This window comes from Pseudoalteromonas sp. APC 3691 (assembly GCF_030408135.1).
Lineage (GTDB): Bacteria > Pseudomonadota > Gammaproteobacteria > Enterobacterales > Alteromonadaceae > Pseudoalteromonas.
Genome location: NZ_JASDCB010000003.1, coordinates 1 through 57,671 on the forward strand (window position 1 = coordinate 1; position 57,671 = coordinate 57,671).

Consider the following 57,671-nt stretch of genomic DNA (forward strand, 5'->3'; position numbering starts at 1 on the left):
TGCGCATCTTATACAGTATGCCTTCGAGCGTTTTTCTATGGTCGGGCTTATTATAAATTCGACCACTTAAGTACATTACTTTTGATAAGACATTCCATGTCCCGTCTGTTAACATTAATCTTGGCATGTAGGTTCGGTGTAAAGTTTTCTGGCGAATTCAATTATACCTTATCTTCATGCTGTTTGTTTTTCATACCACAAAGATCAACACGCCCTAGTAATTCAAAAGTATATTTTTGAGTTTCTGGGTTTGGGCGTTCGCTGTATCCTGAGCCTAAATAATCGGGTGCAATTACATGATAACGACCTGATAAAAGCGGGATCAATTCTCGGTAGCTGTGTGAAGACGACGGATAGCCATGTAAAAGCACAATGGTTTGCTTATGCTGGATGCCAGCTTCTCGGTAAAATATCTTTTTACCGTTTACATTTGCATATTTGTAAGCGGTTTTTGAAGGCCATACAGCATCAGCGGCATATACCTGAGCGGTAAGCGTAGACATTGAAACTAATAAAAACACAATAAATGAGACGATGTGAGCAGGTTTTACTTTAAGATTTTTTTGTATATCTGGGTACATAAGTAAACTCGTTATTTTTGGTAATGACGCTTTATTAATTTACCAGACCCGTTATTTACACAATTGCATTCAGTTAATAATTACAAGTTACTACTAATAAGGACACAGTAACAATACCTGTGTTTTTAAAGCACATTATCAAATATATAGTTGATTAGAGGGTAAGTGGTTTTTTAGCAGCTTTTTGTACTTTAAAAAGAGATTCGTTAATTTACTTTTGTTACAATTGAGTTGTTGGCTTACAACATTTATACAACGTTAAGTGAGTATTTTGGAGGAAGGACGTGCTCGAACAAATAGAACAATGGATTGATGCAACAAATATTAAATATAAAACCCAAAGAATTAGCTGTGAGAAATTTGCCAGTGAGTTTGCAGGGTTTTATCCTGTCGAATTTTTAAAAAATGCCTTTTACGTTATTGTCGATGAAATACCCAAACCTAACTTTCCTTTTTTGCGTGAAATGGGATTAGACGATTTTATTGACATGGATGCCGCAGGTACTACATACAAAAACACTTATTACATGCTTCCTTACGTAGCTGATAATTTAGCTGTGCATTTTCATGAACTTGTTCACGTAGCCCAATGGAGTGAACTTGGCGCCGAGGCTTTTATGTTGCGTTACATAACCGAAATTCAGCAGGTTGGTTATGATGCTGCGCCACTTGAAGTCATGGCGTATAGTCTTGATAAGCACTTTACAAATAATGGCAAGAAAATAAACGTGCCTGAACTCGTGGTTCAAGCGTTGTAGTTAATTAACATTTTCAAAGGATTGCATATGACACGCTTTACTGTTTTTTTACTGAGCTTACTTAGTGTAAATGCCTATGCGGCATCGTTTGATGACGATATTGTGGCTGCGTTACTTGAAAGAACAACACATAACGTTACCTATGATGGGTCTTATCGCTCTATTACTTATCCGGGTGGCGATGTGCCCGCTAATGTAGGGGTGTGTACCGATGTAGTTATTCGATCATATCGACTTTTAGGTATTGATTTGCAAAAGCTTGTGCATGAGGACATGTTAAAAAGCTTTGAGCTATATCCCTCTAAGCGTATTTGGGGTTTAACCAAACCGGATAAAAATATAGACCACCGCCGTGTGCCAAACTTACAGGCTTACTTTAAAAATCATGGCCAAGTGCTCGCTAAATCAAGTAACGTGAACGACTATAAAACGGGTGACATTGTAACGTGGATGCTGCCAGGTAATTTGCCGCACATTGGTATGGTTGTGAATGAGTTAGCAAAAGACACAGGGAATCCATTAATTGTTCATAATATTGGTCGAGGACCTGAAAAAAGCGACATGCTTTTCGATTTTAAAATTACGGGGCATTACCGTTTCGTCCCACAAGAATATAAATAACCAGATTATAAGTATGAGTTCTCTCATTTATTGATATTGCAGTATAAAGAAAAAGGATTTTGAACGTGAATACAAAAACCGATTCAAAAGAGGCTAGCCCAAAAGAGGTTAATCTTAAACAAAGTAAACTCGCTCCCAAAATAGCTAGCTTATTTATGAGTATTGCTTTTTCAGCCATAGGAACGGGTTTGTTTAGTTTGGTTGCAAGCTTACTTGGCAACGTAAATGTAACCGAAAAAACAGTTGGCAGTGTGTGGGTTTTACTGACCACATTTTTTGTTATTTTAAATGTATTTGGTGTCATTATTTGGCATAAACCGAAATGGTTAATTACTGCTATAAATAATGTGCTTAGGTTTGCTAAAGAGCGCAAAACAGCATTTTTTAGCGCCGTGCTAATGCTGATATTAATTATAGCAGGCTATTGTTTTTTTCTTTCCTTACCACAGCCAATTAGTTACAAAGCAACTCACTCTACACCTGCTGTTACCACTTTATCTGATGTTTTAAGCCCTGAACCGCTTTATATTGATTTTACTCCCGTTTTAGATGATGTAGAGAACACTGATGCAGTATCTTACTCTGTCGCAAAGCTTGCGCTTGTTGGCAAAGTGATTCCCACAGGTATAAAAGTCACGCCTGAGCTAATTGGACAGTGGTCTTGGAATAGTGAAAGCCAGCTTAAATTTATCCCAAAACAAGATTGGTCAGCAGGGCAAAAATATAAGGTACGTTTTGATTCATCTATTTTTAAAAGTGATATACATCTAAGCGATAATGAGCATGTATTTAAAACTCCCAACTTTGAACTAACACTAAGCTCGCTCGCTTTTTATCAAGACCCTAACGTTAAAAAAAGTCACAAGGTGATTGCAACATTAAAAGCGACTCACCCAACAGATATAAGCACCATAAAAAATAATTTAAAGCTGACTCAATCGCTTGAGCAAGATGGCAAAAACGAACTAGCACAATACAAATTTGATGTTACTTACGACAAGCATCAACGAGAGATTTACATTACTTCAGAGCAAATACGTATTCAAGATACCGAAAGCTATCTGTATTTTGTTCTTAATAGCGGTGTAAAGCCGGTTATGGGTCCTTCTCAAACAACAGTAGAGATTAAAGACGCCGTGTTGATCCCAAGTGTAAATAGCTTTTTTAGAGTAAATACTGCCAATGTGTTGATGGTAAAAAATACGCAAGGGGAGCCCGAACAAACACTTGTTTTAGACTTCACAGATGATATTTCATCGCAAGATGTGGTTAGTAAAACAGTTGCTTATGTATTACCGACTAAAGATTCAAAAGGTAATTATAAGTACTTCGGTAGTCCACGAGAGGTTACTGATGCAGTGCTTAAGCAATCTCAAAAAGTTAAGTTAAATGCGATTCCTACCGCGCAAGATACCGCTAAGTTACACAGTTTTACGTTTGACGCCCCTCAAAACCAGCAAGTTTATATCGCGATTGATAAGGGATTAAAGTCGACGGGTGAGTTTAGGATGGTGAATAAATACGACACTATTTTAGATACGCCGGCTTATCCGACACAAGTAAATATTATGTCTAAAGGGTCTATATTATCAAAAAATGGCGATCATAAATTGTCATTTTTGACCCGCGGTGTAAACGCACTTCAAGTTAAAGTAGGTAGGGTAGAAGCCAATCAAATTAACCACCTTATAAGTCAAACCAGTGGTGATATTTCTAATCCAGAATTTAATAATTATTACTTTACAGAAGAAAACATAAGTTCAATTTTTACCAGACAAGTTAATTTAAAATTGGAGCACCCTAAAAAAGCGGTCTATTCATCTATTGATTTGAGTAGTAAGTATAATGAGTCAGTTGGTTTAGGCTTATTTTTTATAAATGCTCAAGCGTTAAATACAGAAGATAATTACGTATATGGCCCCCAAGAAAAACGACTTATCCTTATTACTGATTTAGGTATTTTGGTAAAAAATAATGCAGATGGATCTCGCGATATATTTGTCCAATCTATTGAAACAGGAAAACCGGTAGCAAAAGCGAAGGTGTCGTTATTGGGTAAAAACGGATTAGTTATTTTAAATGCTAAAACAGATTCTGAGGGGCACGCATTTTTCGACAATACAACGTGGTTTACTGATGATCAAACTCCCGTTGCTTTTGTAGTCGAAACTAAAAGTGACATGTCTTTTATTCCTTATAATCGCTATTCTCGAATGGTTAACTACTCTCGGTTTGATACCGGCGGTGTAAGTTCTGGGCTCAGTGGTAGTAATAAAATAGATGCGTTTGTTTTTTCTGACCGTGGAATTTATCGACCAGGCGATAGTGTTAAACTTGCCACGATTGTGAAGCAACAAAACTTTGCAAAACTGGGCGATATACCGCTTGAACTTATAATTACCGATCCTAAAGGGACAACTGTTTATAATAAACGAGTGAGCTTAGATAAGTATGGATTGCTTGATTTTGACTTTAAAACACAAAATAGCGCCAATACCGGAACGTATTATGTATCGGTCCAACTTATTAAAAATAATAATAGCCGCGACCAATTAGGCAGCACTGAGTTTAAAGTTGAAGAGTTTGTACCCGATAGATTGAAAATTAGTAGTCAATTTTCTCAATCATCTGCAAAGGGGTGGGTAAACAGCTCAAAATTTAAAGCATTGGTGAGCCTTCAAAACTTATTTGGTACACCTGCTCAAAATAGACGTGTTACTGCTGATTTACATTTATCTCCAGCTGGTTTTTACTTTAATGAATACAAAGATTATGTGTTTTCTGATCCCCACAGTGAAGGAAAAAATATTAGACACAGTTATGAATCATTAACCGAAACCAAAACTGATGAACAAGGCAAGGCAGAATTTGATATTGACTTAACTCGCTATGAGGCAGGTACTTATCAGTTAAATTTTGCAGTACAAGGGTATGAAGAAGGCGGTGGTAAAAGTGTTCGTGCAAGCAGCTCGGTGCTTGTTTCACCCGTTGAGCAGTTAGTTGGTTATAAAGCCGATGGCGATTTAAGCTACATATCAAAAGAGTCAAAACGTGTTGTAAAATTTATTAATATTAATTCAGAAACTGAGCAAGTTGCTCGTGATGATTTATCGCTAAATTTAATAGAACAACAATATGTATCTACGTTGGTGCAACAAAATAACGGCACTTATAAGTACCAATCGGTTAGAAAAAACAAACAGGTATCAAGCAATCCGTTTTACATTAAACAAGATGGCGCAAACTACGAATTACCCACTGCTGAACCAGGTGATTACTTAATAGAACTCGTTGATGGCAAAGGGAATACCGTTAGTAGGGTATCATTTACGATAACCGGCACGGGTAACTTAGCGGGTAAGCTTGAAAAGAATGCTGAACTGCAAGTTCAATTAAATAAACCGGATTACAAACCGGGCGAAACAATTGAAATAAGTATTGTAGCGCCTTATGTTGGCTCGGGTTTAATTACAATTGAAACTAATAAAGTACACGCTTTTAAATGGTTTGAGAGTAAAACAACAAGTAGCATACAAACCATAACGATACCTAAAGGGATAGAAGGCAATGCGTATGTTAATGTTTCATTTGTTCGAAGCCTTGAATCGAAAGAAATATTTACAAGCCCATTAAGCTACGCAGTTAAACCATTTGCGATTGATCGTAGTAAACGCGCAATAGATTTTGACGTAAACATACCTGATAAAGTAAAACCAGGTGACGATTTAGTCATTTCATATAGTGCCAAATCACCTTCACGTGTTCTGTTATTTGCTGTAGATGAAGGTATTTTACAAGTGGCAAATTATCGGACGCCAAAGCCGTTAAATCACTTCTTACAAAAACGTGCTTTAGAAGTTAGTACTATGCAAATTGTTGATCTTATTTTACCTGAATTTAAACTAGTGCAAGAGCTTGCAGCTGCGGGTGGTGGTTATGCTGACTCAATGGCAATGAACCGCAAGAGCAAGCAACTTAACCCGTTTTCTCGTAAGGTACAAAAACCAGTCGCATTTTGGTCTGGTATTTTATCGGCTGATGCTAAAACGAAAAAACATACGTTTACTATCCCAGATACTTTTGCAGGTCAGGTACGTGTAATTGCTATTGCCGTAAATGACGAGGGTGTTGGTGTTAAAGAAAGTACAACACTTGTGAAAGGGCCCTTCGTATTAACTCCTAATGTATTAACGACAGCAGCACCAGGCGATGAGTTTAATATTGTACTTGGTATTGCTAATGGTGTTGAGGATTCAGGTAAACAACTGCCAATTACGGTAGAAGCGCTTACTTCAAGCAACATTGAAATAATAAGCGATAAAAAATTAACGCTAAATATTGATGAAAAATCAGAAGACACATTAACGTTTAGAGTGAAAGTGCTTGATAAGCTTGGCGCTGCATCAATTACATTTACTGCGTTATCGAGTGACAATGTTAGCCAACGCACGGCAACGTTAAGTGTGCGCCCTGCGGTTGCATTTGTTAGTAGCTTTGAAAGTGGCTTTAGTGAATCAGGTAAAAAAGAAATAGCGGTTTCGAGACAGCTATATCCTAACTTATCACAAAATAATATTACCGCTTCACAAAGCCCGTTAGCGCTTGTTGATGGTCTTATTAGTTATTTAGATAACTTTCCTCATATGTGTACCGAGCAAGTAGTGAGTAGTGTGTTTCCGGTGCTAAGTTATTTAGAACACCCAAGTTATATGGGCGATGTATCTTATAAACATGAGCGTATAAACAACTTAATAGATACCCTTCGTCAACGTCAGTTACCTGATGGCAGATTTATGTTATGGCCGGGTAATTCTAGTGCATCTATTTATTCTTCTCTTTATGTTATGCATTTTTTATTAGATGCAAAAGAAGCGGGCGTAGCAATACCTTATGATATGTGGAGCAGTGGTTTTGAAGGTGTGCGCAGTATAGCGAGCGGATCTTTAGAGGCGAATGACAGAAACCGCGCTTATGCCATTTATTTGCTAACACGACAAGGTGAGGTAACAACTAATTACTTATCTGATTTAGAAAAAAGTGTAAATGCGAGTAATAGCAAAGTATGGCAACAAGATATAACGTCCGCGTTTATGGGCGCAACTTATCAGCTATTACGTGCAAGCGACAAAGCGCAAGCACTGATCAATAGCTATAAAATTGGGCAAGATACCCAGCACGATAATTGGGGCGCTTACGACTCACGTTTAGCTCACGACGGACAGTATATTTATTTGTTATCAAAACATTTTCCTGCTCGCTTAAAGCAGTTAACTAAAGATGATTTGTTTAATGTCGTTGACCCTATTTTTAAAGGAGACTACAACACGTTGTCGTCTGCTTGGTCTGTACTTGCTATGACGGCATACTCAAAAGTTGCGTTATCACAAGCCCAGCCTGAAGATGTAAAAATAATGGCAACAACGACAATGGCAGAAAAAAAGGCATTAGACGTAACCTATACACCTTATCCTAAAGCCTCGTTTTTAAATGACGTTAAAACGCTTGATGTATTAGCGCCACCTCGCTCATTTTACATGATGAGCCAAGCTGGTTTTGATACAAACGTGCCACAAAAGTCATTAAGTAATGGTTTAGAAGTTGTCAGAGAATACCAAGACGATAAAGGTAATGTGATAACCACCGCTGTTCAAGGTCAAGAACTAAACGTTGTATTACGAGTGCGTAGTACAACGGGTAAAAATATTTCGGATGTTGCTGTTATTGATTTACTACCTGGTGGGTTTGAAGTACTCAGAGACAGCGTTCGCAATAGTTATAATCGCTGGACCTCTGATTATAAAGATATACGAGAGGATCGCGTTATATTATATGGCAGCTTTGGCGATAGCATGACTGAGCTTACTTACAAGATTAAGGCTACTACATCTGGCAGCTTTGTAGTGCCATCGGCTTATGCTGAATCTATGTATGATTTAAGTATTAAAGCGCACTCAAAATCGGGTCGTTTTGATGTTACCGCCGCTAAATAAAAAGTTTAGTTTTATAATAAAAACGGCTTTTTTTACAACAGCACTGCTTGCAGTGCTGTTGAATTTGTTTACTCCAAAGCCTGATATTACCCAGCCCAATGCTTACTCAACGGCTTTTTACGATAGCAGTGATAAATTACTTCGTTTAAATTTAGCCGCAGACGATAGATATAGATTATGGACGCCAATAGATAAAATCCCTTTGAGCGTTCAACAAGCTACTTTATTGTATGAAGACCAAGACTTTTATGAGCATATTGGTATCGATTTTATTGCTTTAATAAATGCGTTTTATACTAGCTATATTAAAAGAAGTCACCGAGTCGGTGCGTCAACAATAACAATGCAAGTAGCCCGGTTGCACTTTGGGATGAACACGCATGTTATTTTTGGAAAAGTAGAACAAATACTTCGAGCGCTACAAATTGAGAGACACTACAGTAAAAACCAAATACTCGAGGCGTATTTTAACTTAGCGCCTTATGGATCAAATATTGAAGGTGTTGGTGCAGCCAGTTTAATTTATTTTAAGAAACCAGCTATTGATCTTAATTTACCTGAGTCATTATTACTTAGCTTAATCCCGCAAAACCCAACCAAACGAAATCCCATTAAAAAATCGGCTAAACTGGTATTGCTAGAAACAAGAAAAAAACTGTTTACTCGTTGGCTTGAAACCCACCCAGACGATAAACATTGGCTAGCAGCTATGCAATTACCGATAAAGGTATATGCCTCTTCAGACTTGCCTTTTGAAGCTCCACATTTTATTGATAATTTACAAAGCGAGTACCCGCACCTAAAGCCTGGAGAATATAAAACGTCGATAGACCTTAATTTACAAAACTTACTTCAGCGCCATGCAAGAAATTACATTAATCGCAGGCATAGAGACGGGCTTAGTAATACGTCTGCTATTTTACTAAATTATAAAACTATGGAAGTAGTTGCTGAATTAGGCTCTGTGGATTTTTTTAATAATGACATTAGCGGTCAAGTAAATGGTGTAAGAGCTAAACGTTCACCAGGTTCAACCCTTAAACCATTTATTTATGCGCTTGCTATAGACGAAGGGTTAATTCATCCATTAACGCTTGTAAAAGATGCCCCCAAACGCTTTGGAGGATATACACCAGAGAATTACGATCAGCAGTTTTTAGGGCCTATATCGGCTACTGAATCGCTAGTGCTGAGCCGTAATGTGCCTGCTGTTAATTTGATGTATCGCTTACAAAAAGTTGGGCTATACGATTTACTCGTTGCAGCCGATATTAAAAAGCTTCAGCCCAAAGAGTTTTATGGTTTAGCGCTTGCGCTGGGCGGCAGTGAAGTAACGATGCTAGAGCTCGTTAAGTTATACGCCATGTTAGCTAATTTAGGGGTGTATAAGGATGAAGTTATATTAAAAAAAGACGCCACTGTTATTAACCAAAACAACCCAAATAATCAAAACAATCATATCAAGCAACTCATCAGCCCAGAGGCAGCCTACCTGACTTTACAAATGCTAAGTGAAAATAGTGCAGTTGATGAAATCTCATTTCAAAAAGAAAGAAGACAATCATACCCTGTATATTGGAAAACAGGTACTTCATTTGCTTTTCGCGATGCATGGTCAGTAGGTATTGTTGGTCCGTATGTTTTAGCTACATGGGTGGGTAATTTCTCAGGAGAAGGGCACCCATCTTTTATTGGGCGACAAGCAGCCGCGCCTTTATTTTTTAAAATAATACGTTCATTAGATAGTTACGGCTTAATCAAAGGCAATATAAAACCAGGTGGTTTAAATATTACAGAAGTAGATATTTGTTCAACAACAGGTGATTTACCTAATGTGCATTGCCCTAAAACAGAAAAAGGACTTTTTATTCCAGGTAAGTCGCCAATTAAAGTGTCCGATGTACATCGTGAAATTTATATTGATAAAGTATCGGGATTACGTGCTTGTCAGTATGTTGAATCTACAACTACAAAGGCAGTTTATGAATTTTGGCCATCTGACTTAGTCAGATTATTTAAACAAGCAGGCATTGTTAAACGCCAGCCTCCACCTTATTTAGATTCATGCTTAATTAATGACACGAGTACACGAGGCTCAGCACCGAGTATTACATCCCCGAGTAATTTAATTAGCTACACGATAAGAGCCAGTAAATTGAAAAAAGAAGGCCTGCCTTTTAGCGCAATCACAGATACAGATTCACGTATTTTATATTGGTTTGTAGATAACAGCTTTGTTGGTAAAGTAGAGCGAGATACGCCTTTTTTCTGGCACCCGCAAGTAGGCGAATTTGACGTAAGAGTGGTTGATAATTTAGGGCGTAGCGCATCAGTTTCAATGCGTGTAAAGCTCGTTCAGTGATACGTAAATAAGCTAAAGAGCTAGTTATCGGGTATTAAACAATTAGATTGGCGTTTATAAACTGTATTTAGCGTTTAGACTACTTTAAATTAATACTTACATTGCCATTGGGTTTACAGCAGCACAGGAGTATTTCGCCTTCGCGCACAAATGCAAGGGGCTCTTCGTTATATTCAACACTACCTGACACTAACGTTGCTCTACAGGCGCCGCAGTAACCTTCGCGGCATTGGAATGCAACGTCTATTTTCATGGATTCTAAGCACTGTAGAAGAGAAGGGCAGCCAGCGGTAAATTCTATACACTGGCTGTTTTCTGCAAGCGTTATGCTTGCAGTAGACTTGTCACTCATTATAAATCAAAATCACCAAATTCTGATGCATCAACTTGAGAGTCTATTTGACCAACAAGGTATGAGCTAATTTCTGCTTCTTGAGGCGCTACTTGCACGTTATCAGACACTAACCACGAGTTTATCCATGGGATAGGGTTACTGTTATTTTCAAACTGTGCTGGCAAGCCAATGGCAGTCATACGTGCATTAGTAATGTATTCAACGTACTGACATAAAATATGCTTATTTAAGCCAATCATTGAACCATCTTTAAATAAATACTCAGCCCACTCTTTTTCTTGCTCTGCAGCATCAACAAACATTTTAATCGCTTCGTCGCGGCACTGGGCTGCAACAATCGCCATTTCTGGGTCATCTTTACCGTCTTGCATAATGTTTAAAATATGCTGAGTACCCGAAAGGTGAAGTGCTTCATCGCGCGCAATAAGTTTGATGATTTTAGCGTTACCTTCCATCAATTCGCGCTCAGCAAACGCAAACGAACATGCAAAGCTTACGTAAAAGCGAATCGCTTCAAGAATATTTACCGACATCATAGCCAGGTAAAGTTTCTTTTTAAGCTCAAACAAATTCACGATAACAGTTTTACCGTTAATCTCGTGTTTGCCTTCACCATATAAATTGTAAAGCGATACAGAGTTGATTAAGTCGTCGTAGTATTTAGTTACGGCATCAGCACGTTCGCTAATTTTATCGTTGCTAACAATGTCATCAAAAATAAGCTCAGGTGCTTGTGTTACATTACGGATAATATGCGTGTATGAGCGGCTGTGAATTGTTTCACTGAACGCCCATGTTTCTATCCATGTTTCAAGCTCTGGTAGCGATACAATTGGAAGTAGAGCCACGTTTGGCGAACGACCTTGTACACTATCAAGTAGTGTTTGGTATTTTAAGTTGCTTAAAAATATATGCTTTTCGTGATCTGGTAATGCTTGAAAGTCTAAACGGTCTTTACTTACATCTACTTCCTCAGGACGCCAAAAGAAAGACAGTTGCTTTTCAATTAACTTTTCAAAAATTGGGTATTTTTGTTGGTCGTAACGAGATACGTTTACAGTTTGGCCAAAAAACATTGGCTCTTGCATTTGGTTATTATGGTTTCGGCTAAAAGTAGTATAAGACATGTTTATCACTCAAAAAACTATCAGAAAAAGCGGGCTAAATGCCCGCTTAAAATAAAAATCAGCAGTTATATTTTACACGCGCCGCCTTCACAATCATCATCTTCCACTTCTGGAGTATCTTCTTGTGAATCTGAGGCGCCATCGCGAGTATTGTGGTAATACAAGGTTTTAACACCTAGTTTGTACGCGCTTAGTAAGTCTTTTAATAAGACTTGCATAGGTACTTTACCGCCTTCGAACTTGTTTGGATCATAATTTGTATTTGCAGAAATTGTTTGGTCAACAAATTTTTGCATTATGCCAACAAGCTGCAAGTAACCATCGTTTGATGGAATGTCCCATAGTAACTCGTACTGATCTTTTAAACGCTCATACTCAGGAACAACTTGTTTTAAAATACCGTCTTTACTTGCTTTAACGCTAATATGTCCACGTGGTGGCTCAATACCGTTAGTTGCATTAGAGATTTGCGACGATGTTTCTGATGGCATTAATGCACTTAGTGTTGAGTTACGCATACCGTGCTCTTTAATATTTGCACGTAGTGTATCCCAGTCAAGATGAAGTGGCTCATCACAAATTTTATCTAAATCACGTTTGTACGTATCTGTTGGCATAATGCCTTGAGAGTACGTTGTTTCGTTAAACTTAGGACATGCGCCACGCTCTTTAGCAAGCTCGTTTGATGCTTTCATTAAGTAGTATTGAATAGCTTCAAAGGTTTTATGTGTTAATGCATTTGCGCTACCATCTGAATAACGCTTACCGTTTTTAGCTAGGTAGTAAGCGTAGTTAATCACGCCTATTCCTAGTGTACGACGACCCATAGTTGCATTTTTAGCCGCCGGTACAGGGTAGTCTTGGAAATCAAGTAAGTTATCAAGTGCGCGTACTGCAAGTTCAGCTAGCTCTTCAAGCTCATCAAGTGACTCTATTGCACCTAAGTTAAACGCAGAAAGTGTACAAAGCGCAATTTCGCCTTCTTCGTCATTTACGTTGTTAAGTGGCTTAGTTGGCAATGCAATTTCTAAACATAAGTTAGATTGGCGAATTGGCGCAACTTTAGAAATAAATGGGCTGTGTGTATTACAGTGATCCACATTTTGTAAATAAATACGACCTGTACTTGCACGTTCTTGCGCAAACATAGAGAAAAGCTCAATGGCTTTAATACGTTTTTTACGAATAGACTCGTCTTGTTCGTATTTTACGTAAAGTGCGTCAAACTCAGCTTGGTCTTCAAAAAATGCATCGTAAAGGCCAGGCACATCTGATGGGCTAAATAATGTAATGTAGTCATCTTTAATTAAACGAGAGTACATTAGTTTATTAAACTGTACGCCGTAATCAAGGTGACGAACGCGGTTGTCGTCTACACCACGGTTATTTTTAAGTACAAGTAGGTTTTCTACTTCTAGATGCCAAAGCGGGTAGAACAAAGTTGCAGCACCGCCGCGTACACCACCTTGCGAACAACTTTTAACAGCTGTTTGAAAGTGCTTATAAAAAGGAATACAACCTGTATGGTACGCTTCGCCGTTACGAATATGGCTACCTAAAGCACGAATTCGACCAGCGTTAATACCAATACCTGCGCGTTGTGATACGTATTTAACGATTGCAGACGATGTAGCGTTAATTGAATCAAGGCTATCGCCACATTCAATTAATACACACGAGCTAAACTGGCGAGTAGGCGTACGGACACCTGACATAATTGGCGTTGGTAGAGATATTTTAAATAATGATACCGCGTCGTAAAAACGTTTAATGTAATCAGTACGTGTTTCACGTGGGTAGTCAGAGAATAAGCTTGCTGCTACTAAAATATATAAAAACTGTGCACTTTCGTATATTTCACCCGATACACGGTTTTGAACGAGGTACTTGCCTTCAAGCTGTTTTACAGCTGCGTAGCTAAAGTTAAGATCGCGAGAATGATCAAGGTATGCATCAAGCTCGTCTAATTCTTGCTCTGTGTAATCTACTAATAAGTGAGCATCGTAGCGTTTATCGCCAACCATTTTTGTTACGTGGTCAAATAAACGTGGTGGTTCAAATTGACCATACGCTTTTTTACGTAAATGGAATACAGCTAAACGTGCAGCTAAGTATTGATAATCAGGCGATTCTTTTGAAATCTGATCCGCTGCTGCTTTAATGATGGTTTCGTGGATGTCTTTGGTACGAATACCGTCGTAAAACTGAATATGCGATTTTAATTCAACTTGCGAAACCGAAACGTTGTTTAAACCTTCGGCGGCCCATTCAATAACGCGATGGATCTTATCCAGATCAAGTGGCTCTTTGCGCCCGTCACGTTTGCTTACAGATAACTGTTGGTTCATTTGCCTGTATTCCTTGGGAATTATGTATTTTGACCAATGCTTTATACCTCGCCGAAGCAAGGTACATACTCATTTATTATAGGTTTCACCATATTGGCGAATTTAATTGAATAACATTTGGCCACAATATCTGGTGTTGTTCAATTTAGAGATCACAAGATAGTGTGGTCTGAGTTGTTTTGCAAGGGACATAATTGCCCCTATTTGTGGATAACTTTGGGATAACGCATTTGTGTTAGTAGACACTCACCTTCGAACAATCATTTAAGTTGAAATATGCAAAAATCAACTAATGATCTGCTAAATTTACGCATTTTAAAAATAAATTTTGACTGCTTTTTTTATCAGCAAGCTTTGTGTGAAAACTAACACAATCACAATATATAGTGTTTAATAATTAACATGACACTATATATGGTTAAAACCGTCAATTGGACTTAGCCAGTTAAAATTGGCTTCCCAAGCTATCGCTTCATCTTTACTTGGGATGTAACCCCAAAGAGCCGTTGCGGTATGCATACCTGCGGCTTTGCCTGCTTGTATGTCGCGCTGTGCATCACCAATGTATAAACAGCGCTTTGGTTCTACTTGCATGAGCTTTGCACAATGCAGCAGTGGTAAAGGTGATGGCTTAGCTTCAGTTAAGGTGTCGCCACTTATTACTACACTGGCATTTTTCAATGCGGGAATAGCTGCCACTAAAGGATCGGTTAAAAAGCCAGGCTTGTTAGTCATGATCCCCCACTTGATCTTTTTCTGATCAAGGGCGATAAGTAACGATTCAACTCCGCTGAAGCAATGCGTGTGTTTTGCTATGTTTGCAGCGTACTCGTTAACTAATTGCTTTATAAGCTCGCTTTGGTGTTGTTTGTCCCATAACTCTTTAAAACCAGCCTCTAATAATGCGCCTGCGCCGTTAGATGCCGCAGGACGGTATACATCACTACTAACTGGTTCTATTTCATTGCTAATAAGGACTGCGTTTAAAGCGGCACCTAAATCATCAGCGGTGTCGAGTAGGGTGCCGTCTAAATCAAATAAAAATGCATCGTACTCAATAATGGATAAGGGGGCTTGAGAATTAGCCATTAAGCTAACTTCTCAAAATAAAGTATGTAATTTACGCTAACGTCACTATTGAGCGTATATTGCTTTGATAGTGGGTTATAAGAAAGCCCTGTACTTGCACGGACTTTTAAACCGGCTTGCTCTGCCCATGAAATAAGCTGTGCAGGTTTTATAAACTTTTTATGGTCGTGTGTACCTTCAGGTACCATTTTTAAAAGTTTTTCAGCGCCAACAATCGCGTATAAATATGCTTTAGGTGTTTTGTTAAGGGTTGAAAAAAACACATCTGCGCCTGGTTTGGCAAGTGCGGCTACAGCATGAATGATAGATGCTGGGTCGGGAACGTGTTCAAGCATTTCCATACACGTTATTACATCAAAGCGCTCAGGGTACTGTGTTGCAAACTCTTCTGCAGGCACTTTTATATAATCTACATTTACGCCAGTTTCTAAACTGTGCAACTTAGCAACAGTTAAAGGCTCTTGCCCCATGTCGATGCCAGTTACTTTTGCGCCCATGCGCGCCATGCTTTGGCTTAAAATACCGCCACCACAGCCAACGTCGAGTGTTTCTTTATCGAATAGGCCTTGCGTTTTATTTGCTATAAAGTCTAAACGTAACGGGTTAATTTCGTGAAGAGGTTTGAATTCTCCGTCTAGGTCCCACCAACGCTCAGCGATGGCTTCAAATTTTGCTATTTCTGCGTGATCTACATTTTGATGTTCGGTCATAAAATACTTCCTCGTCAATCTGAGGCCATTATATAGGGCTAAATTGATAAATCGCAAAGTTTTGCGCCTGTAAATTAAAATTAATTGTGATAGCATGGCTGTTAGAAATAATAACAATACTCTTAATACCCAATACCGGGTTGTTGAGAGCTGATACTGAAGGAATGTGATATCAAATGACTGATCTCGCCAATGAAATTCTGCCAGTCAATATTGAAGACGAGTTAAAAAACTCCTATTTAGATTACGCAATGAGCGTAATAGTAGGACGTGCATTACCAGACGTACGTGACGGCTTAAAACCTGTTCATCGCCGCGTTTTGTTTGCAATGAACGAGCTTAGTAATGACTGGAACAAGCCTTACAAAAAATCGGCCCGTGTGGTCGGTGACGTAATCGGTAAATACCATCCACACGGCGACAGTGCAGTTTATGACACGATAGTTCGTATGGCTCAGCCATTCTCACTACGTTACATGCTTGTAGATGGCCAAGGTAACTTCGGTTCGGTTGATGGTGATTCAGCAGCGGCAATGCGTTATACAGAAGTACGTATGGCAAAAATGTCGCATGAGTTATTAGCCGATCTTGAAAAAGAAACGGTTGATTTCGTTCCTAACTACGATGGCACTGAGTTCATCCCTGATGTTTTACCAACGAAAGTTCCTAATTTATTAGTGAATGGTTCGTCAGGTATTGCAGTAGGTATGGCTACAAATATACCACCACATAACTTAACTGAAGTTGTGAACGGTTGTTTGGCACTTATTCAAAATCCTGATTTAACTATTTTAGAGTTAATGGATTATATCCCTGGTCCTGATTTCCCAACGGCTGCAATTATCAACGGTAAAAAAGGCATTGAACAAGCCTATTTAACTGGCCGTGGTAAAGTGTACATGCGTGCACGCGCCGACGTCGAAACCGATGAAAAAACAGGCCGTGAAACAATCATCGTTCACGAAATTCCTTATCAAGTTAATAAAGCCCGTTTAATTGAAAAAATTGCTGAGCTTGTTAAAGATAAGAAAATTGAAGGTATTAGTGCACTACGTGATGAATCAGATAAAGACGGTATGCGTATCGTTATTGAAATTAAACGTGGTGACGTAGGCGAAGTTATTTTAAATAACTTGTATTCACAAACTCAGTTACAAACTGTGTTTGGTATGAATATGGTTGCATTAATTAACAACCAACCTAAGTGTTTTAATCTAAAAGAAATGCTTGAAGAGTTTATTATTCACCGCCGTGAAGTAGTAACTCGTCGTACCGTGTTTGATTTACGCAAAGCGCGTGACCGTGCTCACACGCTTGAAGGTTTAGCAATTGCGCTTGCAAACATTGACCCAATTATCGAGCTTATTCGTAAATCACCTACACCTGCTGAAGCTAAAATTGCTTTAACTGCACGTCCGTGGGAATTAGGTCATGTACAAGGTATGCTTGAAAAAGCAGGCGAAGATAATGTAGCCCGTCCAGATTGGCTTGCTGATGATTTAGGTATTCGCGACGGTCAATACTATATTTCTGAGCAACAAGCTCAAGCAATTCTAGATTTGCGTTTACACAAGCTTACTGGTCTTGAACACGAAAAAATCTTAACTGAATATCAAGCGTTATTAGAGTTAATTGCTGAACTACTTTATATTTTGGCAACACCTGAGCGTTTAATGGAAGTTATTCGTGACGAACTAGTTGAAATTAAAGCGCAGTATGGCGACGAACGTCGTACTGAGATTAATGCAGCGGCTCACGATATCAGTCTTGAAGACTTAATTACCGAAGAAAACGTTGTTGTAACGCTTTCTCACGAAGGGTATGTGAAGTATCAGGCATTGTCTGATTACGAAGCACAGCGTCGTGGTGGTAAAGGTAAGTCAGCAACGAAGATGAAAGATGAAGATTTCATTGAACGTCTGTTAGTTGCAAATACACACGATACTATTTTATGTTTCTCTACGGCCGGTCGTTTATATTGGCTTAAAGTGTATCAGTTACCACTAGCAAGTCGTGCAGCGCGCGGTAAGCCAATTGTTAACTTGTTACCACTTGAAGCTGATGAACGTATTACTGCTATATTGCCAGTACGCGAGTACGCAGAAGATAAATATATCTTTATGGCAACTGCATTCGGTACAGTTAAGAAAACACCATTAACGGCTTACAGTCGTCAACGTGCAAGCGGTATCATTGCTGTTAACTTAAATGATGGCGATAGCTTGATTGGTGTTGATATTACCGATGGTAGCAACGAAATTATGTTGTTCACTGATGCAGGTAAAGTTGTACGGTTCAAAGAAGCTGAAGAAACAACAGTTGTTGATGAAAACGGTAACCCAGTATTAGACGAAGAAGGTAACCCTGAGATTCGCTTCAAAGGTGTTCGCCCAATGGGTCGTACTGCTACAGGTGTTCGTGGTATTAAAATGCCAGACGAGCAACGCGTAGTATCGTTAATTGTACCAAAAACTGACGGTGCCATTCTAACGGTAACTGAAAATGGTTACGGTAAGCGTACACAACTTGAAGATTACCCATCTAAGAGTCGTGCAACACAAGGTGTTGTATCAATTAAGGTGAGTGAACGTAACGGCGCTGTTGTTGGTGCTGTGCAAGTTGATGACAACGATGAAATAATGATTATTTCGAATCGTGGTACCTTAGTACGAACTCGCGTTAATGAAGTTTCAACGGTTGGACGTAACACACAAGGTGTTATTTTGATCAGAACTATTGACGGAGAGCAAGTAGTTGGTTTACAACGTATAGAAGAGATTGAAGTTACAGAAAGTGACTTGATTGATATTGAAGACGTTGAAACTGTAGATACGGTTATTGATGAAGTAGCGGATGATAATCCTCCTTCAGAATAATTGATATTGAAAAAGCGGCCTTGGCCGCTTTTTTTTAATGTTGTTGAAAAAAATTAATAGGGTGTGAAATTATACTCATACCAATTCGCTTAATTAAGAGATCTATTTTGAGGGTGGAAAAACGTGTTGATAGCTAGGCAAAAAATTCGCTATTTAGTTGTTCTAAATGAGAATTTTTTAACGCAAGTAGCGACACGTTTAGCCCCGCAAAATGATTAAGTATTATTGCGGATTGGTATTATTCATTAAATTTTAAAGGTTTAGCGGATTGGTATTAAATGTTCATGCTTAGTAGTTAAATTACTGGAATGAGGCAAAGGTAATGAGTAAATATAATTTTTGTGCGGGGCCAGCTATGCTTCCGCAAGCGGTTATGAAAAAAGCACAAAAAGAGTTTCTAGATTGGCAAGATTTAGGTGTGTCTGTGATGGAAATAAGCCATCGTAGCAAAGAGTTTTTAGCCCTTACAGCTAAATGTGAAGCCAGCCTTCGTCGCCTAATGAATATCAGTGATGAATTTGAAGTGCTGTTTATGCATGGTGGTGGCCGTGGTCAGTTTAGTGCTGTGCCATTAAATTTACACCAAGAAGGCAAAGTTGCGGTTTATTGCGAAAACGGCGTGTGGTCAAAAAGTGCAACAGACGAGGCCAACAAGTTTACTCAAGCAACCTCTATTGATGTGCGTAATGATGCCAATGGCGAGTTTTCTATTAAACAGGTTGCTGATTGGGTGTTACCAGAAGATGCATCTTACATTCACTATTGCCCTAACGAAACGGTTGACGGCTTAGAAATTTTTGATGTACCAAGCCACCCAACAGCACCGATCGTTGCTGATATGTCGTCAACTATTTTATCACGCGAAATAGACGTTAATAAATTTGATTTAATTTACGCTGGTGCGCAAAAAAATATCGGCCCGTCGGGCATATCAATCGTTATTGTTCGTAAAACATTACTTGAGCGTGAAGGCTTACCTAAGCCCGGCATTTTAGATTACGCATTAGAAGCAAAACAAGGCAGTATGTTTAACACGCCCCCTACATTTGCTTGGTATTTAGCTGCTGAAGTATTTCAATGGCTTGAAAGTAATGGTGGCGTAAAAGCGATGGAAGTTCAAAATATTGCTAAAGCGCAGCTACTTTATGACTTTATTGATGAATCGAGCTTTTATACCAATAAAGTAGCTAAACATTGCCGTTCACGTATGAATGTTCCGTTTTGGCTTAATGATGAAAGCTTAAATGATAAGTTTGTTGCTCAATCTAAAGATGCAGGGTTACTTGCTCTTGAAGGTCACAGAATAGTGGGCGGTATGCGCGCTAGTATTTATAACGCAATGCCTCTTGAGGGTGTTCAAGCACTTGTAGACTTTATGGCTGCTTTTGCAAAGGAGCATAGCTAATGGAGCAACTTCGTTTAGAACCTATTTCTAGAGTAAATGGCACAGTAACCCTACCAGGTTCAAAGAGTCTATCGAACAGAATTTTATTATTAGCAGCACTTGCAAGCGGTACTACCGTTGTAGAAAACTTACTTGATAGTGACGATATACGCCATATGCTGGGCGCCTTAAAGTTATTAGGTGTAAATGTAACTTTAAATGATGAACGCACTGTAGCCACCGTAGAGGGTGTTAGTGGTGTGTTTAATACACCGACTGAGCCCTTGTTTTTAGGTAATGCGGGTACTGCTTATAGACCTTTAACGGCTGTACTTGCTGCCGTTGCTGGTGAGTACGAGCTAATAGGCGAGCCACGTATGGAAGAGCGCCCGATAGGGCACTTGGTTGACGCGCTGCAAGCATTGGGTGGTGATGTTACTTATACAAAGCACAAAGACTACCCACCACTTAAAATTGTGGGTGGCCAAATAAAAGGCGGTGAGGTTGAAATTGACGGCAGTATTTCAAGTCAATTTTTAACCGCTCTATTAATGGCAGCGCCATTATTTAACGGTGATACAACAATAACTATTAAAGGTACTTTAGTCTCTAAACCTTATATTGATATTACACTTGATGTAATGGCACGTTTTGGGGTTAATGTTGAGCACAGTGATTATGCAACCTTTAAAGTTAAAGGTGGTCAACAGTATCAATCATTAGATCGCATAATGGTTGAAGGCGATGCATCTTCTGCCTCTTACTTTGTTGCTGCGGCTGCAATTGCAGGCGGTGAGATTGAAATTAAGGGCGTGGGTGCCAAGTCGGTGCAAGGTGATATAGGCTTTGCCAAAGTAATGGAGCAAGTAGGCGCAAAAATTGATTGGTATGATGAGCGTTTAGTTGTTCGCAAAGGCGAACTAAAAGGTGTGGATATTGACGCCAATGCAATTCCTGATGCAGCTATGACTCTTGCAACTGTTGCTCTTTTTGCCAAAGGCCCAACAGCCATTCGTAACATTTATAACTGGCGAGTAAAAGAGACAGACCGTTTATATGCAATGGCAACTGAGCTTCGTAAAGTAGGCGCACAGGTTGTAGAAGGTGAAGATTTTATAGAGATCACCCCACCTGAAACATTTAATGATGTTGCTGTTGATACTTACGACGATCACCGTATAGCCATGTGTTTTGCAATGGTTGCCGTTGGTGGAAAGCCAATAACAATTAATGATCCAAAGTGTACCTATAAAACATTTCCCACATTTTTCAATGTTTTAGCGTCAGTCAGTGAATAAGCTAATTAGAAGTAATTACAAAAGTTACACACTAATAGCAGATATATTTTAATAACTGACGTATAATGTCGCGGTTTATTTAGGTGTGCATTGCAGGAGGTTTTAAATGCAGGCGTTATTAATGCCCGTGATCACCGTTGATGGCCCAAGTGGTTCAGGTAAAGGAACTGTTTGTCGCTTGTTAGCCGACAAGTTAGGGTGGGATGTATTAGATAGCGGTGCGATTTATCGCGTTTTATCTTTAGCTGCACTTCATCACCAAATTGCATTAGACAATGAAGAAGGGCTTGTCCCTCTTGCTGCAAATTTAGATGTGCAGTTTTTGGTAGATAGCCAAACTAATGCAGGAAAAGTTATTTTAGAAGGCGAAGATGTAACTACTACTATTCGTAATGAAGAAGTAGGCGCTGCAGCATCAAAAGTTGCAGCATTACCTCGCGTTCGTGAAGCGTTATTACGTCGCCAGCGTGCATTTCGCACTGAAAACGGCTTAATTGCCGATGGCCGTGATATGGGCACTGTGGTTTTTCAAGATGCGCCGTTAAAAATATATTTAACAGCAAGTGCAGAAGAGCGTGCTCGTAGACGCTTTGTTGAGTTGAATACGCGCGGTCTTGATGTTACACTAAGTGGTCTATTACAGGACATTCAAGCTCGTGACGAGCGCGATATGAATCGTGCCGTTGCTCCGCTTGTACCTGCAGATGATGCTATTGAGCTTGATACTAGCGAGCTCAATGCACAGCAAGTGTTTGATAAGGTAATAACTTTATTGGATATTGCAATCTCTGAAGGTAAGCTTCCTAAACGAAGCTAAACACATTTTATGCGCCAGCAGGATGCCAGTGCTATTTTAACAACCCCATGCAGCATGGTTGCTTATTGGTATTAATATATGAGACGTATATTCGTATGTCAGAAAATTTTGCGCAGTTATTTGAAGAAAGCTTAAAGGGTTTTGAAGCAGAGCAAGGCTCTATCGTTAAAGGTACAGTAATCTCTATCGAGAATAACATTGTACTTGTAGATGCTGGTCTTAAATCAGAAAGTGCTATCCCTGCAGAGCAGTTCAAAAATGCTGCTGGTGAACTTGAAGTTGCTGTAGGCGACGAAGTAGATGTTGCACTAGATGCAATTGAAGACGGTTTCGGTGAAACTATTCTTTCTCGTGAGAAAGCTAAGCGTCACGAAGCATGGATCCGTCTTGAGAAAGCATGTGAAGAGCAAGAGACTGTTACTGGTGTTATCAACGGTAAAGTTAAAGGCGGTTTCACAGTTGAAGTTGATTCAATCCGTGCTTTCCTACCTGGTTCACTTGTTGATGTTCGTCCAGTACGTGACACAACTCACCTTGAAGGCAAAGAGCTTGAATTTAAAGTAATCAAGCTTGACCAAAAACGTAACAACGTTGTTGTTTCACGTCGTGCAGTTATCGAATCTGAAAACTCACAAGAACGTGAAGAGCTTCTTGCTAACCTTGTTGAAGGCCAAGAAGTTAAAGGTATCGTTAAGAACCTTACTGACTACGGTGCATTCGTTGACCTTGGTGGTGTTGATGGTCTACTACACATTACTGATATGGCTTGGAAGCGTGTTAAGCACCCTTCAGAAATCGTTAATGTTGGCGACGAAATCGCAGTTAAAGTTCTAAAATTCGACAAAGATAAAACTCGTGTATCTCTAGGCCTTAAACAGCTTGGTGAAGATCCATGGGCAGCTATCGCTGGTCGTTACCCAGAAGGTTCTAAACTTTCTGGTCGTGTTACTAACCTTACAGATTACGGCTGTTTCGTGGAAATCGAAGAAGGCGTTGAAGGTTTAGTACACGTTTCTGAAATGGATTGGACTAACAAAAACATCCATCCTTCAAAAGTTGTTAGCTTAGGCGACACTGTTGAAGTTATGGTTTTAGAAATTGACGAAGAACGTCGTCGTATTTCTCTTGGTCTTAAGCAATGTATTGCTAATCCTTGGCAGGAATTTGCTCGTCTACAAAACAAAGGCGATCAAGTTACTGGTAAGATCAAATCAATCACTGACTTCGGTATCTTTATCGGTCTTGACGGTGGTATTGACGGTCTTGTACACCTTTCAGACATTTCTTGGAATACACCTGGCGAAGAAGCTGTACGTGAATTCAAGAAAGGCGACGAAATCACTGCTATCGTATTGCAAGTTGACCCAGAGCGTGAACGTATCTCTCTAGGTGTTAAGCAAATCGAAGCTGACCCATTCAATAACTACCTTGATGCAAACAAAAAAGGTGCTATTGTTAAAGGTAAAGTGACTGAAGTTGATGCGAAAGGCGCAACTGTTGAACTTATCGAAGGCGTTGAAGGTTACATCCGTGTAGCTGATATCGCTCAAGAACGCGTTGAAGATGCAACTACTGTTGTTTCTGTAGGCGACGAGATTGAAGTTAAATACGTTGGTGTTGATCGTAAGAACCGCACTTTAAGCTTATCTGTAAAAGCTCTTTTCGAAGCAGAAGAGAAAGAAGTACTAGAGAAGCTTAAGAAAGAAGAGCCAGTGTTTGAAAACGCAATGGCAGCTGCTTTCGCAAATGCACAAAAAGACTAATATATAATTAGTTTTTAGTTGGAAGGGCATTTTTTGCCCTTCCTATATCTCTTTTTAAGGAAACGCTATGACTAAGTCAGAACTGATAGAAACACTTGCGGAACAACACGCACACGTTCCAGTGAAAGATGTTGAGAATGCTGTAAAAGAAATTCTTGAACAAATGGCCGGCTCATTATCTACTTCAGATCGTATTGAGATCAGAGGTTTTGGTAGTTTCTCTTTGCATTTCCGCGCTCCTCGCACAGGTCGTAATCCTAAGACTGGCGATACAGTTGAGCTTGAAGGAAAGCATGTACCTCATTTTAAACCAGGCAAAGAATTACGCGACCGCGTAAATGAAAGCATTGCCTAGTTAACTTAGTGGAGTAGTTACTTGTTCAAGGTATTAAAAATTATTCTGGTTGCGCTATGCCTTATCAGTGCATTTGTATTAGGGTCACAAAACCCACAGTTAGTACAAATAAATTATATTATAGCCAGTAATACACTACCTTTAGCTGTAATAATAAGTATCTGCTTTTTATTAGGTGTTTTAGTGGGTTGTTTTATTAGCTTTAAATTGTTTTCACAATTAAAGTGGCAAAACTACCGCTTAAAAAAGCAATTAGCGCCTGAAAAAGATAAAAAAAAGCTTGCCGCGAATAAAGACACCTAACTATGATTGAGCTTTTGTTTTTACTATTACCTGTTGCCGCCGGTTACGGCTGGATTATGGGTAAAAACAGTGCTAAAAACCAAGCTCATCAACTAAATCGTCAGATCACTTCTGAATACAGCAAAGGCTTAAAGTTTCTACTCGACAGAGAAGAAGACCAAGGCTTAGAGCACTTGATTAATTTGCTTGAAGTTTCAGCTGACTCTGTTGAACACTATTCTATACTTGCCACCATGTTTCGCCGTAGAGGTGAATTAGACCGCGCAATTAAAATTCATGAACTTCTATTAAAACACCCAGGCTTAAATGAACAACAAGCTGCAACTAGCCGTTTAGAACTTGCCGAAGATTATATAATGGCTGGTCTACTAGATAGTGCAGAAGAGCACTTAGTTTGGTTAGTTAAGGCTGGCCATGTAGAAGCACTAGACCCTATTATTACTTTATATTCGCAAACCCGTGAATGGGAAAAAGGCATCAACATGTTTGAAGCCCACAGCGAACTATTTTCAAAAGAACAACAATTTAAAGCGATTGCTAATTTTTATTGTGAATCAGCTTTAAGTGATAACACACCCCAACTAATGAGAAAAGCGATTAGCTTAAATTATAAAGCCGTACGTCCGCTTTACGAGTTAGGATTAGTTGCTTACGCGAAAGAAGATTACGTTAAAGCTATTTATTACTGGCGTGAGCTTGTATCACAATTCACTTTGTTTGCGCCGTTGTTTATTGATGAGCTAGCTCACAGCTATAAACAATTAAATTTAACGCATCAATTTCATGAATTAGTCAGTGACTTGTTAGAAAAGGGCGGTGTATTAATTAAAATAAAACATTGCCAAGCATTGCTTGAGCAAGGACACACTAAACAAGCCTTTGAATTTCTAACTGATAGCTTAAAACGTCAACCTACTATTCGTGGTTTCAGTTTTTTACTGCAATTAATGGGTGACCAAAATAAAAATACTAAAGAAGTACTTAATGAAATTGATAAGCTTGTAACCTCTTATATTGCTACAAAACCTGATTTCCAATGTCAGCATTGCGGTTTTACAAGCTACACCATATATTGGAATTGCCCTTCTTGTAAGCATTGGGAAACCATTGTTCCAAGTCGAGGCTTAGACGGATTTTAATAACCCCTTAAATAATATCGGATTTAACTATGATAATTTTAGCAAATTAAACTGAGAGTTTACTGGGTTGGAATTTTTTGATGTTGTGTCTATATAAATTTCTCTACACCTTCTCTCAAATTACCAGCTAGCACTATTGCATTAAATCTACTTATACAATTACTTTATATCAATTCGCTTAATTAAGTGGTCTGTTTTGAGGTAAGAAAATTGTGTCGATAACAAGGCAAAAAATTTTTAATATTATTGTTCTATATAAGAAATTTTTAACGCAGTTAGCGTCAGATTTGGTCCTCAAATTGATTAAGTATTATTGCGGATTGGTATTATAGCCATACATTAGGATAGTCATGTCTTTCGAACACTCAAAAAAAATTCTTATAGCATTAGATTACGATGATCAAGAGGTTGCTTTAAACTTTGTTAAACAACTTTCTCCTGATACATGCCGTCTTAAAGTAGGCAAAGAGATGTTTACTTATTTTGGACCTGCATTTGTTAAAGAGTTAATTGATTTAGGTTTTGATGTTTTTCTAGATTTAAAATTTCATGACATCCCTAATACAGTAGCTAAAGCTGTTACTGCAGCTGCGAAAATAGGTGTGTGGATGGTAAACGTTCATGCTTCTGGTGGTTTTGAAATGATGAGCAAAGCTAAATCGGCTCTAGAACAATTTGGCGATAAAGCGCCATTACTTATCGCGGTTACTGTATTAACAAGCATGGATGAAACAGAACTAAAGCGTTTAGGCGTTGATAAATCTGCTCAAGAGCAAGTTATATATTTAGCTAAGCTTGCAAAGGAAGCAGGGCTTGATGGCGTTGTGTGTTCTGCACAAGAAGCAAAAGCTTTAAAAGCAGAGTTAGGTGAGAACTTTAAACTTGTAACACCAGGTATACGTCCTGAAGGCAGTGATGCTGGCGATCAAAAGCGTATTATGACTCCTAAGCAAGCAATAGATGCAGGAAGTGATTATTTAGTTATAGGCCGACCTATTACTCAGGCGGATGATCCCGTAAAAGTGCTTAGTGATGTTAATAGGTCTATAGAATAATTTAACAAAAAGCAGCAATATAGTGCTAAAAGCCCTTACCTCATGTGTATTTTATGTTACATTATTAGGATTGAAATGTAGTAGGGGTTTGTTTTGAAGTTATTATTAGGTTTTATAATTATTATTGTTGCGGGTTTTTCAGTAAATAAAAATCTTTTTTCTAATAAAGCATATGATGATGTTACATCAGTAACAGATATAATCACGAATTACCCTGTCAATATGTTCGATTTTAAACAAACAATGCAAGATTATGCACACCACCTATGTTACAAAAATGAGGATACACTTACATCTCAGCATATAACAGTAACTGATTGCATATCTAAGCTTGATGATAAAAAATAGAATGCGAAAAGAAGGTTTTTCGTTTGGCACCGCTTAACCTAGAGTCAAAAGGTGAAGAGCTTGATTATTCAAGGCAATATACGCAATGTACATTGCCTTATAAGTATATTTTAGGTTAATTACAAACAGATAATATTAGTAATTACAGCCTATTATTTATAATTAAGATCTTAAGCGAATGGATTTCGCTTCAATATCTATCAATTCTTGTTTGAATAATCCACCAATTGCTTTTTTATAGTTAGCTTTACTAGTAGAAAACATCTTTTTTATTGCTTCAGGTTCAGACTTATCACCTAATGGGATAACACCACCTTCATTTTTTAGTTTTTGCATAATAGTTTCACCAAGGTCACTTACTTTTCCCATACCTGGCTTTTCTAATACAACATCAATTTTTCCATCTTCACGTACTTTTTGAATGAAGCCTTTAAGCTTTTGACCCACAAATAAGCTTTTAAATACCATATTGTAAAAAACAACACCGAAATGCGATTCTTCAATTAATACCTTGTAGCCAATATCTGTTTTGCCAGCAACAATTAAATCCACTTCTTGTAAGTGAGTATATTGTGGCTCATCTTTAGATAGGAAGCGATTAAAGTTGTTTGATGCACAAATACGTTGGCTTGCATTATCAAGATACAGACGTACTAAATAAGAATGGCCTTCTTGCATGCGTGGCTTTTGTTCATTAAAAGGTGCAAGCACATCTTTCTCAAGCCCCCAATCTAAAAATGCCCCAATACTATTTATTTCTTTAACGCGTAGTAGGGCATACTCGCCTACTTGAGCATGTGGTTTCTTTATTGTTGCTGTGGCTAAATTAGCATTGTCTAAAAAGATAAATACACTAATACTATCGCCCGCTTCAAGCTCATGTTTTATTTCTTGTTTTGGTAAAAATACTTCACCTAAATCATGGCCGTCTAAGTAAGCACCTTCGTTACTCACTTCTTTTACAAATAATGTTTGTGTGGTTCCTAGGTAACTCATAATTATTCCTGCTCAGGCTTTTTTTTACGGCGCATTGGTGTATCGCCATCAATGTTCATCGGTGCTTTAATTGGTGCTGTAGGCTTTTTAGGCTTAGCTTTGCGTTTAAATGCAGGCTTTTTAACAGCGGCGGCTTTTTCTTTAGATTTGTCCCACGCTGCCTCAGGTTTTTTCTCTTTTAAACCTTTAAACTTAGCTTTTAAGCTCTCTACGCTCGCAAATTTTAATTCGTCATTTAAAAATGCTTTAATAGCTAAATAACTTGCCCAATCTTTTGGGCCAACTAATGAAATTGCATTTCCTTTAAAGCCAGCACGTCCTGTACGACCTATACGGTGTACATACTCTTCAGCATGTTTTGGTAAATCAAAGTTAATAACGTGCGTTACGCTTAACAAATCTAAACCACGAGATGCAACGTCGGTGGTGATCAATATTTTAAAGTTTTCGCGACTAAACGAATCCATGATATCTAAACGTTTGTTTTGCGTTAAATCACCAGCAAGTGCTACAGATTTGAAGCCTTTAGCATTAAGCGCTTCACTCAAGCGACTCGTGTCAGAACGTGTTGCTGTGAAGATAATACATTGACCAACATCATCTTGGTTTAAAAAATGCTCTAATAGCGCTTCTTTATGATCAAGGTGATCGGCAAGGTATAACGTTTGTTTAATATCACTATGTTGCTCGTTTGCTGCACTTAGCGTAATTTGTTTTGGTTTTTTTAATAGGTTACGTGATAGTGCATCTACTTGTGCATGGTCAAGTGTTGCAGAAAACAATAACGTTTGGCGTAAACGGTGATTAGCTTGCTCGTTAATCATTTTTAACTGCTCGGTAAAGCCTAAATCTAAAATACGATCGGCTTCATCAAAAATAAGCAGTTCTAGTCCACTCAATTGCAATGAGCGTTTTGTAATGTGATCAGCTAAACGCCCAGGTGTAGCAACTACGAATTGTGGGTCGTTTCTAAGTGCTTTTATTTGGTCATTAAAGTTTTCGCCGCCAAGTATTTTAACTGCCTTAATAGCTGTGCCAGCAATTAATAAACGCAGTTGAGTAAATACTTGCGTAGCAAGCTCACGCGTAGGAGCAACAATAAGTACACGAGGATCGCGTTTGCTGAGTGCTTTTTGTTTCATAACCCTTTGTACAGCAGGTAATAAAAACGCCAAGGTTTTGCCCGACCCAGTTTTAGACTGAGCGAAAATGTCATGCCCTGCAAGTGCGGTAGGCACTGCATGTGCTTGAATATCGGTGGGCTGGGTGATCCCTTGATGTGCTAACTGCTTTTCAAGGCGTGTATCAATCCCAAGATCAGTAAACTGCAATGTGTGTTTCTCCAAAATGAGCAAATTAACTCTATAAATTTATTAGCGCATTATAGCTTACACAGCTAGGTCGCTAACAGTAAAAACCAATCTATAGCGCTATTTTTTGCAATTAAACTAAAAAAGCGTAAAATACGCGCCCCATATGCGCCGGATTTACGATTCGGTAAACGCCAATATTGGCTAACAAGGCAAAATAGGAAATATAATGACTGTTGTTCATAAAGATAATGTAACGGGCGATCACTTTGTAGTATGTGCGCTGTATAAGTTTGTAGGTTTACCTGAATTTGAAGCTATCCGTAAGCCATTACTAGAAGTGATGGAAGCAAATGAAGTACGCGGTACTTTATTGCTCGCTGCCGAAGGTATAAACGGCACTGTTTCTGCAAAACGTGAAGGGATAGACAACTTATTAGCATGGCTAGATGAGCAACCAAATTTAAAAAACATCGTTACAAAAGAATCTTACGACGATGAATGTCCGTTTTACCGCACTAAAGTAAAACTAAAAAAAGAAATTGTAACGATGGGCGTTGAAGGCGTAGATCCGCTTAAAGTTGTGGGTAGCTATGTTAAGCCAAATGAGTGGAACGCACTTATATCTGACCCTGAAGTAATTTTAATTGATACACGTAATGATTACGAAATTGAAATTGGTACATTTCAAAATGCGGTCGATCCAAATACTAAAACGTTCCGCGAATTTCCACAGTGGGCAAAAGAAAACTTAGACCCTGAAAAACACAAAAAAGTGGCGATGTTTTGTACTGGTGGTATCCGCTGCGAAAAATCGACAGCCTACATGAAAGAGCAAGGTTTTGATGAAGTTTATCACCTTGAAGGCGGTATTTTAAAATACCTAGAAGAAGTGCCAAAAGAAGAAACCATGTGGGAAGGCGAGTGTTTTGTATTTGATAATCGCGTTGCGGTCGATCACGACTTACAAAAAGGCTCTTATGATCAATGCCACGCGTGTCGTATGCCAATTACAGAAGACGAAAAGCTAAAGCCTGAATACATGGAAGGCGTCTCTTGTCATCATTGTATTGAAGAAGTAACTGATGAGCAACGCGCACGTTTTGCAGAGCGCCAAAAGCAAATAGAATTAGCGCAAGCGCGTGGTGAAGGCCATATTGGTAATGAAGCACAAGCTGTTTTACAACAACGTAAAGAAGCTAAAAAAGCCCAAAAAGACGCTCAGCGCGGTAAATAAATTTTTACAATAAGTATTACATTTAAAGAGTCTATTTAGGCTCTTTTTTTGTGCCTAAATTTGTGCAGTAATTGTTTTCACACTCCGATGATAGTGTTAATCTGCAAAATAGATTTAGTCATTTTAATGCGCATACAGGAAGGGATTTATGCAAGCCGAACAAGTTGAAATCGCACAATTTTTAGCACAACATCCTCCTTTTGATGACTTACCTCAAAAAGCGCTTAATGAGCTAGCTCAACAAGTAGAAGTGGCTTATTTTAGAGCAAAAACAGATATCTTGAGTTTTGGACAAGACATTTCTGATTTGTATGTAATTAGAAGTGGTTCTGTAGAAATGTATCGCCGAAATGGCGAGCTGTACAATCGTTTGGCTACCGCAGGTATATTTGGTCAAATGGGTTTATTGATGAACCGTAAGGTACGTTTTCCTGCAACTGCTCTGGAAGATACGTTAGTATATTGCATAAATGTCGAGCTATTTAATCGTTACTGTGATGAGTTTGATGCGTTTGCTGATTACTTCGAAACAGACGGTAACGTGCGTTTGCATCAAGCTATTGTCGAGCAAGCCGATGGCAATGACCTGACAACCGCGAAGGTAAAATCATTAATTCACAGAGATGTAGTCACCGTAGATGCAACCTCTACGATACAAGATATCGCTAAATTAATGACCGAAGAGGCGGTATCGTCAGTGTTGGTAACCGATGTAAATAAACCCATAAATGATGATCCAGAAGAAGATGACGGACAAGTAGTTGGTATAATAACCGATAGGGATTTACGCACTAAAGTAGTGGCTAAAGGGCTTGCCTTTAACACGCAAGCAAAAGACATTATGTCCACTAATTTAGTGCTTTTAGATGCTAATGACTATATTTTCGAAGCCGTATTGGCCATGCTTAGAGATAACTTACATCATTTGCCAGTAGTACAAAAAAGACGCCCAATAGGCGTTATCTCCCTCTCTGATATTTTGCGTTATGAATCGCAAAGCAGCTTATTACTTGTACGTGGCATACTGGCTCAACAAACAATAGAGGATTTGGCGCATTATGCACGCCAATTGCCCAATGTGTTTGTTCGTATGGTGAATGAAGATGCAAACTCACATATGGTTGGTACAGCCATGGCTGTTATAGGGCGTACATTTAAACAAAGACTACTTGCATTAGCTGAAGAAAAGTTTGGTCCACCTCCCGTTCCTTATTGTTTTATTGCACTGGGCTCAATGGCTCGCGACGAGCAACTTATTGTAACTGATCAAGATAACGCACTAATTTTAGATGACAGTTACGACGATGAAAAACATAACGCGTACTTTCAAAATATTGCCGATTTTGTGTGTGATGGCTTAGCGCAGTGTGGTTACACTTATTGTGATGGCGAAATAATGGCGTCGTTTAAAAAATGGCGTAAAACCCGCTCACAGTGGTTCGATCAATTTGCAGATTGGATAGCGCAGCCAAAACCACAAGCACTGCTTAATAGTTCTATATTTTTTGACTTAGACGGTGTGTGGGGTAAAACCAAGTGGGCCGACGAGCTTAAAATATTTATAGCAAAACAAAGTAAAGTAAATCGCGTATTTTTAGCTAATATGGCAGCAAATGCTAGAAATAGAACACCTCCACTAGGTTTCTTTAAAGGCTTTGTTATGGAGCATAATGGCCAACATAAGCGTTCAATGAACTTAAAGCGAAGAGGGACTGCACCTCTTTCTGATGTTATTCGCGTGCACGCATTAGCTATTGGTTCGCGTAAACAAAATTCGTTTGAGCGACTAGAAGACATTATTGAAGCTAAGCTGTTACCACAGGGTAAAGCGCAAGATTTACGTGATGCACTTGAGTATATTGCTATGATGCGAATTCGCCATCAAGCGTGGCAAATAGAGAAGGGCGAAGAGCCTGATAACGACTTAGACCCACATTTACTTTCTCCTTTTGAACAGCGAAACTTGAAAGAGGCATTCGCTATTTTAGAAAAAGCACAAAGCTATTTAAAATTTAGCTACACTGCAAACTCTGGTGTAAAGTAGCCTATGAATCAGCGTAATTACAAAGCAGTTGATTGGCAAGCTAGATACAACGAGCTTGCCAACAACACCGAAAATAAACTTCTAAAACACTTTTATGCAGGTGCTTATAACCAAGATAAAGCCGCAGTAGAAGATGTGCCTTTTGTAGCAATGGACTTTGAAACAACAGGTTTAAATAGCCAAAACGACGATATTGTGAGTGTTGGCTTAGTGCCATTTAATTTAAAGCGTATTTATTGCAAACACAGTCGGCATTGGGTTGTTCAACCAAGACGTAACCTGCATGAAGAATCTATTTTAATTCATGGAATAACGCACTCTGAGGTGGATGACGCACCTGACTTTAATCGAATTATTGAACCTTTACTTGAAGCGCTAAGTGGCAAAGTTGTCGTGGTGCATTACGCTGCAATAGAGCGCCATTTTTTAAATAATGCGTTATTACTGAGGCTTAAAGAAGGTATTGAGTTTGCACTTGTTGATACAATGGAGCTAGAAAAAAGAGCACTAAAAGCAAGGCAGGGAGTATTAGGCCGATTGTTTAACACAAAACTTGGATCGCTCAGATTAACAGATTGCCGCAAGCGATACTCATTACCTCCATATAATAACCATAATGCTCTAACGGATGCGCTTGCTACAGCCGAGCTTCTACAAGCGCAACTGAGTCATCATTACCGTGTAGATACTCCAATTTCAGAGTTGTGGGTATAATACCAATACGCAATGATACTTTAATCGTTTTGGGGGTTAAACCTGACGCTAGCTGCGTTAAAAATCTCTCATTTAGAATAACTAAATAACGAAATTTTTGCCTTACTATCGATACGATTTTCCTGCCACAAAATAGATCACTTTATTAAGCGAATTGGTATGATTTTAAATAGTTAAACAAAAAAACGCCGCAAAAATTGCGGCGCTTTTGTTACTAAGTAAAAGTATTACGTTACTTACTCAAAGTATTATTTAATTGAGCGAGGCTCAGTTCGTAAACCTAAAACTAAGCTTAAACACATAAATAACAATACAATAGTGAAAGGTAATCCTGCTGATACAGAGCCAGCTTGAAGTGCTTGAATCGCTTCAGTCCCGCCTATCCAAAGTAATGCAGCGGCTACCGCACCTTGAGTCACAGCCCAAAAAATACGCTGTGGTACTGGAGCATCAATTTTGCCACCGGCAGTGATTGAATCAATTACCAAAGAACCAGAGTCCGATGAAGTAATAAAGAAAACCAATACTAAAATAATTGCTACAAATGATAAAATGTTCGCCATAGGTAATGCATCAAACATTTGGAACATAGCTAAAGGTACTTCAGTTAGGCCATTAGCACCTAGTTCACCTACACCGTTGATTACTTGATCAATTGCAATTCCGCCGTATATAGACATCCATAAAATAGTAACAGCAGTAGGAACAAGCAATACCGCAATTAAGAACTCACGAATTGTACGACCACGTGATACACGCGCGATAAACATACCTACGAACGGTGACCAAGAAATCCACCATGCCCAATAAGATACAGTCCACCCGTGCATCCAAGTTTCATCTTCACGACCATGAGGATTACTTAGTGGGATGATATTTTCTATATACCCCATAACAGTAGTCGGGATATTACCTACAGAAACAGCAAAGCCTACTAAAAAAACAAAGATAAGCAAAACTAAGGCGATTAGCATATTGGCATTACTAAGTACTTTAACGCCGCCATCAATCCCACGAATTACTGAAACAATAGCTAAAAGTGAAACACCTATAATGACTAAAATTTGTGAACCAACTCCGCCTGAGGTACCAAATACATGGTCTATTCCTGCAGAAGCTTGCTGTGCCCCAAGTCCTAAAGAAGTAGCAAGACCAAACAGGGTTGCAAGCACGGCTAAAATATCGATGAGGTGACCTGGCCAGCCCCATGCTCTATCACCTAAAATAGGATAAAAGATAGAACGAATAGACAGTGGTAAGCCTTTATTATAAGTAAAAAATGCAAGCGAAAGCCCTACAACGGCATAAATAGCCCACGGGTGAAGACCCCAGTGAAACATAGTCGCACCCATTGCTACTTTTGCCGCCTCGGGTGTATTAGGTGTTACATTCAGTGGTGTTTCAAACCAGCCTGTATAATAAGCAAGTGGTTCAGCAACGCCCCAAAACATTAAGCCAATACCCATTCCCGCAGCAAATAACATAGCTAACCATGAGATACGTGAGTGAGTCGGTTTAGCATCATCACCACCTAAACGAATGTTACCGTAAGGTGAAACAATAAGCGCTAAACAAAAAACAACGAAAAAATTAGCAGCCCACATAAATAAGGCGTCAAAGTTATTGATAATATCTGTTTTTATACCATCAAGAGCAGATTTAGCCGTTTGTGGATCGGTAACAAGAATGGCGATTAAAAAAATGACAATCAGTCCGGCACTTATGCCGAAAACAGAGTTATGTATATCAAGCCCCCATTTTTGTACGTTGTCTTGACCTACAGTGTAGTCTGTACTGTCAATACTATATTTGTCATGATTTTCCTTCATGCAATACCTCTTTAGTTGTCCTAACAAGCCAAAATAAATTCGGCGTCATATCGAATTACATTAGCCTTTAAATATTAAGTAAATGTAATACCATAATTATTTGAAGACTAACTAATTTGAAGAGTGATCATACAGCTAGTAGTGTATGAGTTAAATATTAAATGTAAATGAATTTGCATTTAAAACGCTGTTTATATAGCCAAATTCATGATTCTTTTATTTAAAAAGCCCTAAAATTATAAATTCAGTGAACGTTAAAATTTAGTTTGCTATTAAAAGTATTAATTTACTTGGTTAAGTAAAAAAAGATCACTTTTAAGCAACTTAATTAATGCTTAAATACTAGGGCTTGTTGACCTTTTAGGATTAAAATTTGTTCTATTTAGGAGCGATTTAATCGATCCTAAGTTTGTAACCTAACGGTGCTGTTTCAAATCTGCGTTATTCTACATGCATACATACACGTGAGAATAATTAAAAACTGAGCAGCAAAGAGCAAATTTCCCTCCAGGGCTAGTATAAATTTATAAGCTGATAAGCATCTTTAATCAAGTTGTAATATGAATATGATTTAACACAACATTAGGGTATGTTGAATTTTGGCGATTGAATTTACAGTAGTATGTTTGGTTTTTAGGCAAGGCAGAGCCTATGTAGTGTGGTCATTCCCCATAAATAGGCAATAACGCAGCATAAATACCAAACATACACTGCCCTTTGGGTTCTTTCTAGGGACGATTAACTCTTTGTTACTCGGTTTTTACTTAGCCCACTAGGTTACAAACCTCGTGCCGCGATTTAATCGCCCCTAGATTGAACAAATTTCAATCCAAAAAGCTCAGCATGCCCTAAGCTATATTTTATAAATAGATAGGCAAAGGATTAATACTATTATGCGTGAATGCGCTTTAAACAATACCAATCAAAACGAACTTGTTAAACGCTTTTACAGCGTTAGAGGCGAAAGCCTGGCTATTATTGAACCACTCACTGTAGAAGATTGCCAATTACAAGCTATGGCAGATGCCAGCCCAAGTAAATGGCATTTAGCGCACACGACGTGGTTTTTTGAAACGTTTTTACTTAGTGTTTATTGCAAGCAGTACACTGTGTTTAACTCTCACTACCGAATGCTTTTCAATTCTTACTACAATGGTATTGGAGAGCAATTTAAGCGCGCACACCGAGGTAGTTTATCCAGGCCTAGTTTAGATGAAGTTTTAGCTTATAGAGAGCATGTAGATAGCTGTGTGGTTGAATTACTTAAAACTGAAGTTAGCCCACAAATTAAAGATATTATTGAACTTGGGTTACACCACGAGCAACAGCATCAAGAACTAATGCTGATGGACATCAAATATAACTTTTCAGTAAATCCATTATTTCCGCAATATAAAATATCGTTTTTAAATAGCCAAAACAAATCAACTGATATTAAGCCCCTTAATTTTATAAACTTTGAGCAAGGTATTATTAATATAGGCACAAATGCCGACGATGAATTTGCATACGATAACGAGCGCCCTAAACACCAAGTATTAATTCATCCATTTAGCTTCGCCAATAAGTTGGTCACTAATGGGGAATATTTAGAGTTTATAAATGCCGGTGGATACAGCAATCCACAGTATTGGTTAAGTGACGGTTGGGCAAATATACAAAACAACGCTCTAACGCAACCATTGTATTGGCATTGTATAGATAACGAGTGGTTTGAGTTTACACACTATGGATTAGAACCTCTTAATTTAAATGCCCCGATCTGTCATGTTAGTTATTTTGAGGCCAGTGCATATGCTAATTTTGTAAAGGCTCGCTTGCCTACAGAGTTCGAATGGGAATATGCAGCTAAAAATACACCTTCAACAGAGATTAATAATCACTACCTAACACCTCAGCAAGCAAATAGTGATACTGAAATAAATCAGTTAACTGATTCGTGTTGGCAATGGACGAACAGTGCATATTTACCATACCCCGGTTTTAAGCCTATTGAAGGAATAGCAGGGGAATACAATGGTAAGTTTATGAATAACCAAATGGTGTTACGTGGTGGGTGTGTGTTTACCCCTCAAAACCATTTACGACAAACATACCGTAATTTTTATTACCCGCATCAAGCGTGGATGTGCAGCGGGATAAGACTAGCTAAGGATATAGTATGAGCCAAGTAACAGCGATTAAGCAAAGCAACATAACCGACACTGAATTTCTAAACGACGTGATAAGCGGATTAACTCAACAACAAAAAACGCTTCCGTGTAAATATTTTTATGATGATAAAGGTGCTGCATTATTTGAGCAAATAACAACCTTACAAGAGTATTATGTTACACGTACTGAGCTTTCTATATTAGAGCAACACTCAAAGTCGATTGCTCAAATGCTACCTGAAAACCTCTCTATTATAGAGCCTGGCTGTGGCTCGGGTAAAAAGGTAGCCTATTTATTAGCGCATATGGCAAACGTTAAAACCTTTGTACCGTTTGAAATATCTGAGGAGATGCTCAGTTATTCACTTGCACATTTGTCACCGTTATTTCCAGATTTGGCAATTTCGCCATTATTAGGAGACTTTACACATAGCCAAATGGTCAAACAGCTAACCAAAGACACCGCTTTAGACAGTCAAACTAATTTGGTGTACTTTCCGGGCTCTACTCTTGGTAATTTTGCCCCAGTTAAAGCCATAGAAATTATGAATAATTTCCATCGCTTATGCGGTGTAAATGGTTATGTATTAATTGGGGTTGATTTAGTAAAAGAGCGCCAAGTGTTACTTGATGCATATAACGATAAAGCGGGAGTTACCGCCGCGTTTAATAAAAACTTACTACAACGTATTAATAACGAGTTAAATGGCACATTTAACTTAGACAATTTTAGCCACGAGTCACGCTTTAACGAGCAACATAGCCGTATCGAAATGCATTTAGTAAGTAATCGTACTCAAAGCGTGATTATAAATGATCAGCAAATAGACTTTATAGAAGGCGAAAGTATCCATACAGAAAACTCCCACAAGTACACGCTCGAGTCGTTTAAGCAGCTTGCAGCGCAAGCTAATTTAAAGTTAGAGCAAACATGGCAAGACGATAGTAACTATTTTGCCCTGTGTTTATTAAGACCGCTTTAAACGTTACTTAAGTTTAGGGCGTGTTGATCTTTGATAGTTGAATTTGCAGCAATATGTTTGGTTTTTAGGCAAGGCAGAGCCTATGAAGTGTGGTTATTCCACATAAATAGGCAATAACGCAGCATAAATGCCAAACATGTGCTGCCCTTCGGGTTCTGCCTAGGGGCGATAAACTCTTTGTTGCTCGATTTTTACTTAGCCCACTAGGTTACAAACCTCGCGCCGCGATTGAACAAATTTCAATTCGCGAAGATCAACACGCCCTAGTAAATGACAACTTGGGCATTGTTAAACTCATAGTTTAAAAATGCGCCATTATTTGATTGCTGTATAAGCTTAGCTTTATTTAAACCATGCAGTCTAAATAGAAGTGGGGCAATAACAGATACCGCAGAGCCCGTTGCACTGTCCTCATTTACGCCAAACTGGGGGGCAAAATATCTAAAACGCGCTATGGCATTTTTCTTGTCTTTATTTTTTATACTAAGGGTAATTACTGCATTTTTGTGGAGTGCACACAAAGCTTTAAAATCAACGTGTACGCTTTTTAAATCGTCTTTTTTAACTGATTTATCGAATTCTTTACTAAATTCTTTATTAAATAATACAACCGTATAACCGTTTTTATCAGCGGTAGTGTAGGCTGCTTTTATTGCTACTGAAAACACACTTTTTAACTCACCTTCAGCTAACTCGCTTTTTTTAGGCTCTATGCTTTTTAGTAACAGCTGAGCGCCTTGTTTTTTTACTCTTATAGTAAAGCGCTCATTACTCATTGAAGTAAATACTTCAGGGCAATAACCCAAATGGTCTATTAAAAAATTAGCGGCTGCTAAAGTACCATGTCCACAGCGTTTAATTTCACTCGTTTGATTAAACCAGCGAATTTTACAATGGCGTTTAGTTATCTCATTTTGATTTAAAAATACGGTAGCAGGGTAAGTTGATTGTGATGCAATATATTGCATTGTTTTTGATGTTAACCCATTTTTATAAATAACAATTAAAGCACTTGAGCCTTTTAAGTTATGTGCAGGGCTATAAAAAACAGATTCGGTGGAAGTGAGCTTTATAAAGCGAAGCGTAAGCCATTTAGGCTTACGCTTCGCTAAACAAAGAGTATTAACCTTTGCTTGCATATGCGTCGTTATGAACGCCTGCAGCACGACCTGATGGATCAGCATTGTTTTGGAACGATGCGTCCCATGCAAGTGCTTCAGGAGTCGAACACGCTACCGATTTACCATGCGGTACACATTTAGCTGATGCATCACCAGGGAAATGCGATTCAAAAATAGTACGGTAGTAGTAAGCTTCTTTTGAATCTGGTGTATTAATAGGGTATTTAAATTTTGCATTTGCAAGCTCTTGATCGCTCACTTGCTCATTTACAAACTCTTTTAAGGTATCAATCCAGCTGTAGCCTACACCGTCTGAAAATTGCTCTTTTTGACGCCATAGCACTTCATCAGGTAAGTAACCTTCAAAGCCTTCACGTAAAATGTGTTTTTCAATTTTTCCATCTTTACACATTTTAGCTTCAGGGTTGATACGCATAGCAACATCAACAAATTCTTTATCAAGAAACGGTACACGTGCTTCTACGCCCCATGCCGCCATTGATTTATTAGCACGTAAACAGTCAAACATATGCAGTTTTGATACTTTACGGTTTAGCTCTTCATGAAACTCTTGTGCGTTAGGGGCTTTATGGAAGTATAAGTAACCACCAAATAGCTCATCAGCACCTTCGCCAGATAACACCATTTTAATGCCCATTGCTTTAATTTGGCGAGCCATTAGGTACATAGGTGTAGAGGCACGAATTGTTGTTACGTCGTAGGTTTCTATGTGGTAAATCACTTCACGTAATGCATCAATACCTTCTTGAATGGTAAAAATGATAGGGTGATGAATAGTACCAATCATGTCAGCTACTTTTTGTGCAGCCGCTAAATCAGGTGAGCCATCAAGACCTACTGAAAAAGAATGCAGCTTAGGCCACCATGCATCGCTTTCGTCGTTATCTTCAATACGTTTTGCAGCAAAGCGCTGGGTAATAGCAGAGATAACCGATGAGTCTAAACCACCAGAAAGTAATACACCGTAAGGCACGTCACACATTAATTGACGTTTAACGGCCGCTTCTAATGCATCTTTAACGTCTTGCGCTTCTGCGCTGTTATCTTTAACTGCATCAAATGTTTCCCAATCACGTTTGTAATAAGGCGTCATTTTGCCATCTTTGCTGTACAGGTAATGCCCTGGTGGAAATTCTTCAATATGCTTACAAATTGGAGAAAGTGCTTTTAGCTCAGAAGCAACGTAAAAGTTACCGTGCTCGTCGTGACCGGTGTAAAGCGGGATAATACCAATATGGTCACGGCCAATTAAGTAGGCGTCATTTTCTTCGTCGTATAAACAAAATGCAAAAATGCCATTTAGGTCATCTAAAAAGTCAGGCCCTTTTTGTTTATACAGCGCTAAAATAACTTCACAGTCTGATTGAGTTTGAAAAGTAAAATCAACGTCTAACTCTGCTGCAAGTTCTTTATGATTATAAATCTCACCGTTAACCGCTAAAATATTTGTTTTTTCAGGATTGTATAAAGGCTGTGCACCGCTTGATACACCAACAATAGCTAAACGCTCATGCACTAAAATAGCTTTTTCAGATGCATATACACCAGACCAATCTGGGCCACGGTGTCTAAGCAGCTTTGACATTTCAATTGCTTGGGTACGCAATTGAGTGGGATCAGATTTAATATCTAATACCCCAAAAATTGAACACATAGTAACTCCTCATTCCTATTATGTGTGCAGCAGAGCCAATTTGCTGTGCTGCGAAACCTTGTTTTATCAGAAAAAATTACTCAAGTCACATAGCTTTTACAATTAATTAAGAATAATTTATGCACCAAGCTAGATGTAATTGCACCAAAGTGGTTAATGCGTAGTTCCTGCTGCTATTTTTACGTCGCTATTATTGTTCAAAGCTTGTGCAATCATAACTCTCAGGGCATTAATAACGGTTTCTTCGCTCATGCTTGGTGCGCCATTGTGGTGCACAGCTTGGCTTGGTAAATAAGGAATATGCACAAAGCCACCTTTCATTACAGCGCAGTGATCATTTATGTAATGCATAAGACCATACATAACGTGATTACACACATACGTACCTGCTGTATTGGAAATGGCAGCAGGTATATTGCTGTTGTGCAGTGCTTGTAACATGCGCTTTATTGGTAAGTTTGTGAAATAGGCATCAGGGCCATTTTTTTCTATTGGTGTATCGATAGGCTGCTTACCTGCATTGTCTTTAATGCGTGCATCGTCAACGTTTATTGCAATACGCTCAATTGATATTTCGCTGCGCCCACCAGCTTGGCCTATACATAAAACAACCGCCGGATTGTGCGACTCAATGGCGTTTATAAGCTGACTGATAGACGTATTAAATTCACAGGCAAGTTCTAGTGTACATATTTTGTGTTTCATGATGATAGTTTCATCAAGTTTTTGCACTGCTTGCCAAGAAGGATTGATAGCTTCGCCACCAAAAGGAGCAAAGCCAGTTATTAATACACACGGCATAGTAGAAGTTGATTTAGTCATTAAACACCAAGCTATACATTAAAATAATATTAACGGCGAGTAAGGAAACGGCCGTCGGAATTTGAACCTTTATTACATGGTACCTATTTTTTAAATCTAGGACGTGTTGATTCTAGAATATTTTATAGGTTATTTTTAAGTGCAAGGCTCAATTGATGTAGGTGCCCGTCAAGTTTCTGCTTCGCCTTTGCTGCTTCTTCAAACGTTACATATTTAAATTCAACAGTATCTAAAGGTCTAAATTGTGCAAATTGATGTAAGTCGGCTTCAATTACAGTCCCTAAAAGAGGGTAGCCCCCGGTTGTTTGACCATCGTTAAGTAGCACAATAGGCTCACCATTCGGTGGCAGTTGAATACTCCCAGGACTCACCCCTAGTGATGGCAAAGAGTGCGAATGTGCCAAATTATTTTTATGCTCAAGCCTTACGCCCATTCGGTTGCTGTTACTACTAACTTTAAATGCGGTAGATACAAAGTTGTTAAGTAAAGGCTCGCCTAACAAATTAGCATGAGGGCTTGGGTGCAGTCTTATAAGCTTGCGCTGGGCGGGAGCAATTGCGCCTACTTTTATAAACTCTCCATAATAAGGAGTAATAGGTATTTCATCGCCAGTGGCGAGAGCTCTACCTTCAATACCACCAAAACATGCGTTCAAATCTGTAGATTTAGAGCCCATAACTTCAGTATTTTGTATACCGCCTTTAACCGCTAAATAAGCTCTTAAGCCCGCTCTACCAGTAGCAAAGCTCAGTACTTGTTTATTTTTTACTGTGTATGTCCAACCAGGGTAAATTGCTTGTCCATCAAGGGTTGCTTGCAAATCTGCACCATGAAGCGCAATTACTGTGTCGCAGGTGAATTCCAGCTCGCACAGACCAACAGTTATTTCTAAAACGGCATCATTGTCGTTATTGTTAAGTAATCTATTAGCAATTATTTGTACAAAGGGGTCTAAGCTGCCCGCTTTGTTTACACCTAGATGGCGGTAGCCATCACGGCCAAAATCTTGAATTGTAAGTAATACACCACTTTTAAGTACTTTAATCATGAGTTGCTCCTTTATTAACTAGCGGAACAAATTCAAGCGTATCGCCTGGTTGAATTAAACAAGGTTGCTCCGAGGTCGAATCAAACAAAGCAGTATCTGTATGACCTATTATGTGCCAACCACCAGGGGTATCTGCGGGGTAAATTCCGGTTTGTTCAGCACCTATCGCAACAGAGCCTTTAGAAACTTTAATGCGTGGCTCATCACGCCTTGGCGTATGTAATTGCTCTTCTAAACCATGTAGGTAAGCAAAACCGGGCTGAAAGCCTAAAAATAAAACGTGGTACTTGGTTTTACTATGAATATTAATAACCTCATCAGCGCTTAAATTATGATAACGAGCCACGTAATTAATATCCTCACCCTTGTATATGGTTTCGATTAAGTGATGTTGCCCTTTAAAAGTACTCGTTTTAATATCATTCCACAGCGAAGGTAGCACTTGTAACCACTTATTTAAGTGTTTATCTGATTTTAAATAGAGAGTGAGCGAGTTCATGGCTGGCACCAAATCGGTAAATTCATCAGTGCTTTTACAGTGGCTAGCTAAAGCCCAAATTTTCTTTTGAATAGAGAGTCTATCTGTAGCGTCTAAATGCGATGCATCAAGTAGTAAACTACTGTTTGTTAATGCATAAATATGGGGAGCTGGCTTCATTAAATAAACCTATTTGTACAACATAATTTAAACGTAACACAGTTTTATTAATTTATTTACACCATTGCGACTAAGTGGTTATGTTTAGTGTTTATTTTCCCAGCTTACTTTAAGAGTGTTTTTATATTCAATTAATCGTATTTAATTTATTGAGGACTAAAACTTAATACATTTCGTACTAAATAAGTAATTAGGTTGAAATGAAAATTAAGATAAGGAGGTCTTAATTAGCACGCACTTGTTTATGAGGTACTTTATGAAACACCAGCATTTATTATATTTATCAGGCGCTGCTATTATATTTAGCGCAGGCAGCTTTGCTTTATCTATGGAAAAGGTAGAACACAGTAATGTAGAAGCCACCATGCATGTAGAAACCATTGTACTGGGGTCTGGTTGTTTTTGGGGAGCAGAAAAACGCTACGAAGCGCTTAATGGCGTTATTGATGCTGAGTCGGGTTATGCAGACGGCCATGGGTTTAAAGCAACGTACAGAAATATCACCGATCAGTCTCGTCGTTTTGACGAGAACAATTATGCTGAAGTTGTGCAAGTTATGTATAACAGCAATATAATTTCAGCAGAAGATCTCTTAAAAAACTATTTTGAAAGTCACGATCCTACGCAAAAAAATCGCCAAGGTAACGACATCGGTACGCAATATCGTTCAATTGTATTAACGACTACTGATGCGCAAGCTAAAGTAGCTGAACAAGTTAAATCGCAATATCAGCAGCTTTTAACAGATGCGAGCTATGGCAAAATTGAAACGGTTATTAAACCGCTTCAAGGTTTTGTATCGGCAGAAGAGTATCATCAAAATTATTTAGAAAAGAACCCTAATGGCTATTGTCCCGATCACTCTACCGGTGTTGTTTTTAATAAAACACCTGTAGAAAAAGTAGATAACACGGCTTTATTATCAGGAAAACAAATCGTAGTCTTAGATTCACGTGAATACTGCCTATACTGTGAAAAGTTTAAAAAAGCAGTCGCAAATGATTACAAAGGGACAATACCAATGTCGTTTCGCCATGCTGACCAACTTGATGATTTAACTATTAAGTCAGCCACGTGGGCAACACCAACCATTTTGTTTTTAGAAAATGGTATTGAGGTATATGGTCGTCAAGGTTATGCAACGCCTGAAGAGTTTTATAAAGCATTAGGCGCTTTTAAATTAGGTAACAGTGATGCTTATAAAGTTGCATTTGATGCACGAACAGATAGACCTTACTGCAAAGAGTACAAAGAGTTTAAAAACACACCTGACGGTACTTTTGTTGATAAATTAAGTGGCGAGCCACTATTTGATACAAGCGATAGGTTTAACTCCGGTACTGGTTGGTTGTCGTTTAAGCACCCAGTAAAAAGTAGTGTAACGCAGCATGACGATAGCAGCTGGGGAATAACACGTATTGAGCTACGTTCTAAAAGTACAGGTATTCATCTTGGTCATTTATTCCCAGGAGAAGGCCCTAGAGGCACAGACCGCTACTGTATAAACGCAACAGTACTCGATTTTGTACCAAGAGATAAAAGCTAAACCTTTTACTTTGTAAAGCCTGATTTTAATCAGGCTTTTTTTTGCATAAAACAAAATAGGCTTATCATAATCTTTGCAAATTTGTTAAAATTAAAGCGTACAGCTAATCGTCATTAATATTACTTAGGTTATTAATGAATCAATTAAAAAAAATAGCAACGCAGTTAATATATTTGCCATTCGCTTTGCTGCTTTTAATAAACAACGCTAAATCAGCGACTCATTACGTAGTAGGCTTAGAGAATATAGAATACCTTCCATACTACGATGGTAGTGGGGCTGATAACCGCGACTATTATGGTTTCAGTCAAAAGTTACTTACCTTGTTTGCCCAGCAGCATGACTTTAAGTTTGAGTTTTACACACTACCTATTAATCGACTTTACAAAGAATTTGTGGAACATCGCCATGTCGACTTTAAGTATCCAGATAACCCTAGCTGGAAACAAAGCTACAAAGCTTCATTTATTGATGTAAATAAAATTATTTATTCGCAGCCAACCGTTGTGACTAAAACGGGCATTGCGAGTTTAAATAAAAACATCACTATTGGTGAATGCATTAGTTTTGCAACGGTAAGAGGGTTTACGCCTCAAAGCTTTAAACCGTTAATGAATAATGAAAACGTTGAGTTAATAGAAACAGCTAACGTAATTGAATTAATAGAGTTGCTTTTAAGAGAGCGGGTGGAGTGTATTTACATATCTAACGATGTATTAAATTATAACCTCCTAAAATACTTTAAATTAACCAGACCTGTTTATTTTCAAAACGAATTGCCGACAGATTTACAAGCCTTTTTATTATCGTCGATTGACTACCCTGACATAATCAAGAAATTTAATACCTTCTTGATTTCACATAAAGTGCAAATAAGTAAATTAAAAAAAGAGTATCAAATAAAAAATTAACTAAAAAAGCCCCGTAAGTTATAACTTACGGGGCTTTTTAAAATGTATTAATCTGTATATAGCTATATTATGTATGTGCTTAATAATAAAAACAGTCCAAGCCAAGTCACCACCTAACTTGAACCGCTTTTCACACTGACAACATCTTCACACACAATATAAAGATTCTGTTTGCTACGCTTTAGTAGCCTTGTAATGCATATCATGTGGTTTGAGCCAAGAATAAAAACAGTTCAAGCCAAGTCACCACCTAACTTGAACCGCTTTTCACACTGACAACATCTTCACACACAATATAAAGATTCTGTTTACTACGCTTTGGTAGCTTTGTATTGCATATCATGTGGTTTGCGCCAAAAATAAAAACAGTTCAAGCCAAGTCACCACCTAACTTGAACTGCTTTTTCACACTGACAACATCTTCACACACAATATAAAGATTCTGTTTACTACGCTTTGGTAGCTTTGTATTGCATACCATGTGGTTTGCGCCAAGAATAAAAACAGTTCAAGCCAAGTCACCACCTAACTTGAACCGCTTTTTCACACTGACAACATCTTACACACACAATATAAGATTCTTTTCACTGCTACGTTTGAGTTACTAGAACTCTAAAGGTTGCATTTATTGCTCTTAAAAAACAAATTAACTAAGTTGTTTTGAGCTGATGAAGTAACTTTAATATTTAACTTTATTTTCGACAAACGATAAAAATGAAACCAATGAGTGAAAAAAATTAAACTATAGACTTTAGTCTAATGCTCGGCGTTAAGTTTATGTATTTAAATAAAAAATATTATTAAAAATTGCAGAGAGGTTTAGACGAGTTCAGTAATACAACACAGAGTAGGTTGTATTACTCAACTCGTCTAATAGGGGATTATTCTTGGATTTTTCTAAACGTATTTACAACCCACTTCGCAAATAAATCAAGCGGGTGATTAGGCGTGCTTGATTCGTGCTGCACTAAATAGTATTTATCTTTAGTTGTTAAAGGCTGTTCGAATAATTTGTAAAGCCATTGCTCATCTAGCCAGCTTTGGCTAATAGGCAGTGGGATAAGTGCAATGCCCATGCCTTGCTGCGCTGCACGCGCTACACCAAACATGCTATCTATTTGAATAATCTGCGAAGGAGAAAAGTCATCAATCCCTGCTTTTTCGGCCCACTGATGCCAAGCCCAAGGGCGAGCTTTGTGCAAGATTAGCGGAACTTGGTTAAGCGCTTGACGATGATCGTCCCTCCACTGATCGAGCAATTTTTTATTACATGCAGGAATATATTCAAGGTTAAACAACTCAGTCGCTAACCCTTCAGTAGGTTTACCAGAGGACAATACAATAGATAAATCGCTATGACGCGTTAATTCTTTGCGTGTTTTAAGCGTGTCCATTTGCAGGTTTATATTAGGGTGTTCTGACGTCCACTCACTTAATTTAGGCATGAGTAGTTCGCTGGCAAAAAATTCAGGCAGGGTAATCGTCAAATTTGTATTTTGCTGCATCTGACTAAACTCATTAATGGTGCTCTCTAACATTGTGATGATAGGAGACACAGCATCAAAAAAGTTTTTACCCGCTGTGGTTAAGCTAATTGAACGCGTTTTACGTTGAAAAAGCTCAATACCAAGTTGTTCTTCAAGTTGTTTTATTTGATGGCTTACCGCAGACGGCGTTAAGTACAGCTCATTAGCTGCATGCTTAAAACTTAGGCTTCTTGCGGCAAAGCAAAAAGAGCGAAGGCCACGAATAGGAGTTTGCATGTTTTCCAGAATTATTTAATTTATTGAGACGCCTTACTTAGGCAAAATTTGAACCAACTATTTAATATATAAATATCAGTAGGTTAAAAATAAATTTAACGCTAGTTCACAAAAAGGGTGCAGACTATCCACAAAATAGTGCAAAGAATCTAAGCGCTTACATTTAATTTATATTTGTATTATAGATAAAATTTACTACAGATGTATGAATGACGGTAAAAATAATGGCAAAAGATAAAAAAAATCCCTCGTGAGAGGGATTTTGGGTAACTCAGCGCCATTGGCACTGGGAATGAGGTCGGTACAAGGTAAAGCGATATTTTAATTAACCTTTTTAAAAGTAACTAAAAAACCATTTCTGGTACTTCACCATCAACAAGTAGTTTACCTGCTGTTTTACTAATAATTTCATCAACTGATACACCAGGAGCGCGTTCTAATAGATGAAATGCGCCGTCTTTCACTTCTAGTACGGCTAAGTCTGTCACTATTTTTTTAACGCAATTAACGCCTGTAAGCGGTAAAGAGCATGCCTCTAATAGTTTAGAATCACCATGCTTGCTCGCATGAGTCATAGTAACAATAATATTTTTTGCGCCAGCGACTAAATCCATCGCGCCGCCCATGCCTTTAATTAGCTTTTTAGGGATCATCCACGATGCGATGTTGCCGTTCTGGTCAACTTCAAATGCACCCAGAACGGTTAAGTCTACATGACCACCCCGTATCATGGCAAAACTATCTGCACTATTAAATATGGCTGCACCTGTGGCTGCTGTCACGGTTTCTTTACCCGCGTTAATCATATCGGCATCTAGTTCTGCTTTAGTAGGGTAAGGGCCCATGCCTAAAAGACCATTTTCGGACTGTAACATAACTTCAATATCATCCGGTACATAGTTTGCGACGAGTGTCGGAATTCCTATGCCCAAATTAACGTAGTAACCATCTTGTAGTTCTTGTGCAACGCGCATTGCAACTTGTTCACGTGATAATGCCATAATTTTGCTCCTGCTTAATCTCGTGTTGTTACACGTTCAATGCGTTTTTCAAAGCTGCCTTTAATAACGCGATTTACAAAAATACCCGGGGTATGAATTTGGCTTGGTTCAAGCTCGCCCGGCTCTACAATTTCTTCTACTTCGGCAACGGTAATTTTACCAGCTGTTGCCGCCATTGGATTAAAGTTCATGGCGGTGTGTCTAAACACTAAATTACCAAAGCGGTCGGCTTTCCACGCTTTAACAATAGCAAATTCACCCGTTATAGATTCTTCTAAAATATACGGGCGACCATTAAACTCTTTTACATCTTTACCCTCAGCCACAGGAGTACCGTAACCGGTAGCGGTGTAAAATGCAGGTATACCCGCGCCACCAGCACGCATTTTTTCAGCTAATGTACCTTGAGGCGTAAGCTCTACATCAATTTCGCCACTTAATAACTGCTGCTCGAATAGGGCGTTTTCGCCAACGTATGAGGCAATTACTTTTTTAATTTGCTTGTCTTGTAATAAAATACCTAAACCAAAGTCATCAACACCACAGTTATTAGATACTACGGTTAAGTTTTTTGTTTGCATGTGCTTAATTTGTTTAATTAAGCCCTCAGGAATACCACATAAACCAAAACCACCGGCGATAATGGTATCGCCGTCTTTTAATCCTTCCATTGCAGCTTCGTAGCTATAAACTACCTTATCAAAACCGGCCATGAGTCTCTCCTCATTGTGTGCTATTTGTTGTTAACTATCTTTAATCATCATTTCATAAGATAGCTATTTAACCTGAACTCTGGTTAATAGATTTACTAACATATGAATCAGGGTGATATTTAAATTTATTTTCTCTAGCCAGAGATTTTCAGTGAAAACAAGGCGAATTTACGCGTCAATAGCTGGCCTATTGCAAGTAAATTCAACGCAGTTAGTGCTGAAAATAGCTGCTCGAGATAGATTTATTATCCAGAGCTCAGGTTATTTTGTGTGCAGTGCCACAGATACTTTGCTCACAGGTTGCTTACCAAGTGCTTTGGTTATTTCCCAGCCAGCGTCACTTAACCTTTGTAAATCAATTGAGTGTTCAATGCCAAGCCCTTGCAGTAAGTAAACTACATCTTCGGTGGCAACATTTCCTGACGCCCCCTTAGCATAAGGACAGCCACCAAGGCCCGCGACTGCCGCGTCAACCGTTGCAATACCTAGGCTTAAAGCTGCGTAAATATTTGTGAGCGCTTGGCCGTATGTATCATGAAAATGCACGGCCAACTTGGCTTTATCAATGTGCGTTAAAAGTAACTCGATTAATTGCGTTACTTTTTTTGCGGTGCCAACACCTATGGTATCGCCAAGGCTTACTTCGTAACAGCCTAAATCTAATAGCTTTTGCGATACACTTAGTACTGCTTGCGGGTCAATATCACCCTCATAGGGGCAACCGAGTACACAGCTTACATAACCACGTACACGAATATTATTAGCTTTAGCAAACGCCATTACTTCGCTAAAACGTTCAATACTTTCGTCTATTGAGCAGTTGATATTTTTTTGACAAAACGACTCACTCGCAGCTGTAAATATAGCAAACTCTTTAATACCAACAGCGTGCGCTGCTTGTGCACCTTTTAAGTTAGGTGTAAGGGCGCTTAAATTTACATTGGGTAAATCTAGCGCTGATATTACATCCGCTGAGTCTGCCATTTGTGGCACCCACTTAGGGGAGACAAACGCGCCAGCTTCAATATCTTTTAAGCCAGCAGCACTTAGGGCGTTAATAAGCGCTACTTTATCGGCTGTGCTTACTGTTTTTTCGTTTTGTAGGCCGTCTCGCGCGCCAACTTCAACAATACGTACTTTATTTGGAAAGGCACTCATTATGCACCTTCCTCTGTTGTATCTTCGACAATAGCAAGTAAGGCTCCATGCGTTACTAATTCGCCTTCACCAAAACAGTAGCTTCTTAAAATGCCGTCGTGTGGTGCGTTAAGCGTGTATTCCATTTTCATGGCTTCGATAATAACAACCGCATCGCCTTTGGTAATTGTGCTACCAATGTCGATTAAGTGCTTAACTACTGTGCCATTAAGCGGCGCGGCAAGTGGCAAAGCTTCGCTTTTGTGCGAACTAATATAATGTTTATCAACTAGTTCAAGCTTAGTTTGCAGTGCTTTATTCATAACAGTGACAATATTGCCCGCAGTACTATTACCAACCGTAGTTACGTGCGCGCTATGTTTTTCACCATTAATAAATACAGTGCACAGATTATTATTTAATGTGCCTTGTAGTTTAAATACATGCTCGTTATGCGTAATACTATAGCCCGCTGTCGTTTTTATAGCGCTTAGCTGTAAATCGGCAAAAGGGACTTTAATTGCTTGTGGTGAATTGAGTGTAAATCCAGTTAGTTGTTGCCACGGGCTTGCACTGTTTTGCGCATTTTGGGTGTTAGTTAACGATTCTAAATACGCAAAAGCAGCAATAAGCTGGCTTGTTTGCAATAACGATTCGTCAACAGCAACTAACGAATCACCTTGCTCAGCAATAAAGTGTGTGCTTGGCGCACCTTGTTTAAACGTGGGGTGGCTTGCTAAATTATGTAAAAAGCCAATGTTAGTGCTAAAACCCGCTAAATGAAATTGCTCAAGGGCTTGTTGTAAGCGGCTCAGTGCTTGTTCGCGATTGTCGTCATGCACAATAAGTTTTGCAATCATCGGATCGTAAAACGGGCTAATTTCGTCGCCTTGTGCAATGCCTGTATCAATGCGTACAAATTCACTGTTAAGGGGTGTGTGTAGTGCTTCAATAGTGCCCGAGCACGGAATAAAGTCGTTGGCTGGATCTTCTGCGTATATACGCGCTTCAAAGCTATGACCCTGCAATTGAATATTACTTTGTGTCATTGGCAATGTTTGCCCACCCGCAATATTAATTTGCCAATTGACTAAATCTACACCGGTTACCATTTCGGTCACTGGGTGTTCTACTTGAAGGCGCGTATTCATTTCCATAAAGAAAAATTCATCGCCACAAAGTAAAAACTCAACCGTACCTGCGCCTCTATAATTTATAGCCAGTGCACAACGTACAGCCGCTTCGCCCATTTCTTTGCGTAGTTCGTCAGATAAACCCGGAGCAGGGGCTTCTTCAATTACTTTTTGATGACGACGTTGCAAAGAACAATCACGATCGCCTAAATAAACACAGTTGCCATGGTTATCTGCAAATACTTGCACTTCTACATGGCGAGGTTGGTTTACATAGCGCTCTAATAACACTAAGTCGTTACCAAAACCGGCAATCGCTTCACGTTGCGCACCTTGTAGTGCGCTCATAAAGTCTTGTGCTTTTTCAACCACACGCATGCCTTTACCACCGCCACCAAAGGCCGCTTTAATGAGTACAGGGTAGCCAATTTTTTCAGCTTCACTTTGTAAAAAAGCAGGGTCTTGCTTATCACCGTAATAACCAGGCACTAACGGTACATTAGCAGCTGCCATTATTTCTTTAGCGCGGGTTTTAGACCCCATTGCTTCAATGCTACTTGCTGGTGGCCCTATAAAAGCAATGTTATTAGCTTCGCAGGCTTTAGCAAATTCGCTGTTCTCAGATAAAAAACCATAGCCTGGGTGAATACAGTCAGCGCCGCAGTCTTTGGCAACTTGTAAAATTTTGTCTGCTACTAAATACGAATCTTTACTTGGCGCGGCACCAATATGGTAAGCCTCGTCAGCCATTTTTACGTGCTGGGCATGTTTGTCTGCATCAGAGTAAACCGCGACCGTGGTTAAGCCCATTTGTTTTGCGCTGCGCATTACACGGCACGCAATTTCTCCACGATTGGCAATTAGTATTTTTTGTAATCGTTGTGTCTTCATAATCAATCCTACAGTTGCCAAGCGGGTGGGCGTTTATCAAAAAAAGCACTTAGCCCTTCTTGACCTTCTTCAGATACGCGAATTTTTGCAATACGCTCTGCGGTAAGCTCAATGAGTTCATCGGTTATTGGTTTATTTGCTACATCGTTAATTAATGCTTTTGCGGCTTTTACTGCAACAGGTCCGTTATCAATCAGTGTTTGCAGCATATTATCGAGCGCGCAGTCTAAATTACCGGTTACTTGATGAATTAAACCAAGTTGCTTAGCAGTATGGGCATCAAACACTTCAGCCGTTAAAAAGTACCTGCGAGCAGCGCGCTCACCAATGGCTTTAATTACATACGGGCTAATAACCGCCGGAATAAGACCCAGCTTTACTTCACTTAAACAAAATTGCGCATCGTCTTTACTAAGGGCTATGTCGCAACAGGCTATTAAGCCCAGAGCACCACCAAAAGCGGCACCTTGCACAGCACAAATTGTAGGATGCGGGGAGCTTGCCAATACCTGCATTAATTTAGCTAATTGCATTGAATCAGCTAGGTTATCGGCGTAATTGTTATCAGCCATTGATTTCATCCAAGCTAAATCGGCACCGGCTGAAAAGTGTTTACCCTCAGTTTTTAAAACCAAAGCACGAATATCAAGCGTATTTGCATGTTCAATACACTGAATTAGCTCGTGTATTACTTCACTGTTAAATGCGTTTCTTTTTTCTTGGCGGCTTAACACAAGTACAGCCACATTAGATTTTGTTATTTGTAGTGTTACTGACATTTTGCGCTCCGGTTACATTCTAAATACGCCAAATTTCGAATCACGTTTTGGTGCGTTATTCGCAGCCGTTAACGCAAGCCCTAATACATTACGCGTATCGGCAGGGTCTATAATGCCGTCATCCCACAAGCGTGCACTTGCGTAATACGGATGACCTTGCTCTTCGTATTGATCAATAATTGGCTTTTTAAAATCACTGATTTCTTGCTCGCTCATGCATTGGCCTTTACGTGCTAAACCATCTTGTTTAACTTGCGCCATTACACCCGCAGCTTGCTCGCCGCCCATTACCGAAATACGAGCATTAGGCCACATCCACATCATGGTTGGTTCAAATGCGCGGCCACACATACCGTAGTTACCTGCGCCGTAAGAGCCGCCAATAAGTACAGTGAATTTAGGCACATCAGCACACGAAACCGCCATCACCATTTTAGCGCCGTGCTTAGCAATACCTTCGGCTTCGTATTTTTTACCCACCATAAAGCCGGTAATATTTTGTAAAAATACTAAAGGAATATTGCGCTGAGCACACAGTTGAATAAAGTGGGCGCCTTTTTGCGCCGACTCACTAAATAAAATACCGTTATTAGCCACTATGCCAACAGGATTGCCGTAAATACTGGCAAAACCGGTGACCAGCGTTTCACCAAAGTAACGTTTAAATTCATCAAATGATGAGTCGTCCACTGTGCGCGCTATTACTTCGCGTACATCAAATGGCTTTTTAAGGTCGGTGCCCACAATGCCGTAAAGCTCGTTTATATCGTAACGGGGTGGCTTTATATCCTCTAGAAGAGGGGCCGTAGGGCGTGTATAATTAATACGCTCAATACATTGGCGCGCAATAGACAGCGCATGAGCATCGTTTTCAGCGTAGTGATCGGCAACACCCGAAATTTTACAGTGCACATCGGCGCCGCCTAACTCTTCGGCTGTTACTTCTTCGCCGGTTGCTGCTTTTACAAGGGGCGGACCTGCTAAAAATATAGTGCCTTGATCTTTTACAATAATACTTTCATCGGCCATTGCAGGTACGTACGCACCACCTGCGGTACATAAGCCCATTACTACAGCAATTTGTGGAATGCCTTTACCCGACATACGGGCTTGATTGTAAAAAATACGACCAAAATGCAACTTATCTGGAAATACATCATCTTGCTCTGGCAGATTTGCACCGCCCGAATCCACCAAATAAATACACGGTAAGTGGCAGCGCTCGGCGATATCTTGTGCGCGTAAATGCTTTTTAACGGTAAGCGGAAAATATGTACCGCCTTTAACCGTGGCATCGTTTGCAATAATCATGCATTCAACGCCTTTAACACGGCCAATACCGGCTACAACGCCTGCACAAGGTATTGCTTGTTCGTACACACCAAAGGCAGCAAATTGCGAAATTTCTAAAAACGGTGAGCCTTCGTCAATTAATGTATTTATGCGGTCGCGTACAAATAATTTACCACGGCCTTCGTGGCGCTCTTTTAATGCAGCGCCTCCGCCTTGGCTAATTGTTGCTACTTTACTGCGTAAATCATCCACCAGCGCTGACATATTTTTATGGTTTTGCACAAACGTTGGGTCGTGAGGATTAACGCTCGATTTTAAAATAGTCATGGTTTAATCCTTAACGGCTTTCTGTGAAAAGTTCGCGGCCAATAAGCATGCGACGAATTTCGGAAGTACCTGCACCAATTTCGTATAATTTAGCGTCACGAAGAAGACGACCCGTTGCGTATTCGTTTATGTAGCCATTACCACCTAAAATTTGAATTGCATCTAGCGCCATTTTAGTTGCAAGCTCTGCGGCGTATAAAATGGCACCGGCGGCATCTTTACGGGTGGTTTCGCCTCGGTCACACGCTTTAGCTACCGTGTATACGTATGAGCGCGCAGCATTCATTTGTGTATACATGTCGGCTATTTTGCCTTGAATTAACTGAAATTGACCAATAGGGGTATCAAACTGTTTACGCTCATGAATGTACGGTACCACTATGTCCATACACGCTTGCATTATACCAAGCGGGCCCGCTGCAAGTACTACGCGTTCGTAATCAAGGCCACTCATAAGTACTTTAACGCCTTCGTTTAAGTTACCTAAAATGTTTTCCTGGGGTACTTCGCAGTTTTCAAATACTAGCTCACAGGTATTTGAGCCGCGCATACCCAGTTTGTCGAGCTTTTGTGCTGTTGAAAAACCAGGAAAGTCACTTTCAACAATAAATGCGGTAATGCCTTTAGCGCCAGCGTTTAAATCTGTTTTAGCGTAAATAACGAGTGTGTGTGCGTCTGGGCCATTGGTGATCCACATTTTATTACCGTTTAAAATGTACTTATCTCCTTTTTTTTCGGCTTTGAGTTTCATCGATACAACGTCAGAACCCGCATTAGGCTCGCTCATTGCAAGAGCACCAATGTGCTCACCACTAATAAGCTTAGGTAAGTATTTTTCTTTTTGAGCTTGTGACCCGTTACGGTTAATTTGATTAACGCACAGGTTTGAATGTGCTCCATAGCTTAACCCTATAGAGGCACTGGCACGGCTAATTTCTTCCATAGCAATGACATGTTCTAAGTAACCTAAACCAGCGCCGCCAAGTTCTTCAGATACGGTCATACCTAGTACGCCCATTTCGCCCATTTGAGACCAAAGTTGATTTGGAAAAGCGTTATCTAAGTCCGTTTTTTCAGCAAGCGGGGCAATCTCCTGACTCGCAAAACTGTTTACGTGGTCGCGGATCATATCGGCGGTTTCGCCAAGGCCAAAGTTCATTTCTTTATATAGTGAAATAGTGCTCATGATTCATTCCTGTGTGACGTGTGTGTTGTCAGTGTTTTTTTATTTTAAAAATAAACTTACTCGTCTATTTTGTTAAGGGTGTCGCGGCAGCGGCGCTCGGCCGTCACCAACTCCATAAGAACAACTTTAATGTCGTCCATTTGTTGAGATAGGTCTGCTTTTTTTTCTGATATAAGGTCAAGCATAGTAACCAACTGCTTAGCGCTTGATTTATCTGCGTCGTACAGTTCAAACAAACGTCCGGTTTCGGCCAATGTAAAGCCAAGGCGCTTACCACGTAATATTAGTTTTAAACGCACTTTATCGCGTTTTGAATAAATACGGGTTTGACCATTACGTTCTGGCGTTATTAACCCTTGGTCTTCGTAAAAGCGAATAGAGCGGGTTGTAATGTCAAATTCTTTAGCGAGTTCGCTAATGCTAAATGTTTGTTCATTACTGGCCGGCATTTTGGCTGAGCTTGCAAAGTTTGTTTGATTATCTGGTTTCATAATTGTATTTACCTCATTCGAATAACTCCAATATAAGTGAAGTTTACGTAAAGGTAAAGCTTGGTGTGATTTGAAACTATTTATAAAGGGATGTTTAAGCGAGGTGTTGATTTATGTTGTTAATATTCAATGGGTTATTTTTATTTTATCAGTGTAGTCTAACCGATGGAAAATAATCCTTACACTTATAAAACTAAAAATTAAGCTGTTTTTAGTTGACGTTGGCGTAAACGTTAGTATTGTGTAAGGGTATTAAATAATAAATGAATACTAAATTAATAGAGCAAATATACTAACAACTATTTGCATATAAATACAATGGAGTTAGTTATGACTTTAGAATCAGTGGTAATTGTAGCAGCAAAACGCACCCCAATGGGTGGTTTTATGGGAGCGTTAAGTGATGCGCAGTCTACCGAGCTTGGCGCTACCGCCATTGCAAGTGTACTCACACAAACTGGTTTAGCTAATGATGCAATAGACGAAGTAATTATGGGCTGTGTATTACCAGCAGGCCTTGGACAAGCACCTGCACGCCAAGCAATGTTAAAAGCAGGCCTTGCACTTAGCACTGGCGCTACAACAATTAACAAAGTATGTGGCTCTGGTTTAAAAGCAGCCATGCTTGCA

Annotated in this window: 44 protein-coding genes and 3 pseudogenes (1 of these 47 running past the window's edge); 22 read left to right on the forward strand and 25 right to left on the reverse strand. The window is 39.1% G+C overall.

Annotated features, from left to right (window positions below; genetic code table 11):
- Both QL998_RS01565 and QL998_RS01570 read right to left on the reverse strand, forming a co-directional pair.
- A pseudogene (locus tag QL998_RS01565) lies at positions 1-127 on the reverse strand (IS5/IS1182 family transposase); the annotation flags it as partial.
- 34 nt (positions 128-161) lie between these two features.
- On the reverse strand, positions 162-581 hold the full coding sequence (locus tag QL998_RS01570) for an alpha/beta fold hydrolase (RefSeq protein ID WP_290192030.1): 420 nt from the start codon (positions 579-581) through the stop codon (positions 162-164).
- A gap of 284 nt (positions 582-865) precedes the next feature.
- Here QL998_RS01570 and QL998_RS01575 point away from each other — a divergent pair, with 284 nt between their 5' ends.
- From QL998_RS01575 to pbpC, 4 genes are all read left to right on the forward strand, one after another.
- Positions 866-1,339, forward strand: a complete 474-nt coding sequence (locus tag QL998_RS01575; protein WP_290192031.1) for a hypothetical protein — start codon at positions 866-868, stop codon at positions 1,337-1,339.
- Positions 1,340-1,366: 27 nt separating this feature from the next.
- Entirely contained in the window at positions 1,367-1,960 is a 594-nt protein-coding gene (locus QL998_RS01580) for a DUF1287 domain-containing protein (RefSeq protein WP_165743582.1), read from the forward strand.
- A 65-nt stretch (positions 1,961-2,025) separates the two neighbouring features.
- Entirely contained in the window at positions 2,026-7,950 is a 5,925-nt protein-coding gene (locus QL998_RS01585) for an alpha-2-macroglobulin (protein ID WP_290192032.1), read from the forward strand.
- Positions 7,931-10,312 carry a penicillin-binding protein 1C gene (pbpC, locus tag QL998_RS01590; protein ID WP_290192033.1) on the forward strand — a complete coding sequence of 794 codons (2,382 nt, stop codon included), beginning with the start codon at positions 7,931-7,933 and terminating at the stop codon, positions 10,310-10,312. The genes QL998_RS01585 and pbpC overlap by 20 nt, the downstream gene beginning before the upstream one ends.
- 79 nt (positions 10,313-10,391) lie before the next feature.
- Here pbpC and yfaE read toward each other — a convergent pair whose 3' ends face one another.
- The 5 genes from yfaE to ubiG all read right to left on the reverse strand — a co-directional run bounded on the left by yfaE (position 10,392) and on the right by ubiG (position 15,941).
- Positions 10,392-10,664 (reverse strand): class I ribonucleotide reductase maintenance protein YfaE, encoded by a 273-nt coding sequence (gene yfaE, locus QL998_RS01595; protein ID WP_007583035.1) that lies wholly within the window; start codon positions 10,662-10,664, stop codon positions 10,392-10,394.
- The gene (nrdB, locus tag QL998_RS01600; RefSeq protein WP_007583038.1) at positions 10,664-11,794 is read right to left on the reverse strand and encodes a class Ia ribonucleoside-diphosphate reductase subunit beta; all 1,131 of its coding nucleotides are present in this window, start codon (positions 11,792-11,794) and stop codon (positions 10,664-10,666) included. Before nrdB ends, yfaE begins: the two co-directional genes overlap by 1 nt.
- Before the next feature lie 65 nt (positions 11,795-11,859).
- On the reverse strand, positions 11,860-14,142 hold the full coding sequence (nrdA, locus tag QL998_RS01605; protein WP_182733173.1) for a class 1a ribonucleoside-diphosphate reductase subunit alpha: 2,283 nt from the start codon (positions 14,140-14,142) through the stop codon (positions 11,860-11,862).
- A 408-nt stretch (positions 14,143-14,550) separates the two neighbouring features.
- Positions 14,551-15,231 (reverse strand): HAD-IA family hydrolase, encoded by a 681-nt coding sequence (locus tag QL998_RS01610; protein ID WP_182196096.1) that lies wholly within the window; start codon positions 15,229-15,231, stop codon positions 14,551-14,553.
- On the reverse strand, positions 15,231-15,941 hold the full coding sequence (gene ubiG / locus QL998_RS01615; RefSeq protein WP_182196099.1) for a bifunctional 2-polyprenyl-6-hydroxyphenol methylase/3-demethylubiquinol 3-O-methyltransferase UbiG: 711 nt from the start codon (positions 15,939-15,941) through the stop codon (positions 15,231-15,233). The genes QL998_RS01610 and ubiG overlap by 1 nt, the downstream gene beginning before the upstream one ends.
- Positions 15,942-16,117: 176 nt before the next feature.
- Between ubiG and gyrA the strand changes: the two genes are divergently transcribed.
- The 10 genes and pseudogenes from gyrA (at position 16,118) to QL998_RS01665 (ending at position 27,398) form a co-directional block, all read left to right on the forward strand.
- Positions 16,118-18,817, forward strand: coding sequence for a DNA topoisomerase (ATP-hydrolyzing) subunit A (gene gyrA, locus QL998_RS01620; protein WP_007583046.1), 2,700 nt, complete (start codon positions 16,118-16,120; stop codon positions 18,815-18,817).
- Positions 18,818-19,139: 322 nt separating this feature from the next.
- Positions 19,140-20,222, forward strand: a complete 1,083-nt coding sequence (serC, locus tag QL998_RS01625; RefSeq protein WP_182681332.1) for a 3-phosphoserine/phosphohydroxythreonine transaminase — start codon at positions 19,140-19,142, stop codon at positions 20,220-20,222.
- The gene (gene aroA / locus QL998_RS01630) at positions 20,222-21,499 is read left to right on the forward strand and encodes a 3-phosphoshikimate 1-carboxyvinyltransferase (RefSeq protein WP_039489784.1); all 1,278 of its coding nucleotides are present in this window, start codon (positions 20,222-20,224) and stop codon (positions 21,497-21,499) included. Before serC ends, aroA begins: the two co-directional genes overlap by 1 nt.
- 106 nt (positions 21,500-21,605) lie before the next feature.
- Entirely contained in the window at positions 21,606-22,316 is a 711-nt protein-coding gene (cmk, locus tag QL998_RS01635; RefSeq protein ID WP_007583052.1) for a (d)CMP kinase, read from the forward strand.
- A gap of 95 nt (positions 22,317-22,411) precedes the next feature.
- Positions 22,412-24,079 (forward strand): 30S ribosomal protein S1, encoded by a 1,668-nt coding sequence (gene rpsA, locus QL998_RS01640; RefSeq protein WP_002961176.1) that lies wholly within the window; start codon positions 22,412-22,414, stop codon positions 24,077-24,079.
- Between the two features lie 67 nt (positions 24,080-24,146).
- Entirely contained in the window at positions 24,147-24,434 is a 288-nt protein-coding gene (ihfB, locus tag QL998_RS01645) for an integration host factor subunit beta (RefSeq protein ID WP_007583054.1), read from the forward strand.
- 21 nt (positions 24,435-24,455) lie between these two features.
- Entirely contained in the window at positions 24,456-24,737 is a 282-nt protein-coding gene (locus QL998_RS01650; RefSeq protein ID WP_007583056.1) for a LapA family protein, read from the forward strand.
- A gap of 2 nt (positions 24,738-24,739) precedes the next feature.
- Complete coding sequence (lapB, locus tag QL998_RS01655; protein WP_290192034.1) at positions 24,740-25,876, forward strand: lipopolysaccharide assembly protein LapB; 1,137 nt, start codon at positions 24,740-24,742, stop codon at positions 25,874-25,876.
- 350 nt (positions 25,877-26,226) lie between these two features.
- Positions 26,227-26,931, forward strand: coding sequence for an orotidine-5'-phosphate decarboxylase (pyrF, locus tag QL998_RS01660; RefSeq protein WP_182196110.1), 705 nt, complete (start codon positions 26,227-26,229; stop codon positions 26,929-26,931).
- A gap of 93 nt (positions 26,932-27,024) precedes the next feature.
- Positions 27,025-27,398 (forward strand): annotated as a pseudogene (locus QL998_RS01665) (hypothetical protein).
- A gap of 43 nt (positions 27,399-27,441) precedes the next feature.
- Here QL998_RS01665 and QL998_RS01670 read toward each other — a convergent pair.
- Positions 27,442-28,275 carry a S1-like domain-containing RNA-binding protein gene (locus QL998_RS01670; RefSeq protein WP_290192035.1) on the reverse strand — a complete coding sequence of 278 codons (834 nt, stop codon included), beginning with the start codon at positions 28,273-28,275 and terminating at the stop codon, positions 27,442-27,444.
- 2 nt (positions 28,276-28,277) lie between these two features.
- Complete coding sequence (locus QL998_RS01675) at positions 28,278-29,606, reverse strand: DEAD/DEAH box helicase (RefSeq protein ID WP_290192036.1); 1,329 nt, start codon at positions 29,604-29,606, stop codon at positions 28,278-28,280.
- Positions 29,607-29,814: 208 nt separating this feature from the next.
- Between QL998_RS01675 and QL998_RS01680 the strand changes: the two genes are divergently transcribed.
- The 3 genes from QL998_RS01680 (at position 29,815) to QL998_RS01690 (ending at position 33,580) form a co-directional block, all read left to right on the forward strand.
- Positions 29,815-30,822 carry a rhodanese-related sulfurtransferase gene (locus QL998_RS01680; RefSeq protein ID WP_002961191.1) on the forward strand — a complete coding sequence of 336 codons (1,008 nt, stop codon included), beginning with the start codon at positions 29,815-29,817 and terminating at the stop codon, positions 30,820-30,822.
- Between the two features lie 148 nt (positions 30,823-30,970).
- Positions 30,971-32,866 carry a DUF294 nucleotidyltransferase-like domain-containing protein gene (locus QL998_RS01685; RefSeq protein ID WP_290192037.1) on the forward strand — a complete coding sequence of 632 codons (1,896 nt, stop codon included), beginning with the start codon at positions 30,971-30,973 and terminating at the stop codon, positions 32,864-32,866.
- 3 nt (positions 32,867-32,869) lie between these two features.
- Positions 32,870-33,580, forward strand: coding sequence for a 3'-5' exonuclease (locus QL998_RS01690; protein ID WP_024604100.1), 711 nt, complete (start codon positions 32,870-32,872; stop codon positions 33,578-33,580).
- Between the two features lie 248 nt (positions 33,581-33,828).
- On the opposite strand, the gene QL998_RS01695 is transcribed toward QL998_RS01690, so the two are convergent.
- Positions 33,829-35,409 (reverse strand): BCCT family transporter, encoded by a 1,581-nt coding sequence (locus QL998_RS01695; protein ID WP_007583074.1) that lies wholly within the window; start codon positions 35,407-35,409, stop codon positions 33,829-33,831.
- Positions 35,410-36,302: 893 nt separating this feature from the next.
- On the opposite strand from QL998_RS01695, the gene egtB reads away from it, so the two are divergent.
- Entirely contained in the window at positions 36,303-37,574 is a 1,272-nt protein-coding gene (gene egtB, locus QL998_RS01700) for an ergothioneine biosynthesis protein EgtB (protein ID WP_024604098.1), read from the forward strand.
- A complete protein-coding gene (gene egtD, locus QL998_RS01705; RefSeq protein WP_024604097.1) occupies positions 37,571-38,545 on the forward strand; it encodes an L-histidine N(alpha)-methyltransferase in 975 nt (324 codons plus the stop codon). Before egtB ends, egtD begins: the two co-directional genes overlap by 4 nt.
- A gap of 263 nt (positions 38,546-38,808) precedes the next feature.
- Here egtD and QL998_RS01710 read toward each other — a convergent pair whose 3' ends face one another.
- The 6 genes and pseudogenes from QL998_RS01710 to pxpB form a co-directional block, all read right to left on the reverse strand.
- Positions 38,809-39,684, reverse strand: a complete 876-nt coding sequence (locus tag QL998_RS01710) for a PhzF family phenazine biosynthesis protein (RefSeq protein ID WP_290192038.1) — start codon at positions 39,682-39,684, stop codon at positions 38,809-38,811.
- The gene (gene asnB, locus QL998_RS01715) at positions 39,668-41,341 is read right to left on the reverse strand and encodes an asparagine synthase B (RefSeq protein WP_169060204.1); all 1,674 of its coding nucleotides are present in this window, start codon (positions 41,339-41,341) and stop codon (positions 39,668-39,670) included. The genes QL998_RS01710 and asnB overlap by 17 nt, the downstream gene beginning before the upstream one ends.
- Positions 41,342-41,494: 153 nt before the next feature.
- Positions 41,495-42,163: a pyroglutamyl-peptidase I gene (pcp, locus tag QL998_RS01720; protein ID WP_080670012.1), complete on the reverse strand. Its 669-nt coding sequence runs from the start codon at positions 42,161-42,163 to the stop codon at positions 41,495-41,497.
- Positions 42,156-42,263, reverse strand: a pseudogene (locus QL998_RS01725) (DUF979 family protein); the annotation flags it as partial. The gene pcp and the pseudogene QL998_RS01725, both read right to left, overlap by 8 nt.
- Positions 42,264-42,285: 22 nt before the next feature.
- Positions 42,286-43,212 carry a biotin-dependent carboxyltransferase family protein gene (locus QL998_RS01730; RefSeq protein ID WP_024604094.1) on the reverse strand — a complete coding sequence of 309 codons (927 nt, stop codon included), beginning with the start codon at positions 43,210-43,212 and terminating at the stop codon, positions 42,286-42,288.
- Complete coding sequence (pxpB, locus tag QL998_RS01735) at positions 43,205-43,870, reverse strand: 5-oxoprolinase subunit PxpB (RefSeq protein ID WP_024604093.1); 666 nt, start codon at positions 43,868-43,870, stop codon at positions 43,205-43,207. The genes QL998_RS01730 and pxpB overlap by 8 nt, the downstream gene beginning before the upstream one ends.
- Positions 43,871-44,126: 256 nt before the next feature.
- On the opposite strand from pxpB, the gene msrA reads away from it, so the two are divergent.
- Both msrA and QL998_RS01745 read left to right on the forward strand, forming a co-directional pair.
- Complete coding sequence (gene msrA / locus QL998_RS01740; protein ID WP_290192039.1) at positions 44,127-45,416, forward strand: peptide-methionine (S)-S-oxide reductase MsrA; 1,290 nt, start codon at positions 44,127-44,129, stop codon at positions 45,414-45,416.
- Between the two features lie 134 nt (positions 45,417-45,550).
- Entirely contained in the window at positions 45,551-46,327 is a 777-nt protein-coding gene (locus QL998_RS01745; RefSeq protein WP_165723425.1) for an amino acid ABC transporter substrate-binding protein, read from the forward strand.
- A gap of 881 nt (positions 46,328-47,208) precedes the next feature.
- Here the strand turns inward: QL998_RS01745 and QL998_RS01750 are convergent.
- The 9 genes from QL998_RS01750 to QL998_RS01790 form a co-directional block, all read right to left on the reverse strand.
- Entirely contained in the window at positions 47,209-48,090 is an 882-nt protein-coding gene (locus QL998_RS01750) for a LysR family transcriptional regulator (protein ID WP_002961883.1), read from the reverse strand.
- Positions 48,091-48,434: 344 nt separating this feature from the next.
- A complete protein-coding gene (locus QL998_RS01755; protein WP_039489749.1) occupies positions 48,435-49,091 on the reverse strand; it encodes a CoA transferase subunit B in 657 nt (218 codons plus the stop codon).
- 14 nt (positions 49,092-49,105) lie between these two features.
- Positions 49,106-49,804 (reverse strand): CoA transferase subunit A, encoded by a 699-nt coding sequence (locus QL998_RS01760; protein ID WP_165723426.1) that lies wholly within the window; start codon positions 49,802-49,804, stop codon positions 49,106-49,108.
- A 261-nt stretch (positions 49,805-50,065) separates the two neighbouring features.
- Positions 50,066-50,962 carry a hydroxymethylglutaryl-CoA lyase gene (locus tag QL998_RS01765; protein ID WP_165723427.1) on the reverse strand — a complete coding sequence of 299 codons (897 nt, stop codon included), beginning with the start codon at positions 50,960-50,962 and terminating at the stop codon, positions 50,066-50,068.
- Positions 50,962-52,965: an acetyl/propionyl/methylcrotonyl-CoA carboxylase subunit alpha gene (locus tag QL998_RS01770; RefSeq protein ID WP_290192040.1), complete on the reverse strand. Its 2,004-nt coding sequence runs from the start codon at positions 52,963-52,965 to the stop codon at positions 50,962-50,964. Before QL998_RS01770 ends, QL998_RS01765 begins: the two co-directional genes overlap by 1 nt.
- Before the next feature lie 8 nt (positions 52,966-52,973).
- Positions 52,974-53,744, reverse strand: a complete 771-nt coding sequence (locus QL998_RS01775; RefSeq protein WP_024604000.1) for an enoyl-CoA hydratase/isomerase family protein — start codon at positions 53,742-53,744, stop codon at positions 52,974-52,976.
- A gap of 12 nt (positions 53,745-53,756) precedes the next feature.
- Positions 53,757-55,364, reverse strand: a complete 1,608-nt coding sequence (locus QL998_RS01780; protein ID WP_165723430.1) for a carboxyl transferase domain-containing protein — start codon at positions 55,362-55,364, stop codon at positions 53,757-53,759.
- 10 nt (positions 55,365-55,374) lie between these two features.
- Positions 55,375-56,550, reverse strand: coding sequence for an isovaleryl-CoA dehydrogenase (locus QL998_RS01785; RefSeq protein ID WP_165723431.1), 1,176 nt, complete (start codon positions 56,548-56,550; stop codon positions 55,375-55,377).
- 56 nt (positions 56,551-56,606) lie between these two features.
- Complete coding sequence (locus tag QL998_RS01790; RefSeq protein ID WP_008135264.1) at positions 56,607-57,041, reverse strand: MerR family DNA-binding transcriptional regulator; 435 nt, start codon at positions 57,039-57,041, stop codon at positions 56,607-56,609.
- Positions 57,042-57,371: 330 nt separating this feature from the next.
- Between QL998_RS01790 and QL998_RS01795 the strand changes: the two genes are divergently transcribed.
- Positions 57,372-57,671: the 5' portion of an acetyl-CoA C-acyltransferase gene (locus QL998_RS01795; RefSeq protein WP_290192041.1), read on the forward strand. 882 nt of this gene lie beyond the right edge of the window; 300 of the gene's 1,182 nt are visible here — the first part of the coding sequence; the start codon lies at positions 57,372-57,374; its stop codon lies off the right edge, out of view.

Excerpts from the sequence above, each read along its gene's own strand:
- QL998_RS01755 (WP_039489749.1), bottom strand. The coding sequence starts at position 49,091 with ATGGCATTATCACGTGAACAAGTTGCAATGCGCGTTGCACAAGAACTA.
- QL998_RS01775 (WP_024604000.1), bottom strand. The coding sequence starts at position 53,744 with ATGTCAGTAACACTACAAATAACAAAATCTAATGTGGCTGTACTTGTG.
- QL998_RS01580 (WP_165743582.1), top strand. The coding sequence starts at position 1,367 with ATGACACGCTTTACTGTTTTTTTACTGAGCTTACTTAGTGTAAATGCC.
- rpsA (WP_002961176.1), top strand. The coding sequence starts at position 22,412 with ATGTCAGAAAATTTTGCGCAGTTATTTGAAGAAAGCTTAAAGGGTTTT.
- QL998_RS01770 (WP_290192040.1), bottom strand. The coding sequence starts at position 52,965 with ATGAAGACACAACGATTACAAAAAATACTAATTGCCAATCGTGGAGAA.
- nrdB (WP_007583038.1), bottom strand. The coding sequence starts at position 11,794 with ATGTCTTATACTACTTTTAGCCGAAACCATAATAACCAAATGCAAGAG.
- lapB (WP_290192034.1), top strand. The coding sequence starts at position 24,740 with ATGATTGAGCTTTTGTTTTTACTATTACCTGTTGCCGCCGGTTACGGC.
- QL998_RS01750 (WP_002961883.1), bottom strand. The coding sequence starts at position 48,090 with ATGCAAACTCCTATTCGTGGCCTTCGCTCTTTTTGCTTTGCCGCAAGA.
- pcp (WP_080670012.1), bottom strand. The coding sequence starts at position 42,163 with ATGACTAAATCAACTTCTACTATGCCGTGTGTATTAATAACTGGCTTT.
- QL998_RS01680 (WP_002961191.1), top strand. The coding sequence starts at position 29,815 with ATGACTGTTGTTCATAAAGATAATGTAACGGGCGATCACTTTGTAGTA.
- QL998_RS01690 (WP_024604100.1), top strand. The coding sequence starts at position 32,870 with ATGAATCAGCGTAATTACAAAGCAGTTGATTGGCAAGCTAGATACAAC.
- gyrA (WP_007583046.1), top strand. The coding sequence starts at position 16,118 with ATGACTGATCTCGCCAATGAAATTCTGCCAGTCAATATTGAAGACGAG.
- QL998_RS01790 (WP_008135264.1), bottom strand. The coding sequence starts at position 57,041 with ATGAAACCAGATAATCAAACAAACTTTGCAAGCTCAGCCAAAATGCCG.
- asnB (WP_169060204.1), bottom strand. The coding sequence starts at position 41,341 with ATGTGTTCAATTTTTGGGGTATTAGATATTAAATCTGATCCCACTCAA.
- egtD (WP_024604097.1), top strand. The coding sequence starts at position 37,571 with ATGAGCCAAGTAACAGCGATTAAGCAAAGCAACATAACCGACACTGAA.
- QL998_RS01730 (WP_024604094.1), bottom strand. The coding sequence starts at position 43,212 with ATGATTAAAGTACTTAAAAGTGGTGTATTACTTACAATTCAAGATTTT.
- QL998_RS01745 (WP_165723425.1), top strand. The coding sequence starts at position 45,551 with ATGAATCAATTAAAAAAAATAGCAACGCAGTTAATATATTTGCCATTC.
- QL998_RS01570 (WP_290192030.1), bottom strand. The coding sequence starts at position 581 with ATGTACCCAGATATACAAAAAAATCTTAAAGTAAAACCTGCTCACATC.
- egtB (WP_024604098.1), top strand. The coding sequence starts at position 36,303 with ATGCGTGAATGCGCTTTAAACAATACCAATCAAAACGAACTTGTTAAA.
- QL998_RS01685 (WP_290192037.1), top strand. The coding sequence starts at position 30,971 with ATGCAAGCCGAACAAGTTGAAATCGCACAATTTTTAGCACAACATCCT.
- QL998_RS01710 (WP_290192038.1), bottom strand. The coding sequence starts at position 39,684 with ATGCAAGCAAAGGTTAATACTCTTTGTTTAGCGAAGCGTAAGCCTAAA.
- pxpB (WP_024604093.1), bottom strand. The coding sequence starts at position 43,870 with ATGAAGCCAGCTCCCCATATTTATGCATTAACAAACAGTAGTTTACTA.
- yfaE (WP_007583035.1), bottom strand. The coding sequence starts at position 10,664 with ATGAGTGACAAGTCTACTGCAAGCATAACGCTTGCAGAAAACAGCCAG.
- QL998_RS01670 (WP_290192035.1), bottom strand. The coding sequence starts at position 28,275 with ATGAGTTACCTAGGAACCACACAAACATTATTTGTAAAAGAAGTGAGT.
- QL998_RS01785 (WP_165723431.1), bottom strand. The coding sequence starts at position 56,550 with ATGAGCACTATTTCACTATATAAAGAAATGAACTTTGGCCTTGGCGAA.
- pbpC (WP_290192033.1), top strand. The coding sequence starts at position 7,931 with ATGTTACCGCCGCTAAATAAAAAGTTTAGTTTTATAATAAAAACGGCT.
- msrA (WP_290192039.1), top strand. The coding sequence starts at position 44,127 with ATGAAACACCAGCATTTATTATATTTATCAGGCGCTGCTATTATATTT.
- QL998_RS01610 (WP_182196096.1), bottom strand. The coding sequence starts at position 15,231 with ATGGCTAATTCTCAAGCCCCCTTATCCATTATTGAGTACGATGCATTT.
- serC (WP_182681332.1), top strand. The coding sequence starts at position 19,140 with ATGAGTAAATATAATTTTTGTGCGGGGCCAGCTATGCTTCCGCAAGCG.
- ubiG (WP_182196099.1), bottom strand. The coding sequence starts at position 15,941 with ATGACCGAACATCAAAATGTAGATCACGCAGAAATAGCAAAATTTGAA.
- cmk (WP_007583052.1), top strand. The coding sequence starts at position 21,606 with ATGCAGGCGTTATTAATGCCCGTGATCACCGTTGATGGCCCAAGTGGT.
- QL998_RS01780 (WP_165723430.1), bottom strand. The coding sequence starts at position 55,364 with ATGACTATTTTAAAATCGAGCGTTAATCCTCACGACCCAACGTTTGTG.
- QL998_RS01765 (WP_165723427.1), bottom strand. The coding sequence starts at position 50,962 with ATGAGTGCCTTTCCAAATAAAGTACGTATTGTTGAAGTTGGCGCGCGA.
- pyrF (WP_182196110.1), top strand. The coding sequence starts at position 26,227 with ATGTCTTTCGAACACTCAAAAAAAATTCTTATAGCATTAGATTACGAT.
- QL998_RS01695 (WP_007583074.1), bottom strand. The coding sequence starts at position 35,409 with ATGAAGGAAAATCATGACAAATATAGTATTGACAGTACAGACTACACT.
- QL998_RS01760 (WP_165723426.1), bottom strand. The coding sequence starts at position 49,804 with ATGGCCGGTTTTGATAAGGTAGTTTATAGCTACGAAGCTGCAATGGAA.
- nrdA (WP_182733173.1), bottom strand. The coding sequence starts at position 14,142 with ATGAACCAACAGTTATCTGTAAGCAAACGTGACGGGCGCAAAGAGCCA.
- aroA (WP_039489784.1), top strand. The coding sequence starts at position 20,222 with ATGGAGCAACTTCGTTTAGAACCTATTTCTAGAGTAAATGGCACAGTA.
- ihfB (WP_007583054.1), top strand. The coding sequence starts at position 24,147 with ATGACTAAGTCAGAACTGATAGAAACACTTGCGGAACAACACGCACAC.